55 protein-coding genes and 1 pseudogene (2 of these 56 cut by a window edge) are annotated in these 55,881 nt (G+C 67.1%); 21 read left to right on the top strand and 35 right to left on the bottom strand.

All coding sequences use genetic code 11. The features are described 5' to 3' along the window. From AC6I6X_RS20030 to AC6I6X_RS20020, 3 genes and pseudogenes are all read left to right on the top strand, one after another. Window positions 1-53, top strand: the end of a protein-coding gene (locus AC6I6X_RS20030; protein WP_497932333.1) for a DUF3054 domain-containing protein. The gene continues 391 nt to the left of window position 1, outside the view; only the last 53 of its 444 coding nucleotides appear in the window; its start codon lies beyond the left edge, outside the window; the stop codon is at window positions 51-53. Between the two features lie 91 nt (window positions 54-144). Beyond that, a complete protein-coding gene (locus AC6I6X_RS20025) occupies window positions 145-2,616 on the top strand; it encodes a heavy metal translocating P-type ATPase (protein WP_497932332.1) in 2,472 nt (823 codons plus the stop codon). A 124-nt stretch (window positions 2,617-2,740) separates the two neighbouring features. Beyond that, a pseudogene (locus AC6I6X_RS20020) lies at window positions 2,741-3,421 on the top strand (arylamine N-acetyltransferase family protein); the annotation flags it as partial. A 45-nt stretch (window positions 3,422-3,466) separates the two neighbouring features. Here the strand turns inward: AC6I6X_RS20020 and AC6I6X_RS20015 are convergent. From AC6I6X_RS20015 to AC6I6X_RS19965, 11 genes are all read right to left on the bottom strand, one after another. Further along, window positions 3,467-4,186 (bottom strand): hypothetical protein, encoded by a 720-nt coding sequence (locus tag AC6I6X_RS20015; protein ID WP_497932331.1) that lies wholly within the window; start codon window positions 4,184-4,186, stop codon window positions 3,467-3,469. Window positions 4,187-4,244: 58 nt separating this feature from the next. Then, the gene (locus tag AC6I6X_RS20010) at window positions 4,245-5,987 is read right to left on the bottom strand and encodes a cytochrome c oxidase subunit I (RefSeq protein ID WP_497932330.1); all 1,743 of its coding nucleotides are present in this window, start codon (window positions 5,985-5,987) and stop codon (window positions 4,245-4,247) included. Continuing rightward, a complete protein-coding gene (locus tag AC6I6X_RS20005) occupies window positions 5,987-6,532 on the bottom strand; it encodes a cupredoxin domain-containing protein (protein ID WP_497932329.1) in 546 nt (181 codons plus the stop codon). The genes AC6I6X_RS20010 and AC6I6X_RS20005 overlap by 1 nt, the downstream gene beginning before the upstream one ends. Window positions 6,533-6,866: 334 nt before the next feature. Next, window positions 6,867-7,529, bottom strand: a complete 663-nt coding sequence (locus tag AC6I6X_RS20000) for a cytochrome c biogenesis CcdA family protein (RefSeq protein WP_497932436.1) — start codon at window positions 7,527-7,529, stop codon at window positions 6,867-6,869. A 1-nt stretch (window position 7,530) separates the two neighbouring features. Continuing rightward, window positions 7,531-8,061 carry a TlpA family protein disulfide reductase gene (locus AC6I6X_RS19995; protein WP_497932328.1) on the bottom strand — a complete coding sequence of 177 codons (531 nt, stop codon included), beginning with the start codon at window positions 8,059-8,061 and terminating at the stop codon, window positions 7,531-7,533. Window positions 8,062-8,064: 3 nt separating this feature from the next. Beyond that, a complete protein-coding gene (locus AC6I6X_RS19990) occupies window positions 8,065-8,871 on the bottom strand; it encodes an SCO family protein (RefSeq protein ID WP_497932327.1) in 807 nt (268 codons plus the stop codon). 172 nt (window positions 8,872-9,043) lie between these two features. After that, complete coding sequence (locus AC6I6X_RS19985; protein WP_497932326.1) at window positions 9,044-9,631, bottom strand: plastocyanin/azurin family copper-binding protein; 588 nt, start codon at window positions 9,629-9,631, stop codon at window positions 9,044-9,046. Window positions 9,632-9,688: 57 nt separating this feature from the next. Beyond that, window positions 9,689-10,777, bottom strand: coding sequence for a copper-containing nitrite reductase (gene nirK / locus AC6I6X_RS19980; RefSeq protein WP_497932325.1), 1,089 nt, complete (start codon window positions 10,775-10,777; stop codon window positions 9,689-9,691). A 203-nt stretch (window positions 10,778-10,980) separates the two neighbouring features. Beyond that, window positions 10,981-12,477, bottom strand: a complete 1,497-nt coding sequence (gene cyoE, locus AC6I6X_RS19975; RefSeq protein ID WP_497932324.1) for a heme o synthase — start codon at window positions 12,475-12,477, stop codon at window positions 10,981-10,983. A 142-nt stretch (window positions 12,478-12,619) separates the two neighbouring features. Further along, window positions 12,620-12,853 (bottom strand): DUF2249 domain-containing protein, encoded by a 234-nt coding sequence (locus tag AC6I6X_RS19970; protein WP_497932323.1) that lies wholly within the window; start codon window positions 12,851-12,853, stop codon window positions 12,620-12,622. 70 nt (window positions 12,854-12,923) lie between these two features. Further along, entirely contained in the window at window positions 12,924-13,157 is a 234-nt protein-coding gene (locus tag AC6I6X_RS19965; RefSeq protein WP_497932322.1) for a DUF2249 domain-containing protein, read from the bottom strand. Window positions 13,158-13,361: 204 nt separating this feature from the next. On the opposite strand from AC6I6X_RS19965, the gene AC6I6X_RS19960 reads away from it, so the two are divergent. Next, window positions 13,362-14,039 (top strand): helix-turn-helix domain-containing protein, encoded by a 678-nt coding sequence (locus tag AC6I6X_RS19960; RefSeq protein ID WP_497932321.1) that lies wholly within the window; start codon window positions 13,362-13,364, stop codon window positions 14,037-14,039. Here AC6I6X_RS19960 and AC6I6X_RS19955 read toward each other — a convergent pair whose 3' ends face one another. Next, a complete protein-coding gene (locus AC6I6X_RS19955; protein ID WP_497932320.1) occupies window positions 14,040-14,366 on the bottom strand; it encodes a cupin domain-containing protein in 327 nt (108 codons plus the stop codon). A gap of 332 nt (window positions 14,367-14,698) precedes the next feature. On the opposite strand from AC6I6X_RS19955, the gene AC6I6X_RS19950 reads away from it, so the two are divergent. From AC6I6X_RS19950 to AC6I6X_RS19930, 5 genes are all read left to right on the top strand, one after another. After that, window positions 14,699-16,468 (top strand): 4Fe-4S ferredoxin N-terminal domain-containing protein, encoded by a 1,770-nt coding sequence (locus AC6I6X_RS19950; protein WP_497932319.1) that lies wholly within the window; start codon window positions 14,699-14,701, stop codon window positions 16,466-16,468. Beyond that, window positions 16,465-17,826, top strand: a complete 1,362-nt coding sequence (gene nrfD, locus AC6I6X_RS19945; protein WP_497932318.1) for an NrfD/PsrC family molybdoenzyme membrane anchor subunit — start codon at window positions 16,465-16,467, stop codon at window positions 17,824-17,826. The genes AC6I6X_RS19950 and nrfD overlap by 4 nt, the downstream gene beginning before the upstream one ends. Next, window positions 17,823-18,131, top strand: a complete 309-nt coding sequence (locus AC6I6X_RS19940; protein WP_497932317.1) for a hypothetical protein — start codon at window positions 17,823-17,825, stop codon at window positions 18,129-18,131. Before nrfD ends, AC6I6X_RS19940 begins: the two co-directional genes overlap by 4 nt. A gap of 153 nt (window positions 18,132-18,284) precedes the next feature. Then, complete coding sequence (locus AC6I6X_RS19935) at window positions 18,285-18,584, top strand: hypothetical protein (protein ID WP_497932316.1); 300 nt, start codon at window positions 18,285-18,287, stop codon at window positions 18,582-18,584. A 132-nt stretch (window positions 18,585-18,716) separates the two neighbouring features. Beyond that, window positions 18,717-19,808, top strand: coding sequence for an Mrp/NBP35 family ATP-binding protein (locus tag AC6I6X_RS19930; protein WP_497932315.1), 1,092 nt, complete (start codon window positions 18,717-18,719; stop codon window positions 19,806-19,808). Window positions 19,809-19,938: 130 nt separating this feature from the next. Here AC6I6X_RS19930 and AC6I6X_RS19925 read toward each other — a convergent pair whose 3' ends face one another. Both AC6I6X_RS19925 and AC6I6X_RS19920 read right to left on the bottom strand, forming a co-directional pair. Then, window positions 19,939-21,045: an asparagine synthase C-terminal domain-containing protein gene (locus AC6I6X_RS19925; RefSeq protein WP_497932314.1), complete on the bottom strand. Its 1,107-nt coding sequence runs from the start codon at window positions 21,043-21,045 to the stop codon at window positions 19,939-19,941. Continuing rightward, window positions 21,042-21,728 carry a PHP domain-containing protein gene (locus tag AC6I6X_RS19920; protein WP_497932313.1) on the bottom strand — a complete coding sequence of 229 codons (687 nt, stop codon included), beginning with the start codon at window positions 21,726-21,728 and terminating at the stop codon, window positions 21,042-21,044. Before AC6I6X_RS19920 ends, AC6I6X_RS19925 begins: the two co-directional genes overlap by 4 nt. A gap of 234 nt (window positions 21,729-21,962) precedes the next feature. Here AC6I6X_RS19920 and AC6I6X_RS19915 point away from each other — a divergent pair, with 234 nt between their 5' ends. The 3 genes from AC6I6X_RS19915 (at window position 21,963) to AC6I6X_RS19905 (ending at window position 26,455) form a co-directional block, all read left to right on the top strand. Further along, window positions 21,963-23,318, top strand: coding sequence for a M14 family zinc carboxypeptidase (locus AC6I6X_RS19915; RefSeq protein ID WP_497932312.1), 1,356 nt, complete (start codon window positions 21,963-21,965; stop codon window positions 23,316-23,318). Window positions 23,319-23,474: 156 nt separating this feature from the next. Next, a complete protein-coding gene (gene purL, locus AC6I6X_RS19910; RefSeq protein WP_497932311.1) occupies window positions 23,475-25,697 on the top strand; it encodes a phosphoribosylformylglycinamidine synthase subunit PurL in 2,223 nt (740 codons plus the stop codon). 170 nt (window positions 25,698-25,867) lie between these two features. Beyond that, entirely contained in the window at window positions 25,868-26,455 is a 588-nt protein-coding gene (locus AC6I6X_RS19905; protein ID WP_497932310.1) for a response regulator transcription factor, read from the top strand. A gap of 67 nt (window positions 26,456-26,522) precedes the next feature. Here AC6I6X_RS19905 and AC6I6X_RS19900 read toward each other — a convergent pair whose 3' ends face one another. After that, complete coding sequence (locus tag AC6I6X_RS19900) at window positions 26,523-28,415, bottom strand: sensor histidine kinase (RefSeq protein WP_497932309.1); 1,893 nt, start codon at window positions 28,413-28,415, stop codon at window positions 26,523-26,525. Between the two features lie 319 nt (window positions 28,416-28,734). Here AC6I6X_RS19900 and AC6I6X_RS19895 point away from each other — a divergent pair, with 319 nt between their 5' ends. Continuing rightward, window positions 28,735-29,841, top strand: a complete 1,107-nt coding sequence (locus AC6I6X_RS19895) for an NAD(P)/FAD-dependent oxidoreductase (protein WP_497932308.1) — start codon at window positions 28,735-28,737, stop codon at window positions 29,839-29,841. 58 nt (window positions 29,842-29,899) lie between these two features. Further along, window positions 29,900-31,075 carry an NAD(P)/FAD-dependent oxidoreductase gene (locus tag AC6I6X_RS19890; protein WP_497932307.1) on the top strand — a complete coding sequence of 392 codons (1,176 nt, stop codon included), beginning with the start codon at window positions 29,900-29,902 and terminating at the stop codon, window positions 31,073-31,075. Between the two features lie 2 nt (window positions 31,076-31,077). On the opposite strand, the gene AC6I6X_RS19885 is transcribed toward AC6I6X_RS19890, so the two are convergent. From AC6I6X_RS19885 to AC6I6X_RS19870, 4 genes are all read right to left on the bottom strand, one after another. Beyond that, a complete protein-coding gene (locus AC6I6X_RS19885) occupies window positions 31,078-32,292 on the bottom strand; it encodes a GNAT family N-acetyltransferase (protein ID WP_497932306.1) in 1,215 nt (404 codons plus the stop codon). Window positions 32,293-32,336: 44 nt separating this feature from the next. Next, the gene (locus tag AC6I6X_RS19880) at window positions 32,337-33,494 is read right to left on the bottom strand and encodes a pyridoxal phosphate-dependent aminotransferase (RefSeq protein WP_497932305.1); all 1,158 of its coding nucleotides are present in this window, start codon (window positions 33,492-33,494) and stop codon (window positions 32,337-32,339) included. After that, window positions 33,491-33,976: an Lrp/AsnC family transcriptional regulator gene (locus AC6I6X_RS19875; RefSeq protein ID WP_497932304.1), complete on the bottom strand. Its 486-nt coding sequence runs from the start codon at window positions 33,974-33,976 to the stop codon at window positions 33,491-33,493. Before AC6I6X_RS19875 ends, AC6I6X_RS19880 begins: the two co-directional genes overlap by 4 nt. A gap of 167 nt (window positions 33,977-34,143) precedes the next feature. Then, a complete protein-coding gene (locus AC6I6X_RS19870) occupies window positions 34,144-34,758 on the bottom strand; it encodes a hypothetical protein (RefSeq protein WP_497932303.1) in 615 nt (204 codons plus the stop codon). A gap of 219 nt (window positions 34,759-34,977) precedes the next feature. Between AC6I6X_RS19870 and AC6I6X_RS19865 the strand changes: the two genes are divergently transcribed. Beyond that, on the top strand, window positions 34,978-35,541 hold the full coding sequence (locus AC6I6X_RS19865; protein ID WP_497932302.1) for a thioredoxin family protein: 564 nt from the start codon (window positions 34,978-34,980) through the stop codon (window positions 35,539-35,541). Window positions 35,542-35,682: 141 nt separating this feature from the next. Here the strand turns inward: AC6I6X_RS19865 and AC6I6X_RS19860 are convergent, their stop codons facing one another. Next, the gene (locus AC6I6X_RS19860) at window positions 35,683-36,768 is read right to left on the bottom strand and encodes an NADH:flavin oxidoreductase/NADH oxidase (protein WP_497932301.1); all 1,086 of its coding nucleotides are present in this window, start codon (window positions 36,766-36,768) and stop codon (window positions 35,683-35,685) included. Window positions 36,769-36,892: 124 nt separating this feature from the next. On the opposite strand from AC6I6X_RS19860, the gene AC6I6X_RS19855 reads away from it, so the two are divergent. Further along, window positions 36,893-37,738 carry a BtpA/SgcQ family protein gene (locus tag AC6I6X_RS19855; RefSeq protein ID WP_497932300.1) on the top strand — a complete coding sequence of 282 codons (846 nt, stop codon included), beginning with the start codon at window positions 36,893-36,895 and terminating at the stop codon, window positions 37,736-37,738. 225 nt (window positions 37,739-37,963) lie between these two features. Here AC6I6X_RS19855 and AC6I6X_RS19850 read toward each other — a convergent pair whose 3' ends face one another. The 5 genes from AC6I6X_RS19850 to AC6I6X_RS19830 form a co-directional block, all read right to left on the bottom strand. After that, window positions 37,964-39,202, bottom strand: a complete 1,239-nt coding sequence (locus tag AC6I6X_RS19850; RefSeq protein WP_497932299.1) for a tripartite tricarboxylate transporter permease — start codon at window positions 39,200-39,202, stop codon at window positions 37,964-37,966. 47 nt (window positions 39,203-39,249) lie between these two features. Further along, window positions 39,250-39,942 (bottom strand): HAD family hydrolase, encoded by a 693-nt coding sequence (locus AC6I6X_RS19845; RefSeq protein WP_497932298.1) that lies wholly within the window; start codon window positions 39,940-39,942, stop codon window positions 39,250-39,252. An 88-nt stretch (window positions 39,943-40,030) separates the two neighbouring features. After that, window positions 40,031-40,372, bottom strand: coding sequence for a 50S ribosomal protein P1 (gene rpl12p / locus AC6I6X_RS19840; protein ID WP_497932297.1), 342 nt, complete (start codon window positions 40,370-40,372; stop codon window positions 40,031-40,033). Window positions 40,373-40,392: 20 nt separating this feature from the next. Beyond that, window positions 40,393-41,436, bottom strand: coding sequence for a 50S ribosomal protein L10 (locus AC6I6X_RS19835; protein ID WP_497932296.1), 1,044 nt, complete (start codon window positions 41,434-41,436; stop codon window positions 40,393-40,395). A 1-nt stretch (window position 41,437) separates the two neighbouring features. Then, window positions 41,438-42,070, bottom strand: coding sequence for a 50S ribosomal protein L1 (locus AC6I6X_RS19830; RefSeq protein ID WP_497932295.1), 633 nt, complete (start codon window positions 42,068-42,070; stop codon window positions 41,438-41,440). Between the two features lie 366 nt (window positions 42,071-42,436). Between AC6I6X_RS19830 and AC6I6X_RS19825 the strand changes: the two genes are divergently transcribed. Then, complete coding sequence (locus tag AC6I6X_RS19825; RefSeq protein ID WP_497932294.1) at window positions 42,437-43,045, top strand: hypothetical protein; 609 nt, start codon at window positions 42,437-42,439, stop codon at window positions 43,043-43,045. Between the two features lie 167 nt (window positions 43,046-43,212). Here AC6I6X_RS19825 and AC6I6X_RS19820 read toward each other — a convergent pair whose 3' ends face one another. The 5 genes from AC6I6X_RS19820 to AC6I6X_RS19800 form a co-directional block, all read right to left on the bottom strand. Continuing rightward, window positions 43,213-43,692 (bottom strand): 50S ribosomal protein L11, encoded by a 480-nt coding sequence (locus AC6I6X_RS19820; protein ID WP_497932293.1) that lies wholly within the window; start codon window positions 43,690-43,692, stop codon window positions 43,213-43,215. 112 nt (window positions 43,693-43,804) lie between these two features. Further along, a complete protein-coding gene (cutA, locus tag AC6I6X_RS19815; protein ID WP_497932292.1) occupies window positions 43,805-44,107 on the bottom strand; it encodes a divalent-cation tolerance protein CutA in 303 nt (100 codons plus the stop codon). 129 nt (window positions 44,108-44,236) lie between these two features. After that, window positions 44,237-44,434, bottom strand: coding sequence for an HEWD family protein (locus AC6I6X_RS19810; protein WP_497932291.1), 198 nt, complete (start codon window positions 44,432-44,434; stop codon window positions 44,237-44,239). 194 nt (window positions 44,435-44,628) lie between these two features. After that, window positions 44,629-45,687, bottom strand: a complete 1,059-nt coding sequence (locus AC6I6X_RS19805; RefSeq protein WP_497932290.1) for a hypothetical protein — start codon at window positions 45,685-45,687, stop codon at window positions 44,629-44,631. A 351-nt stretch (window positions 45,688-46,038) separates the two neighbouring features. Further along, a complete protein-coding gene (locus AC6I6X_RS19800; protein WP_497932289.1) occupies window positions 46,039-47,550 on the bottom strand; it encodes a phosphoenolpyruvate carboxykinase (ATP) in 1,512 nt (503 codons plus the stop codon). Between the two features lie 349 nt (window positions 47,551-47,899). Between AC6I6X_RS19800 and AC6I6X_RS19795 the strand changes: the two genes are divergently transcribed. Further along, complete coding sequence (locus tag AC6I6X_RS19795) at window positions 47,900-48,739, top strand: MOSC domain-containing protein (RefSeq protein ID WP_497932288.1); 840 nt, start codon at window positions 47,900-47,902, stop codon at window positions 48,737-48,739. A 100-nt stretch (window positions 48,740-48,839) separates the two neighbouring features. Then, window positions 48,840-51,869 (top strand): disk-shape morphogenesis protein volactin, encoded by a 3,030-nt coding sequence (locus AC6I6X_RS19790; RefSeq protein WP_497932287.1) that lies wholly within the window; start codon window positions 48,840-48,842, stop codon window positions 51,867-51,869. A 5-nt stretch (window positions 51,870-51,874) separates the two neighbouring features. On the opposite strand, the gene AC6I6X_RS19785 is transcribed toward AC6I6X_RS19790, so the two are convergent. The 4 genes from AC6I6X_RS19785 to AC6I6X_RS19770 all read right to left on the bottom strand — a co-directional run bounded on the left by AC6I6X_RS19785 (window position 51,875) and on the right by AC6I6X_RS19770 (window position 54,553). After that, on the bottom strand, window positions 51,875-52,243 hold the full coding sequence (locus AC6I6X_RS19785; RefSeq protein WP_497932286.1) for a cupin domain-containing protein: 369 nt from the start codon (window positions 52,241-52,243) through the stop codon (window positions 51,875-51,877). A gap of 77 nt (window positions 52,244-52,320) precedes the next feature. Further along, window positions 52,321-52,458 (bottom strand): rubrerythrin-like domain-containing protein, encoded by a 138-nt coding sequence (locus tag AC6I6X_RS19780; RefSeq protein ID WP_497932285.1) that lies wholly within the window; start codon window positions 52,456-52,458, stop codon window positions 52,321-52,323. A gap of 45 nt (window positions 52,459-52,503) precedes the next feature. Then, window positions 52,504-53,205 carry a class I SAM-dependent methyltransferase gene (locus AC6I6X_RS19775; protein ID WP_497932284.1) on the bottom strand — a complete coding sequence of 234 codons (702 nt, stop codon included), beginning with the start codon at window positions 53,203-53,205 and terminating at the stop codon, window positions 52,504-52,506. A gap of 103 nt (window positions 53,206-53,308) precedes the next feature. Then, on the bottom strand, window positions 53,309-54,553 hold the full coding sequence (locus tag AC6I6X_RS19770; RefSeq protein WP_497932283.1) for an MFS transporter: 1,245 nt from the start codon (window positions 54,551-54,553) through the stop codon (window positions 53,309-53,311). Between the two features lie 259 nt (window positions 54,554-54,812). Here AC6I6X_RS19770 and AC6I6X_RS19765 point away from each other — a divergent pair, with 259 nt between their 5' ends. Then, window positions 54,813-55,376: a class I SAM-dependent methyltransferase gene (locus AC6I6X_RS19765; protein ID WP_497932282.1), complete on the top strand. Its 564-nt coding sequence runs from the start codon at window positions 54,813-54,815 to the stop codon at window positions 55,374-55,376. A gap of 84 nt (window positions 55,377-55,460) precedes the next feature. Beyond that, on the top strand, window positions 55,461-55,628 hold the full coding sequence (locus AC6I6X_RS19760; RefSeq protein ID WP_497932281.1) for a rubrerythrin-like domain-containing protein: 168 nt from the start codon (window positions 55,461-55,463) through the stop codon (window positions 55,626-55,628). A 24-nt stretch (window positions 55,629-55,652) separates the two neighbouring features. On the opposite strand, the gene AC6I6X_RS19755 is transcribed toward AC6I6X_RS19760, so the two are convergent. Continuing rightward, window positions 55,653-55,881: the final stretch of a DUF7992 family protein gene (locus AC6I6X_RS19755; RefSeq protein WP_497932280.1), read on the bottom strand. It continues 239 nt past the right edge of the window; 229 of the gene's 468 nt are visible here — the last part of the coding sequence; its start codon lies off the right edge, out of view; the stop codon is at window positions 55,653-55,655.

The raw sequence follows: 55,881 nt of genomic DNA, 5'->3' as shown, positions 1-55,881 counted from the left end.
CGTGGCGGCTCGCGGTGACCGGCACCCTCCGCGGATGGCGGGGACGACGGTGACGGTCGATCGATCCGCCTGGTCGAGCGATCGGCGAGGGGAACGTGTTCGGCGCCACGGCTACCCGGCGCGTCGACGAGTATCGACCGTGGCATGAGTTCCTGCTCGCTCTGCGGGCTCCCGACGCCGGAGCCGCCGGTGACCGCGGCCGACGTCGAGGGGCGGTTCTGCTGTCGGGGCTGTCTCGAGGTGAGCGCGACCCTGGAAACCGTCGAGGACATCGATCGCGAGCGCGTCGTCGATCGAGCGGCCGAATCCGCCGATCGGGAGGTCCCCGACGGGGCGACGGAGACGTTCCTCGCGATCGACGGGATGCACTGTTCGACCTGCGAGGGGTTCGTCTCCCTGCTGGGCGAGGGCGAGGACGGAATTCTCACCGTCGAAGCGAGCTACGCGACCGACACCGCCCGCGTCGTCTACGATCCCGATCGGCTGGACGAGACCGACCTCCCCGACGTGCTCTCCGGCTACGGGTACGACGCGCGATTCCGCGACGGCGACGACCGCACGCGGGCCGACGAGGACCTCGTCGAGCGGCTGCTGGTCGGCGGCTTCCTCTCGATGCTCGTCATGCCGTGGTACCTGTTCTACCTCTATCCCAGCTACGTGGGGATCGAGACAGGCATCCTCTCGGTCGACGCGACGTCGCCGCTCGGGACCACCATTCCGTTCGCGATGATCGGGCTGTTCGCGAGCGGCGTGCTGTTCTACACCGGCTACCCCGTCCTGCGCGGCGCGTACGTCAGCCTGCGGGTCGGCCAGCCGAACATGGACCTGCTGATCTCGATCGCGGCGGTCTCGGCCTACGCCTACAGCACGGTCGCGCTCGCGACGGGCAGTACCCACCTCTACTACGACGTCACCGTCGCCGTGATCATGGTCGTCAGCCTCGGCACCTACTACGAGCGCCGGATCAAGCGCCGGGCGACCGATTTGCTCGCGGACGTAACCGCCGCGCAGGTCCGCGAGGCGACTCGCAGGCTCCCCGCTGGCGAGGGAACCGAGACGGTCCCGATCGATCGGCTCGCGGCGGGCGACGAGGTCGTCGTCAAACCCGGCGAGCGGATTCCCGTCGACGGTACGGTGATCGACGGGACGGCGGCCGTCGACGAGTCGGTGCTCACCGGCGAGTCCCTGCCGGCCACGAAGCGGCCCGGTGACCGGGTCGTCGGCGGCGCGATCGTGACCGACAGCGCGCTCGTCGTCGCGGTCGGCGAGGACGCCGAGAGCACGCTCGATCGCATCGCGACGCTGATGTGGGAGATCCAGAGCGCGACGCCGGGCGTCCAGCGACTGGCCGATCGCCTCGCGACGATCTTCGTCCCGTTCGTGCTGACGCTCGCGGTCGTCGTCACGGCCTGGCGACTCGCGACGGGGACGCCGATCGCGGACGCGGTACTGACCGGGCTGACCGTCCTCGTCGTCTCCTGTCCCTGCGCGATGGGGCTGGCGACGCCGCTGGCGGTCGCCTCCGGCCTCCGGGACGCGCTCGAACGCGGGGTCGTCGTCGCGAACGCGACCCTGTTCGAGTCGGCCCCGGCCGTCGAGACGATCGTCTTCGACAAGACCGGCACGCTGACCGCGGGCGAGATGACCGTGCGCGAGGTCCACGGCGAGGCCGACGCGATCGACTTCGCGGCGGCCGTCGAGCGCCGGTCCGAACACCCCGTCGCGGACGCGATCGTGGCCCACGCGACCGACGGCGCGGACGGCGATCGAATCGCGGTCGACGGCGGTCACCTCGATCGCGCGGCCGACGACGGGCGTTCCACGGCCGAAAACGCCCTCGACGTGGCCGACTTCGAGCGCCACCCCGGCGAGGGCGTTAGCGCGACGGTCGCGGGCGCAGGGTCCGGCGACGCCGCCGATTCCCGAGACGCCGATCGCGTCGTCGTCGGCACGCCAGCACTGGTCGAACGGCTCGTCGGACCGGTCCCGGACGATCTCGAAACCGTAGTCGCGGACGCTCGAGATCGGGGCCAACTACCGGTCGTCATCGGCTACGGCGGACGGGGACGGGCCGTCGCCGTCGTCGGCGATCGGACACGATCCGAGTGGCGATCGGTTCTGGAGTCGTTCGCCGATCGCGAGGTCGTCGTGCTGACCGGGGACGACGCGGCCGCGACGACGACCGTCCGCGAGCATCCGGCGGTCGATCGCGTCTTCGCCGGCGTTCCGCCCGACGGGAAGGTCGAGACCGTTCGACGGCTCTCCCGCGAGGGGGTGACGGCGATGGTCGGCGACGGGACGAACGACGCGCCGGCGCTGGCCGCGGCCGACGTCGGTATCGCGCTCGGGAGCGGGACGGCCCGCGCGACCGACGCCGCAGACGCGGTCGTAACTGCGAGCGACCTCCGCGCCGTCCGATCCGTGTTCGACCTCGCCGAGGGGACCCGGCGGCGCATCCGCGAGAACGTCGGCTGGGCGCTCCTGTACAACGCCGTCGCGATCCCGCTGGCCGCCGCGGGACTGATCAACCCCCTCTTTGCGGCCGTCGCGATGGCGACCAGCAGCGCCCTCGTCGTCCTCAACTCGTCGCGATCGGTCCTAGATGACGATCGGTGAGCGTTGTCCCTATTCGCCGTCAGCGAGCGCTGGCCGGGTCGCTGTCACGATCTGTCGTCTCGCGTACGAAAATGCAGTTCAGCGAGCGCTGAAGCCCTCCGAGGGCCACGACTCGTACTGAGACATGGTTTCGCGGACCCGCGCCCGCTATCTCGATCGCATCGGCCTCGACCCGGATCGACTCCCCGACGGCGAGCGAACGACCCTCGAGCGTCTGCAGCGAGCGCACGTCACGTCGGTACCGTTCGAGACGCTGGCCGTCGCCGGCGATCCGTTCGATCGGTTCGCGCCAGAGGGGATCTCGGTCGACCCCGATCGGCTCTACGAGAAACTCGTCGAACGGCGACGCGGCGGCTTCTGCTACGAACTCAACGGGCTCTTCGCCTGGCTACTCGACGGCCTCGGCTTCCAGGTCGGCGCCGTCGCTGCGCGGGTCGTCAGCGACGGCGAGCCGGGACTTCCCGCCGCTCACCGGAGCACGGTCGTTACGCTCGACGACGGCCGTCGATACGTCGTCGACGTCGGGATGGGGACGCCGACGATGCGCCGGCCGATCGCGCTGTCCGGAGACCGAGCGGAACGCATCGACGAGGCGGGCGTCGCGTGGCGCGTCGTCGAGCGCGATCGACCCGACGCGGACTACGCGACCCAGTACCGGGAGCCGGGCGACGACGAGTGGTCCGATCGCTATCTCTTCGCGACGACACCCCGCGATTCGGACTACTTCGCGGCGACCCGCGAGCACCTCGCGACGGCACCGGAGTCGCCGTTCACCGGCGAACCGGTCGTCTCGATCACGTCGTTCGCGGCGAGGGCCGCTACTCGACAGGAGTCCCGCTGGCTCGGCTGGCTACGATTCCGGGATCGACGACGCGTACCGCCGGTATCGCCGGATCGTGTCGCCGTCCTCGTCCTGCAACTCGACGACGAACTCCTGCTGGCCGACCACCTCCTCGAGGTCGTCCTCGCGTATCGTGAACTCGAACGGCGGGTCGTCGACGCGCTCGATTTCGCGATCGCCGCTCGTCACGACGACGTGGTCGATTCCCTCAGACTCGGAGAGGTGACAGTGGATCTCCCCGTCCGATCGGGTACACAGCAGGTCGGGGTTCACGTCCGATCCGGACCCGCCCTGTAGCGTCGTCTGGAAGTCGAGCGTCATCGGCCCGACGGGGAACGTCCCGAGGATCAGGACGATCGCCAGGAAGATCGAGAGGTTGATCTTCGAGCCCTGGCGGGCGATCGTCCGCAGGATCGGCGACTCGGCGCTTCGACGGAGGCGGATCACGAGCGGGACGACCACGGCGTGGGTCAGCGGCCCCCAGAGGATGAGGACGAACCCGTAGGACCGGGTGTACCGGAGGATCGTCCAGTCGATCCCGTAGGAGAGCACGAGGTTCGACGCCGACCAGCAGAAGAAGCCGAAAAAGAGCAGTCCGACGCTCTTGAGCAGCCGCCAGATCGGCGTGTTGGCGTAGTAGACGCTCAGGAGGTCCCGCCAGGCCTGGCCGAGGACGTGGCTGAGGAACTCGAGGGGCGATGCGGTCGCGTCGGCGTCTGAGTGTGTCATGAGTGGGAATCGGGCGAAGCGGATCGTGAGATCGATCGGAAACGGTTCGACGGGTCGATCAGGCGCCGATCGACCAGAGCTGTGTGAGCAGGTACCAGTTCAGCAGGTAGGTGATCACGAACGCGGCGAGGAAGATCAGACAGAGGACGAACGTGCCGCGCATCTCGTAGGCGTGGACGGGGTCGTCGGGGTCCTGTGCCATCCCGAGTCCTCCGTCGGCGATCAGATCTGCGTTGTCCCCGTTCTCGACCCGATCGCCGAAGACGAGCGAGCCGACCGCGACGAGGACGAAGAGGATCCCGCCGACGATCGCGAGCAGGGCGAAGATCCCGAAGATGGCGAACAGCGGCGACGCGGCCGAGAGGCTGAACTCGGTGCCGGGGATGTTCTCGACGACCTCGGCGGTTCGCCGCGGGATACCGTAGAGGATGCCGACGTACATCATCATCAGGACGGCGACGCCCATCGCGGCCGAGTAGAAGAACGGCTGGATCGACGCGAGCCGTTCGGAAACGTACTGGCGCATGAACATGGTCCGGATCACGAAGAAGGCGAGCCCCATGAACGCGACCGTCGTACCGAGAACGACCGTGGCGTGGAAGTGGCCCACCGTCGCGAACGTGTTGTGCCAGGTCATGTTGAGCTGGAGCTGCCCCATCATCACGCCGGTGGTTCCGCCGAGGAAGCCGAAGAGGATGATCGAGAAGATGGTCGAGGAGAACACCGGGTTCGACCACGGTGCCGACGTGAGCCAGCCGAAGAGGCCGCCGCCCTTGCCGCGCTTGCGGCGGCCGGCCTCGATCCCGGCCGGGATGGCGAACGCGTGGATGAGGCTCGCGAACGTCGCGCCGTAGAACGCGTAGGAGGTGTTCCAGATGCGCCACCCGGTCGAGACCGCGGGGTCGGACAGCAGGTGGTGGGCCGCCCCGAGGTTGATGAAGAACAGGTAGAGGATGAAGGCCGTCCGCGAGACCTTCTCGCTGACCACCTCCGCGCCGGCGACGACGTGGGTCAGGAAGTACCAGACCGCGATCATCGCCACCAGGTTGATCTGCTGGGTCCCGTGGCCGATGATCCAGTACATCTGGCGGTACCAGGCGGCGTCCCACCAGGCGATGTACTCCAGGCGCCACAGCATGGCCGGGACGAAGGCGAACAGGCCGCCGACCAGCGCCTCGACGGCGATGATCGACGTGACGAACGCGGCGAACGACACCAGCGGAAGCGTCTTTCCGGGGTTCTCGCGCTTTTCGCGCCACATCGTGACGAAGAAGGGCAGCGCCGCGATCACCGTGCCGACGATGAAGAGGCTCGCGGTCGCGTAGAACCACGGCGAGACGGGCATCGGCACGTACGCGGTCAGCAGCGGCGCCTCGTTGGGTGCCTCGGTGGTCCAGATGGAGTAGTTGACCCCGATGGCGCCGACGACCATGGTCAGCCAGCCCGCCGCCGCCACTTTCGTCCACGGTAAGCGCCGGCCCAGGACCATCGGACCGCCGACGTAGAGGATGGCGACTTCCATGAACACCATCCAGAAGATGAGCAGGTTCCACGCGTGGAGGCTGAGGTGCGTGTAGAAGGCGTCCGCCTCGAGCAGGCCGATCACCTCCCAGCGGGTCATCGCGACCGTGAGGGCGAAGATACCGCCGTACAGCAGGGCGACGACCGCCGTGAGCCCGAACAGTTTGACGAAGTTGTCGACGGAGCGGTGGACCTCGAGTCCCGTCACGGAACAGGTCCGGAAGCCGTCGTCGCGATACTCGTTGTCGAATAGGCCGAGAACGTCTAACGTGTGTGCCATTACTCACCCTCCTCCACGACGATCGTTCCGTGCATGGTCCTGTGACCCTGGCCGCAGAACTCGTTGCAGATGATGTGATAGGTGCCGGGTTCGTCGAACGTCATCGGGACGACCCACTCGTAGCCGGGAAGCACCTGCAGGTTGATCTGTTTGCTGAGCGCCTCCTCCGGCCGGAGCGAGAACCCGTGCTGGACGTCCATGGAACTGAGGTGGATGTCGTACTCGGTTCCGGCCTCGAGCACGACCGGCGCGCCGTCCCACTGGAACCGCATCGCGTTGATGTAGACGTCAGTTCCCGGCGGAACGAGGCCGTCCTCGGTCTCGGTGGCCTCCTCCTTGTAGGCGTCCATCTTCTCGCGGTACTCCTCGCTGTCGACGCGGTAGGTCTCGCCGATCGGGTTCTGGTCCCCGACCCGCGTCCAGGCGCTCATCCAGCCGAAGAGGATGAGCGACCAGCCGACGCCCAGGCCGAGCCAGATGGACTCTCGCCTGTCGACCGGTTGATCCCACCAGTTGCCGTCCGGGGGTTTGATCGGTGACGTCATCGAATCACCCCAGCGGAACGGAAAAGACGTCGATCCAGCCCCATCCGACGTACGACAGTGCGAAGAACGCGAGTGCTGCGGCCGCGAGTAGCCAGATCCGATCGTAGAGTCGTTGCATCACCGGTACCGGTTCACTCGGTTGTGACGGAGGCATAGTGCTGTTCGGACGGGATTCGTTGCGGTACTTGCATATCCATTGTCCCGAACGTATTCCCCCGGAACTGGCCGCCATAGCGGGCCGACCACGGCGATTCGGCTCGGCGTCACGAAAGCGCAATATCGAATCCGGCAGGTCGCCGGTGCGATCGGCGGAAAAGGGGGCAGAGAACCCGCGTCAGACCGCGGCGACGTACAGCTGGCCGAGTCCGGCGATCACCAGGACGCCCCCCGCGACGCGGACCACCCGATCGACGTAGCCCGCGATGCGACCGGCCCCGAGCGCGTACCCGAACGCCGTCGCGACCGTGACGGCGATCATGAGCGTCCCGAACCCGGCGGCGTACGTCCCGAGCACGAGCGCCGTCTCGAACGGCGGCATGGTGAGCGAGCGAAACGCCAGTCCCAGGAACACCGGAAGGACGCAGGCCGTCGCCGCGAGGGCGTACATCGCGCCGAAGAGGGCGAATCCCAGGACCGTCGATCGGCGCTCGGGCAGGAGGACGTGGACGGCGCCGCTCCCGCCGTACAGCACCCACAGGCCGAGGACGATCAGGGCGACGCCGACGCCGTACTCGAGCAGGGGGAGCGCCCGCTCGATCGTCTCGCCGGCGGCGATCGCGGCGATCGACAGGAGGCCGAGGACGCCCATCGCACCGACGGCCGCCGCGATCCCGCGAGCGAGCGTACCGGACAGCGGCGGAGTCGTCTCCTCGCCGGTCGCGGCGACGTAGTAGCCGACGTAGCCGGGCAACAGCGCGTACGCACACGGCGAGAAGAACGTCGCCACGCCGATACCGAGGGCGAACAGCATCGTCCCGAGGAGTTCGCCGCTCACCACGTCACTCACCCCCGGCCGCCTCGATGGCCGATCGTATTTCGTCGGCCGATTTCTTTCCCCGTCCGGACCAGGTCACGACGTTGTTCACGTCGAGGACGAACGCGTACGGCACGCCAGAGCCGTCGAGCGCTTCCGTCAGTTCGAGGTCGGGATCGAGCGCGACCGGCCAGTCGCCGTCGTGCTCGCGCCACCAGTCCGCGACGTCCTCGCGAGTGACGGTGTTCCCGATCGGTTCGCCGGTTACCGAGACGAACTGGACGTCCCCGTCGACGTCGTCGTGGACCGCACCGAGCGGGTCCATCATGTCCTGACAGACGTTGCACCAGGTGGCGAACAGTTCGACGAACGTCACCCGGCCGCGCTCGGGCACCGTCGCGGTGCCGGCCTCGCTCCCCGGCGCGTCGATCGTCTCGAGTTCGACCGGGTCGACGGCCGCGCCGCTCTCGAGGGGGTTCCACTCGCCGACGGTGATCGCGCCGCCGCCGAGGGCGGCGAGGCCGGCGGCTCCCGCGATGACCTCGCGACGGCGCATGGATTACCACCCCTCGACGACGGCCCGGGCGGCGTCGACGATTTCGTTACCACCCGGAGAGCCACCCGTCCAGGCGCGTTCGACGAGGCCGTCCTTGTTCACGAGCAAGATTAGCGACGTGTGGGTGATGTGTCGCTCGTGGTCGCCGTGACCGTCGTGGTCCCCGCTCGTCTCGGTCTCGTCGTGGTCGTCGTCGTCCATCCCGTCGTCGGTATCCGCATCCCCGTCTTCCATCTCGCCCGACTCCTCGCCGTGCTCGAACGCCACGCCGAACGTGTCCTCGACGATCGCCTTGGCGTCCTCGTGAGTCTCCGGTCGCAGGAAGTACCAGTTGCCGGCGTCGAAGTCGACCCCGTACTCCTCGCCGTACTCTTCGAGCACCTCGGCGGTGTCGTACTCGGGGTCGAAGGTCATCGGGAGGAACGCGATCTCGTCCTCGTACCCTTCCTCGTGGGCGTCGTCCTGGACGCGGCGCAGGGCCGCGGTCAGGCCGGGACAGACGGTCGTACAGCTGGTGTAAATGAACGTCAGCATCAGGTGGCGATCGTCCTCGAACTCCGTGGTCGTGACCGATCGGTCGTGGAGCGGGGCCGGCACCGTCGCTTCCGGAATTTCCTCGCCGTAGATCGGGTGCGGGAGGTCCGCCTCCTCGATCCGATCGTGGTTCTCCGGCGGGTCGAGAACGAGACCCTCGGCGGCCCCGCTGGAACTGCTCAGCTGCGAACAGCCCGCGAGGGACGCGCCGAGCGCCGCCGCTCCCGCCGCGCGGAGTACGGTTCGCCTGTCGATGGGTGTGGGTGTCGGGGTCATTATCTCGAGTGAATCTTCGCGTTCGGGAGGGTAAAGCGCCGCTCGGATTCCCGATCCCTTAGAAACTACCGAACAAGTTCGGTGCGGTTCCGACGTTCGCGGCGGCGAACGGTCGGTCCGGGCCGGGGCCGGTGACGGATCGGGTCGACGAGCGAAAAGCGGGACGGGACGATCACGGCCCCTCTTCGAGGACGGGTCGGGTCTCCTCGTTGAACATCTCGATCGCCCGGGCGGCCTGTGAGGGCAGTTCCTCCTGGGGTTCGGCCATCGCGGGTTCGTCGTCGGGGTCGGGCCAGCCGACCACGACGCGGCCGATGTTGCCCGCGACCTCGTGGGAGGTACAGACCTGCTGGGTGTCGACGTAGTCGTAGACGCCCTCGCGATCGAACGTGTGCTCGTACTCCGAGCCGACACCGCTCATCCGACCGCTTCCCCAAGGCTCGACGCCGTCGGACGTCCGGTGGGGGCCGTGGCCGTCCTCGTGGTAGGCGGTGACGTCGTGGCGGCCCGTCTCGACGAGCCACTCGACGGTCCCGCCGGGGACGACATGGACGACCTGCGGGTCGAACTCGGGGTAGGGCTGGGAGTTCGCCGTGACAGTGATCCGTTCGGCGGGCGTCCCCAGCTCGCCGGCGTTTTCGGGCGGCTGCTCGTCGCCGTCGCTCGCGCGATCGGTCGGGTCCGCGAGACAGCCGCCGAGGGCGACGCCGATCGCGAGTACGGACGATCGAAGCACGTTGCGGCGGGACGTGAGTGTCATGGTGGGAGTGGGGTCGCGGGATCGTGGTTCACCCGTGCTGGGTCCCGACGGGGATCCTTACGGATCCTCGTCGTAGACGTCGGGGTTCTCTTCGCCCTGGACGTCGATCACGCCGAGCGCGCCCTTGTGGACGACGCGGCTGAGCGCGTGGTCGACGATCTTGACCGGGCCGGGGACGGGGAACTCCATCTCGCCGGCCGCGGTCGTACCGGGGGCGACCGGGGCCGTCTCGATGTTGTTGTCCGGTTCGGAGAGCAGGTCTCCGTCGCGGTAGAAGTTGCTCCAGACGTTCCCGATCGGGTGCCAGGAGCTCAGGAGGTTCGGGCCACCGTTGGCGAAGTAGACCCGGGCGGTCTCGCCCGTGTTTGCTTCCATCGGCCCGACGCCGTCCTCGGTGAAGCCGTAGGCCTGGCCGTTGAACACGACGTAGGTGGGCTCTTCTTTCTTCATGGCCTCGAAGTCGAAGCCGTGGTGGCCTTCCTCGCCGACCTCGCCGTCCGTGTAGATCTCGTGCTGGCCGAGGTAGAACTCGTGGTCGACCTCGGGGAGCCCGTCTTCGGGTTCGACGAGGATCGAGCCGAACATCCCGGAGCTGATGTGCTGGTCCATGTTCGGGACCGCACAGTGGTAGATGAACACGCCAGCGTACTCGGCGCTGAAGCTGATCTGCGTGGGGTCGTCACCCGGGGCGAGCGTCGTCGCGTCCGCACCGCCGCCGGGGCCGTAGACCGCGTGGAAGTCGACGTTGTGCATGTCGATGTTCATGTCGTCCGGGACGTCGAACGTGAGGTTCACCGTGTCGCCACGGCGGACCCGGATCATCGGCCCGGGGACCTGCCCCTCGAAGGTCATGTACTCGAACGTGACGCCGGGCTCGATTTCGGCGGTCACGCGCTCGGTCTCGAGCGTGATGTCGTGCGTGCGGGGCTCGTTCCAGTCGACCGGGTCCGGGATGTCCGTGGGGTCACGGGCGATCCGATCGACGTCGACCTCCTCCGCCGACGGTAACCCCTCCTCTGCGTCGTCGTCGGAGTCTGTGCTCGTGTCGGCCGGGTCGTTGGTACCCGTACAGCCGGCAACTGCGACCGCACCGGCCGCGCCCATCGCCTGCAGGAACCGTCGTCGGTTGGTATCGGTTGGGATCATTGTCTTCACTTGGGTATAGGGATAGACGTATGTTCAACCGTACCGACGATTCCCATACGATAGCAATCGAATCGACGATTCCCGCCATATCGTGGTCAGTTATATACTCCTCGGGTCGACGATTCCCGCTATATTATGGTCAGTTAAGTACGTCCGTCTGCGATAGCCGACGGCGATCGAGAAATTAGTCCGCGTGCGCCGCGCTAGACCGCGATCACGAGCGTCTCGACGACGATCGCGAGGAGGATCGCGCCGAGGTAGTAGTTCGACGCGAAGAACGAGCGCAACGCGACCTCCTCGGTGGGCACGCGGTACTGGCGGATCACCGACCGGAGGAAGACGGTACCCAGCGCGACGGACGCGGTCGCGTAGACCCAGCCGAGCCCGGCAAGCCAGCCGAGGACGCTCGTGGCCAGCAACGTCGCGCCGAGGTAGAACATCACGTGTCGACGCGCGGCGAGGACGCCCCTGACGACCGGGTACATCGGGAAGCCGCCGCGCGCATAGTCGTCTCGGTACGCGATCGCGAGGCTGTAGAAGTGGGCGGGCGTCCACAGGAAGATCACGCCGGCGAGGGCGATCGCGGGCAGGCCGACGCTCCCGGTGACCGCCGCCCAGCCGATGAGCGCGGGGAGCGCCCCGGCGCCGCCGCCGAGAACCGTGTTCCAGGCCGTGTTCGGCTTCAGCACTGCGGTGTAGAGGACCGCGTAGTAGACGATCGCGACGAACGTCAGCGCCGCCGCCAGCACGTTGACCCACCACGCGAGGACGGCCATCGACGCCGCGACGAGCGCAACCCCGAAGGCCAGCGCGTTCCGGGCCGGGACGAGGTCGTGGACCAGCGGCCGATCGGCCGTGCGGTTCATCCGCCGATCGCGGTCGCGCTCGTAGACGTGGTTGAAGGTTCCGCTCGCGCCGATCGCGAGGACGCCCCCGGCGAGCGTCGCGATCGCGGTCGGCAACTCGAGGGACTCGCCGGTCAGCGTCGCCAGCCCCATCCCCGCGACGGCGACCAGACAGAGCAGCCACATCAGCCGCGGTTTGGTGAGCGTCAGGTAGGCGCCGACCGTCTGGCGGAGGCGCTCGGGCCAGTCACTCGGCCGATCGGTCGCGACCGAACCGGCCCCTCTTCCGTCGTCGCCGCTCGCTTCAGTACCGGCCGTCGATCGTTCGGGGGCACCCGACCCAACCTGCTCGGGTACCCCCGAATCGGCGGCGATCCGTTCCGGGGAACGCGAATCGGCCACCGCCTCGCGCGCGCTGTCCTCCAGCGTTAGCACGAGCGCGACGAGGAGGCAGGCGAAGATGACCATCGCGAGCGCGAGGTGGATTCGGTTCGTGACGGCGGGGCCCCCGACGACGATCGCGGCGCCGAGGACGACCTGGACGGGAAAGAGGACGACCGCGGTACCGACGAGACCGGCGACCCGACGATCGGTCTCCATCCGCCGAGTCGCGAGGCCGGACGCGGCGACGAGGAGACCGGCCACGAGGGCCGCCACGCGGTGGCCCCAGAAGAGGAGGTGGTCGCCGGAGAGCGACCCCAGCGTCGGGTCGGTCGAACAGTTCGGCCAGGTCGTACACGTCGCTGCGCCGTCCGTGGTCGAGACGGCGGTCCCGAGCGCGACGAGGACGTACGCCGCGATCGTCGTTCCCGCGAGCAGGTTCGCGAACTGTCGTCGGTCGAGTCCGTCGATCATCTCGTATCGATCGTCATCGTGCCAGTCGTCATCGTGTCAGTCGTCGCCGCTATCAGTTCGTGATTCGATGCCGCCTTCGTGGCCGCCTCGATCGCGTCGGGAAGCCGATCGGCCCGGTCCGACGGCGATTCGGTCGCCGATTCTACGCCTCTACTTTCGGGAACCGGGCGACGAACTCGTCCGGGGCGACCTGTTCGACTTCGTATCCGTCGGCGTTGAACGCCTCCACTTCGGCCTGGAACTCGTAGAACAGCGGCTTGGGCTCGTGGTCGTTGACGATCGTCAGCGTCTCGCCCGGCTCCAGGTCCTCGAACGTCTCGTGGATCTTCGGATGGCGGTTCACCGGCGGCACGTCCCTGACGTCGAGTCGTGTCATGCAGTCAGAGATCACCGTCGCAGTCCTTTCGATATTTGCCCGAACACGTTCGCGAAGATCGTCTCGCCGGCTACGCCTGCTGGATTAGCACGTGCCAGATGTCGCCTTCGTGTCGTTCGCTCTCGTGCTCGAAGCCGCGGGTCTCGAGCACGCCGTAGAGCGGGACCGGTTCGAACGGGGCGATCAGTCGGAGTCGATCGTCCGCCCCGAGTTCGTCGAGGGCGGCCACGATGTCGTCGAACGGTTCGCCGTCGATCTCGCGCACGTCGAGGGTTCGTTCGGCCGGCGTTGAATTCGTCGTCATCGATCGATCGTTCGGGACGGTGACGGTTGGCTGTTAAGGCGAACGTGTTCGAGCACCGAGACACGGATGATCGGGAGGCGTCGAATTGGGTCGGGAGTCCGATCCCCTCCGACCGGGACGGGGTGCGGACAATTCCCACGGATTAGGAATTTGCCGAATATATTCGGGGCCACGGGTACGTAGATCCGACTAGAACACGATCGTATGGCACAGGCAACGCTCACACTCACGATGCCCGAGCAGATCTGGATTCAACAGGTTTCGACGGCCCACCCGGAGTCGACGTTCCGGGTTCTCGCGGCCGTTCCCAGTTCGGAGTCGGGCTTCGCGCTCGTCCGAATCGCCGGTCCGGACGTGGCTGAGGTACTCGACGACATGAACGAACACCCCCAGATCACCGAACTGACCCTCGCCCAGTGGAGCGACAACGAGGCCACCGTCCACTTCGAGACGACCGTCCCGCTGTTGCAGTTCTCCTCGCGGGAATCCGGGATGCCGATCGAGTTGCCGGTCGAGATCCAGGACGGCGAGGCCACGATCGAGGTCACCGGCTCGCGCGAACGGCTCGCCGAACTCGCCGAACAGTTCGAGCACTTCGGGCTCCAGTACCGGATCGAGCACGTCCGGGAACGGCTCCACGAGAGCCAGTTACTGTCGGAACGACAGCTCGAAATCGTCGTCGCCGCCGTTGACGAGGGGTACTACGACACGCCCCGGTGCTGTTCGCTCACGGAACTGGCCGACCACCTCGACATCGCGAAGTCGACCTGTAGCGAGACGCTCCACCGCGCCGAGGAGGCGATCATCAAGCGGTTCGTCGAGGACGTTCCGAGCGTTCCCGACGAGGAGGCCGGTCTCGAGGAACAACTCGTCAGCGACTGATCAGTCGGCCCGCGTCGCGAGAACGAGCAGGGCGGTCGAGTCGGCGAGCGCTTCCGGCGCGATGTCCTGTGCCCCGTCGAATCGCACGAGTTCTCCCGCGTTCACCTCGTACTCGTCGCCGTCGAGCGACACCGAGAGTCGTCCCTCGAGGACGTGCATTACGATCTGCCGATCGGGATGCTGGTGCGGTGCGATCGATTCGCCCGCCTCGAGCGCGAGCCGAATCGTCTTCGGTTCCCCGTCGAAGACCTGCGCGTGCGGCGTGCTTTCCAGGGCCTCGAGCGACTGGACGGCAGGCGACTCGTCGTCGGATGGGTGGGCTGTCATCTACACGACCGTCGGTCCGGAGTCCGAAAGGACATTTGGCCGAACGAATTCGGTCGAACGACGTCCGATCGGCCGTCGAAGAGGCCTCGAGTTCCCCAATGGGCGACTGTCACTCGATACCACATACCGGCGTTCGCAAGCACCGGTTACTATATATGTTTATAAATATCCGAACATGATCGCATCGATTCTCACACGATGGAAATCGGCTCAACACTTCAACCGGGTCTAGTTATGAGACGGGGGTAGAGTACAGAGACATGTATTCAACTACGTGCCGGCATGCAATTACATCGGACCGCCGTAACCATTGTCAGGGGTGTTCAGGGTAGATGAGTACGGACGACGACTCGTTCCACCCGCTCGGCGAAGAGTGGGAGAACGAACTCGAGGGGATGCTCGACGAGACCGAGTACGACAGCGACCTCGGGATGCAGATGGCCCAGGACGCGATGGCCGTCACCAAGGGCGAACTCTCGGAAGCCGAATTCCACGAGAAGTATCACGAGGACGTGATGGAGGAGTTCGGTGTCGACGATCGCCCGACCGAGGAGGCCTACGAACGGGCCCAGGAAGAAGGGAAGGGCACCGTCACCCGGATGCTCGAGAAGTTCGAGGGCGACGGCGAGGAGAGCCGTCGCGACGCAATGAAGAAGATGGGTGCCGGTGCGGCAGCCGTCGGCCTCGGCGCCTGGGGCACCGCGGAAAACAGTAAGCAAGCCAGCGTCGGCGCGGCCGAAGAGGAGGGCCACGGCGGCGGCGAGGACGAGGGGACCCAGTGGGGGATGGTACTCGACCTCGAGCGCTGTGACGGGTGTCTCTCCTGTGTCACCGCCTGCAAGGAAGAGAACAATCTCGACCAGGGCGTCAACTGGATGTACATTCTCGACTACGAAGACTCGACGCCCGGCGGGCGCAACCGTCTCATCCGTCCGTGTCAGCACTGTACCGACGCGCCGTGTGAGAAGGTCTGTCCGACGACGGCCCGCCACACGCGGGATTCGGACGGCCTCGTGCTGACCGACTACGACGTCTGTATCGGCTGCCGGTACTGCCAGGTCGCCTGTCCGTACGGCGTCAACTACTTCCAGTGGGACGAACCGGAAGCGTCCCCCGACGACGTTCGCGCGACCGCCGAACAGATGGGCGCGACGAACGAGCACATGTACGACGAGCGCGACCGCTGGGTCGACAGCCGCGCCCCCCGCGGCGTCATGAGCAAGTGTACGATGTGCCCGACCCGTCAGGACGGGTTCTCCGGCGAGGAGAAGGTCGGCACGACCGCCTGCGAGGACGCCTGTCCGCCCCAGGCGATCAACTTCGGGGACATGAACGATCCCGAGAGTACGCCTCAGCGGTACCTCGCGAACGTCGTTCAGGGCCGCGCCCGAAACAAGGTCGAAGGGCAGAGCCCCAACAAGGAGGACGTCAGCGAGTCCTACGAGTTCCTCGACGGAAACATCGGTCTCCTCGAGATGAACTACAGCGAGAGCGACTGGGGCTTCGACGAGATCGAAGCCGCGCTGTACGTCCAGGGCGAGGTCAGCGACGACGAACTCTCCCTCGAGGAGGAGGACCTCCGGGAGGCCCTCACGGGTATCCTCGAGGAGGAGTTCGGCGACGAACGCTCCGAGGACGAACTCGCGACCATCGTCGACGCCCTCCTCGACGAGGGCGAGGCCGATCAGGACGACCTCGATCGCGCCAACGACGCGATGGACGCCGTCGTCACGAACGCCGAAGAGAGCGTCCAGGGCGTCGTCGATCGCTACGAGTCCCGCGAGATCACGCCCGCCGAGGTCCAGGAGTCGCTTGAGATTCTCGACGGCGAAGAGGAACCGTGGGTCACCGAAGACGGGATCACCGACGAGGACACCGCCCGGGAAGTGCTCGAGAGTTACGCCGGCGGCGACGCGTCGACGTTCAAACTGCTCGAGGACATCGGGACCCACCCGAACGTCACCTACATCGGCAACGAACCCGGTCCGGAGGCCGAGCAGGTCGAGGGCCCGGTCGCCTACGAAGACGTCGGCCTGACGGACAACCGCAAGGAAGTCCTCGACGAGGAGACCGTCGGTGACGCAGGGGTGAGGATCGGATGAGCACCAAAACGCCATCGGAAGCGGACATCCTCCGCCCGATCAACACGTTCACGAAGAAGTACGTCGCGCTGTTTGCCGTCTGTGCCCTGGCGCTCGGGGCCTTCCTCGTCGGCTGGGCCTACCAGCTGCAGCAGGGACTCGTCGTCACCGGCCTCGGCGACTGGGGATCCGGCGGCGGCGTGACCTGGGGCCTCTACATCGGCGCGTTCATCTGGTGGGTCGGGATCGCTCACGGCGGGATCATCCTCTCGGCGTCGGTCAGACTGCTCGGGATGGAGCGATACATGCCGGTCGCCCGCCTCGCCGAACTGCTGACGATCGCCGGCCTCTCCGCGGCGGGATTCTACATTCTCGTCCACATGGGCCGCCCCGATCGGATGGTCACCAGCGTGCTCGGCCACTATCACATCACGGTGAACAACTCGCCGCTGGTGTGGGACGTGACGGTCATCACGGCCTACTTCGTGCTGACCGCGACCTACCTCGCGCTGACGCTCCGGTACGACATCACGCGACTTCGTGACCAGTTGCCGGACCGCTTCGAACCGATCTACAAGGTCATGACCCTCGGCTACTCCGAGGCAGAAGACGAGATCATCGAGCGGATGGTCTGGTGGCTCGCGCTCGCGGTCATCATCATGGCCCCGCTCCTGCTCCACGGCGGCGTGATCCCGTGGCTGTTCGCACTCCTGCCGGCGATGCCCGGCTGGGAGGGCGGCATCCAGGGACCGACCTTCCTCTCGATCGCCCTCATGTCCGCGATCAGCGGTGTCACCCTCGTCGCGTACGGGTTCCGCCGCGCGTACGACTGGGATCACATCATCACCGACGATATCTTCCGCGGCCTCCTGCTCTGGCTCGGATTCTTCTGTATGCTGTTCCTCTGGTTCCAGCTGCAGTTCGGCGTCAACGGGCTGTTCAAGGCCCCGCTCGCCCGTGCCCACGCGACCGAAGCGAAGGTCGGGAGCCCCATCTACCGGATCGCGATCGGCACGATCGGCCTCTCGCTCGCGTACATCTTCGCGACGATCATCCGTCCGGCGCTGTTCAGCAAGAAGCGCGCGCTCATCGTCAGCGTCGCGGTGCTCGCCGCGACGTTCACGGAGAAACTGCTCTTCGTTATCGAGGGCTTCCTTCACCCGGTCTTCATGATCTACGAGGCCACCCCCGGCGAGTACTTCCCGAGCCTGATCGAGTGGCTCTCGCTGGCCGGGACGATCGGCATGGTGGTGCTCATCTTCATGACCGTCTCGAAGGTCGTTCCGGTGGTCGAACTCCACGCGATCGAACACCTGAACGAGGACCACGAACACGAAGCGGCCCACGAAAACGCGGCTGAGCCGGAGGTGGAAGCATGACGGCGTCGCTCGCGACCGCGCTCTCGTGGGTGCTGTACCACGGTTACGACGGGACCGAGGGCCTCACCGGCTTCCCGAACATCGGTACCTGGCTGATCTTCGCGATCATCCTGGTTCCGGTGTACGCCATGGTTACGGCGTGGTTCGTCGGTGAACCGCGCGACACCAAGTCGGCCCTGCTCGGCGTCTCGTACCTGGTCGGGATCACGGCCCAGATGTGGATCGGGATGTTCATCCTGACGATGCTCATCGGGATCATCTTCTACGGCGGGATGCCCGAACCGATCGGCGCCGTGGGTCCGTAGACGCCGTCGCACTGTCGACCGGTTTTTTGCGAACGCTCGTCACCCAGCGTCGCGGTTCGATAGTCGTCACGTTCGAGCCGCTCTCGGCGGGGACGACAAGGACCCTGAAATCGCATGCCAAATGACGACAAGGATTCCGGTGGGGGTATGGGTGTGCTCAACACACTCGTCTCCGCCGTCCTCTACCACGGCTACGAAGGGACGGCAGGGCTCACCGGGTTCCCGAACACGGGGACGTACCTGATCTTCGGGGTCATTCTGGTCCCGGTGTACGTCATGGTCGCGGCGTGGTTTCTCGGGACGCCGCGGAACACGAAGACCGGACTGCTCGGCGTGACGTACCTGGTCGGGATCACGGCCCAGATGTGGATCGGGATGTTCATCCTGACGATGCTCATCGCGATCGTCTTCTACGGCGGCGTGCCGGAACCGCTCGGACCGGTCGGCCCGTAACGACGCCGCCCGATCGCGATCGCCGTCCGCCGTGGGCGGCGTCTCGCGTCCCCGGAGACGCGGGTTCGGAGTTCGAACCATCACACGTATCCCGGTTCGATCCCTTACTCCCGCTAACGGATTCGACGCACCATGAGTATTACAGAACACGAACTTGAGATCAAACTCGAGGAGATCGAAGACCCCGACATCGGCGAGGATATCGTCTCGCTGGGGCTGGTCAACGACGTAACGATCGACGACGAGACCGCACGGATCTCGCTCGCGCTGAACGCGCCGTACGCGCCCTCGGAGATGGAACTGGGGAACCGGATCCGCGAACTCTGTGACGAGGTCGGCCTCGAGGCCGATCTCAGGGCGCAGGCCGGTGCGGAACACGGGTTCGACGACGAGGTCCTGCCCCGGGTGCGAAACGTCATCGCCGTCTCCTCCGGGAAAGGTGGCGTCGGCAAGACGACGATCGCGGCCAACCTCGCGGCCGGTCTCGAGAAACGCGGGGCCATGGTCGGCTTGCTCGACGCCGACATTCACGGGCCGAACGTCCCGCGGATCCTGCCGGTCGAGAGCGAACCGGGCGTCACCCCGAGCGAAGACATCGTCCCGCCGCGATCGGACGGCGTCCGGGTCATCAGCATGGGCTTCATGATGGAAGAGGAGGACGACCCCGCTATCCTCCGCGGGCCGATGGTCAACAAGTTCATGTTGAAGTTCCTCGAGGGCGTCGAGTGGGGTCGCCTCGACTACCTCATCGTCGACCTCCCGCCGGGGACCGGCGACGCGACGCTGAACCTCCTGCAGTCGATGCCGGTCACCGGCGCCGTCGTCGTCACGACGCCACAGGAGATGGCGCTGGACGACACCCGGAAGGGCATCCAGATGTTCAACAAGCACGACACGCCCGTCCTCGGCGTCGTCGAGAACATGAGTTCGTTCATCTGCCCGACCTGCGACGACGAACACGGCCTGTTCGGCACCGAGGGTGCCCAGACGATCGTCGACAAGTACGACATCCCCCTGCTCGGTCAGATCCCGATCCACCCCGACTTCGGGGCCGAGGGGAGCGAAGGCGCGCTCGTCAAGGACGATCGAAGCCCGGTCCAAGAGACGCTCGAAGATTTCGTCGCCGAGACGGCCGATCGGGTCGGCGAGACCAACCGCCGGACGGTCGCCGAGCACAAGGGCGGCGAACCGGACAACGCGCTGCCGACCGAGACCGAGGACTGAGTGTCGGCGTTTTCGTCGCTCTCGATCGAGTTCGGCGTGACTCGATCGGTCGGGAGGTGTCGAGCGCGATCGGTTGCGTCGAGTCGCCGGTCCGTATTTGCCCACTCGAACGCCCTCGGCTGCTCTCTGATCAGTCCCCCTCGAGAAGCGATTCGACGTACTTCGTGACGTGGTCGTCCATGCGACGTTTGTAGCCGGCCTGTCTCGCGAGGCGATCGAGTTCGCGAGCGACGAGGCTCCCGTACTGGACGGCTTTCTTGTCGCGGTGTGCGACCTCGGCGGGGAGATAGTCGGTCGCGACCAGCCGGAGGCCGCGTTTTCGCGTCTCCTCGTCGGCCAGCAACGCGTCGGGGAGCCTGAGGGCAGCGTCGACGACGGCATCGTGGAGTAACGGGGTCACCGGCTCGAGCCCCGTCGCTTCGACGGTGAGGACGTCCCGTGGAAGCTGGTCGGGGAGGCTCCGGATCCCCTCCCGGACCGCGCCGCGGACCGTGTCGGCCTCGACGCGGTGATCGAGGTGGACGACCTTCTCGTAGCCGCCGAACAGTTCGTCGGCCCCCTGGCCGAGCGCGAGCGAATCGAAGCCGTCGGCGGCGACCCGTTCGCCGACCAGGTAGAGCGGCAGGGCGATCTGGACGTCCATCGCGTTCGTGCGCCCGATCGCTCGCGCGACCGCGGGCGCGGCCCGCTCGAGATCGGCCGGTTCGAGGTCGACGACGGTGAGATCGCGACCCATCGCTGCCGCGGCCGTCCGCGCGGCGTCGACGTCGTGACTGTCGGGAAACCCGACGACGTACAGCGGCGCGTCGAGCAGTTCCGCGACGAGCGCCGAGTCGACGCCGCCGGAGAACGCGACGGCGACGTTCCCCGTGCCGGCCGTCGCCGCGTCCGCGGCCGTCTGGATCGTCTCGCGAAGCCGATCGAGCGCCGCCGATCGATCGGGCTCGGGGTCGGGATCGGGGAGGGACCATCGGATCGTGGGGGCGGGATCGTCGGGGCCCACGACTGCGCCGGCGGGAACGAGTTCGGGATCGTCGAGCGCGGTCGGTTCGAACGCCCAGGCGTCGTCTGCCGCCGGGTCGTCGGCCCCGGCCTCGACGAACAGCGGCACCCGCCCGAGGACGTCGCGAACGAGCCGATCGTCCACGAGTCCTGCGAAACCGGTCGTCCCAGGGAGCGGGTCGCCGGACGCGAGCGCGTCGCGAACGAGGGCCCGATCGGCACCGCGCAGGGTCATCCGAACAGCCCCACGACGGTGTTCCTGAGTCTCCGTGTGACGCCGCCGCCGAACTGCCGGAGGCTGATGTGCCACGGCGTCCGTTTTCCCTCGACGGACGTCTGCCCCTCGCGGATCGCGTCGAGGATCGCGTCGGCGGACTGCTCGTCGGCGTCGACCCGGGTGACGGCCTGCCCGACCATCTCGCTGATGTGGGCGTCGCTCCCGGCGGTCATCGGGAGGTCGCGGCTCCGTGCGAACCGTTCCGCCTGCCGGTTCGCCCGCCCGGTCAGCAGGCGCGAGTTGTAGATCTCGATCGCGTCGCCCAGCGCGAGTTGGTCGCGCGAGATCCGGGCCATGACGCCGTGGCGCGACTCCTGGAACGGGTGCGGAATCACCGCGAGGCCGCCCTGGTCGTGGATCGCCTCGATCGTCGACTCGTAGGAGAGTCCGGGTGGCACGGCCTCCTCGACGCCCAGTCCGAGGACGTGGCCGGCCTTGCTGGAGATCTCGATCCCGGGAATGGCGACCAGACCGTACTCGGGGGCCCGCTCGACGGCTTCGAGGCTCGCGTCGATCTCGTCGTGGTCCGTCACTGCGATCGCGTCGAGACCGACGGCCTCGGCCTGCTCTAAGATGAGCTCGACCGGGTCGCGGCCGTCGTAGGACAGCGACGAATGCGTGTGGAGTTCGACCGACAGCACGAGTGATCGTTTTGCGCGATTGATCAAAAGCGCCCCGATAAGCGGACGGACGACTGCGCTCGTCGGTCGGTCCAGAACGGCGAGATATCTGATGGACGACGGGGGACTCGTCGATCGCTCGCCGGGTTTCCGGGATAAAGTGGTGCTCGGGTACTCGACGAATTCCGGTTGGAAAAACGATAGTTCACGATAATTTTATAATCACGTTTCTTGATGATCGGGCCGTATCCTCGCATGTACCGACGACGATTCCTCGAATTGGGACTCGCGGCATCGGCACTGGCAGGGATGGTGAGCGCGCGCGACGATCGCTACCGGCCCGGCGGCCCCTGGGCACCGAACGAGCGGGCCGTCAATTACAGCGGCTACCTCGACAACGAGCAACTCGGCGAGCGACTCCGCCGAATCGACGAGCGAAGCGATCGCGTCGCCCTCGAACGGATCGGCGAATCCGCCGGGCGCGGCGATCCGATCTGGGAGGTGACCGCCGGCGACGGCGACGAGCGCGTCCACATCATCAACCAGATCCACGGCGACGAACCGACCGGAGCGGAGGCGATGGTCGGAATTCTACAGCGGCTGGCGACCGGATCCGCGCCGGAGATCGATCGAATCCTGGACGAGTTGACGATCACGATCGTGCCGCGGGTGAACCCGGACGGGGCGAACTTCGTCGGCGACGACGGACTCGGGGACGACGGCGAGTTCCGCCAGCGGCGATACAACACGTCGACGTGGGACGAAGACGATTCCCGATACGCCAACGCGAATTCCTACGCGTACAACCTGGACGTCCCCGGATACGATCTGAATCGCGGGTTCAGCGTCGTTCCGGGGTTCGAGCCCTTCGACGAACCCGAGGAGTGGTGGACGGTCGTCGACGAGGAGGCGAATCTGGGCTATCTCGACGTTCCGGTGGACCGGGTCCCGCTCGAACTGCAGGACGGCGATCCCTACGACGAACTCTGGAGCGCCGGGCTGAACCTCAATCCGGAGACGCGGGCGGTCACCGAATCGTTCCTCGACGCCGATCCGGACTGGGCGCTCACGCACCACCACCAGGGACCGACCGCCGTTCCCGAGGCTCCCGACGGGAATTCGGGCCCGCAGTGGCAATCGATCATGAGCGTGATGGCACCCTACGGGCCGACGTACGCGAATCTCGAGGGCGTCGACTACGCGCCCTATGTCGCCGAGGGCAACCCGTTCATGTCCGTCGACGCACAGACCCGTTCCCTCCAGCTCGCCGGGCTCGTCCCGGAACGGATGGACCAGTTCGGCCGCGGTCGACTCGACACGATCACGCGGTACGCGTACGGGCCGCTCTGGGGCTCCTACCTCGACGCGCTCTGTCCGCAGACCGACGCCGCGGGCGCGCTCTACGAGGTCTCCCACCAGAGCGACGATCGCGGCCAGAAGGCCCTCGGCACCATGGTAAAGGTCTCCGTCGAGGGGATCATGGCCACGTTCGAGCGCATCGCTGACGGATCGATCCACGACGTGGACGAGACGACCTACTTCGATCTGCCGATCCCGGAGGGGATCGACAATCCTCACGACGAACGCGGGTCCCCGTCGCGACGGCGATGACGCCGTAGCGATCGTCCCCCGAGTGCGTATCGCCTCGGAACGGGTCGCCGATCGCGCTCGGGTCGTACCGATCTCATCCGCGGGACCGCGGCCGGACTAATACACGATCGTGCACATAGAAACCCATTTACCGTCCGACTTTCACCACCTAGGTGAATGAGTCTTGCCGATCCGGACCGCGAACTCGTCGTCGAGGAGCTGGGGCGAGAGCCGACGGCGGCGGAGGCGGCGCTGTTCGAAAACCTCTGGAGCGAACACTGCGCGTACCGCTCCTCGCGACCCCTGCTGTCGGCGTTCGAGAGCGAGGGGGAGCAGGTCGTCGTGGGGCCGGGCGACGACGCGGCGGTCGTCGCACTGCCGGGCGAGAACGCGGACGACGAGGGGGACGGTTCGACGTACATCACGATGGGCATCGAGAGCCACAATCATCCCTCCTACGTGGACCCGTTCGACGGCGCGGCGACCGGCGTCGGCGGCATCGTCCGGGACACCCTCTCGATGGGCGCGTACCCGATCGCGCTCGCGGACTCGCTGTACTTCGGCGAGTTCGATCGCGAACACTCGAAGTACCTCTTCGAGGGCGTCGTCGAGGGGATCAGCCACTACGGCAACTGCATCGGCGTTCCCACGGTCGCCGGGAGCGTCGACTTCCACCCCGATTTCGAGGGGAACCCGCTGGTGAACGTCGCCTGCGTCGGCCTCACGAACGAGGAGCGACTCGTCACCGCCGAGGCCCAGGAACCCGGGAACAAGCTCGTGCTCGTCGGGAACGCCACCGGTCGCGACGGCCTCGGCGGCGCGAGTTTCGCCAGCGAGGACCTCGCGGAGGACGCCGAGACCGAAGACCGACCCGCGGTCCAGGTCGGCGACCCCTACGCCGAAAAACTGCTCATCGAGGCCAACGAGGTCCTCGTCGACGAGGGCCTGATCGAGTCCGCCCGCGACCTCGGCGCGGCCGGCCTCGGCGGTGCCTCGAGCGAACTGGTCGCCAAGGGCGGTCTCGGGGCCCACATCGAACTCGATCGGGTCCACCAGCGCGAACCGAACATGTCGGCGCTCGAGATCCTGCTCGCCGAGTCCCAGGAGCGGATGTGTTACGAGGTCGAACCCGGGAACGTCGATCGCGTCCGTGAAATCGCCGAGAAGTACGACCTCGGCTGTTCGGTCATCGGCGAGGTCACCGACGGCAACTACGTCTGTACGTTTGGGGGGAGTGAGGCGCAACGCGCCTCGGACGACTCGGGCGGCGACGGTGCGGAGCCACGAGAGCGCGAGACGGTCGTCGACGTCGACGCCTACTTCCTGGGCGAGGGCGCGCCGATGAACGACCTCGAGAGCGAGGAACCGGACCAGCCCCCGACGGACCTCCCCGAGGTCGACCTCGAGGAGGCGTTCGAGACGATCGTCGCCAGTCCGAACACCGCCTCGAAGCGGTGGGTCTACCGCCAGTACGATCACGAGGTCGGCGTGCGGACGAGCGTCGGACCGGGTGACGACGCGGCGATCATCGCGGTTCGCGAAGCCGAGCAAGGGCTCGCCATCTCTTCCGGCGCAGCGCCCAACTGGACGACCGCCGCGCCATACGCGGGCGCGCGAGCGATCGCGCTCGAGAACGCGACGAACATCGCGGCCAAGGGGGCGACGCCGCTCGCGGCGGTCGACTGCCTGAACGGCGGCAACCCCGAGAAACCGGACGTCTACGGCGGCTTCGAGGGAATCGTCGACGGGCTGGCAGACATGTGCGAGACGCTGTCGACGCCCGTCGTCGGCGGGAACGTCTCGCTGTACAACGACTCGGTGGCCGGTCCGATCCCGCCGACGCCGACGCTCGCGATGGTGGGGACGAAAGACGGCTACGAGGCCCCGCCGCTCTCGGTCGCGCCCGAGGGCACTCTCCTCCTGGTCGGCGACCTCGGCCTCGCGGGCGAGGCCCGACTCGGCGGCTCCGAATACCTCGCGCGATTCGACGGCAGCGATCGGTTCCCCGCCCTTCCCGAGGAACCCGCAGCGGTCGTCGAGACGCTCGCGAGCGTCGCGAACGACGACGCCACGCTGGCCGTCCACGACGTCAGTCACGGCGGTCTCGCCGTCGCGCTCGCCGAGATGGTCACCGAGGACGCCGGACTGGCGGTCTCGATCCCGGGTGCAGACGACGACCCCGCGGGCGCGCTCTTCCACGAGCAGCCGGGTCGCGCGCTCGTCCAGACCGATTCGCCCGACGCGGTCCGCGAGGCCTTCGACGGCGTCGCGCCGGTCCACGAACTCGGCTCGGCAACGGCCGACGGCCGGCTTTCGATCGAGGTCGGGGACCGGACGATCGCGACCGACGCGGCCGCCATCGCCGACCGGCGCGCGACGATCGAACGCGAACTCCAGTAAACGGGGCCACTGCCGAGCAGGCCCCCTCGAAACGCGCTCGGGGTACGATTCGATCGATTTCGATCGGTCCCGGTGGGCCTCCGGAAATGGATCGCCGTCGACCGCCCGGAATTTTGATATACTCTCGGTACAACCCCTCCAACGAACCGGAGTCCCGGAGGCACACGTCGATGGTCCCAGAGCACCCGTCCGTCCTGATCGTCGAAGACGAACCCGACCTCGCGAACCTCTACGCTGCGTGGCTCGACGAGGAGTACGACGTGACGACGGCCTACGACGGGACCGAGGCGCTCGAATCCATCGAGGAGACCATCGACATCGTCCTCCTCGATCGACGGATGCCGGGGCTCTCCGGGGACACCGTGCTCGATACCATCCGGGAGCGCGAACTCGACTGTCGCGTCGCGATGGTGACCGCGGTCGAACCCGACTTCGACATCATCGGGATGGGATTCGACGACTACCTCGTCAAGCCCGTCTCGAAGGACGAACTGCACTCGATCATCGACCAGTTGCTGCTCCGCTCGTCGTACGACGAGCAACTCCAGACCCTGTTCGCGGTCGCCTCGAAGAAAGCGCTGCTCGACGCGCAGAAGACCGAGGCCGAGCGCAAGACGAGCCAGGAGTACGCCGAACTCGAGGACCGTCTGGCCGTGCTCAAGGCGAACGTCACGGAGACGATGGAGGAACTCCTCGAGAGCGACAGCTACCGGCGGCTCTGTCAGGACATCACGCGAGAGACGATGTTCGAGGGCTGATACGGACAGCAATCCGTCCGCCTATAGTAGCCACCGTCGATCGCCCGATCAGCGTCACGCCTCCTGTTCACTGCAGGGCCGGAGATTCGCCGAGTTCGAGCGTCGTCACGTCCCGGATCTCGATTCGCGTCCCGCCGTGTTCGCCGTTGTCGACCGAGATCGTCCAGTCGTGAGCCTCCGCGATCGCTCGCACGAGCGCCAGTCCGAGGCCGTCGATCGCGGTATCGTCGTCTGCGGAGGGGTCGAGGACCTGCTCGTGGGCGGTCGGCGGGATCTCGGTGGCGTCGTCGAGCAGGAAGAACCCGCGCGAGTCCTCCGACCGGCCGGTTCGGCCGGTGTTTTCGACGCCGACGACCCCGACCTGGACCGTCACGTCAGCCTCGGCACGCGCCGCGATGTTGTCGAACGCCGTCTCGAGCAGGTGGACGAACCGATCGGCGTCGGCCCGGAGCATCGCCGACTGGTCGACGATGACCGCGTCGTCGTCGAGGCGGGACCGGTCGAGCGCCGTCTCGATCGCCGATTCGAGGTCGATCCGGCTCCGGGGCCCGACGGCGGACGCGTTCCGGGCGAACTCCCGGACGTCGTCGACGAGGGCTTCGGCCCTGTCGAGCGTGGTCTCGACGGCGTCGTCCGCGAGCGGGAACTCCCACTCGTCGGGTTCGTCCTCGAGCGCTTCCGACACCCGTTCGAGCTGGTCTTTCAGGTCGTTCGAGAGGATCTCCGCGACGGACTCGAGTCGCTCGGTCTGGCGCTCGAGTTCCGTCGTTCGATCGCGGAGCATTCGCTCCCGGTCGGCCCGGTCGAGCGCGGCCCGGGTGTTCTCGACGAGCGTCGAGAGCAGGTCGACGTCGGTCTCGTCGAACTGGTTGGGCGAGCGCGACCCGGTCATGAGGACGCCGTGGGTCCCGATCGGGGCGATAATCTCGGATCGAATGGGCGAGTCGGGGTTGTAGAGGCCCTCGACTGCCCGGAGATCGTCGAAGCGCTCGATCTCGCCCGCCTCGAAGACGCCCCACACGAGTCCCTCACCGGGGTAAAAGCGGGGCAGGCCGCCGAACTCCTCGTGGGCGCCCGCGGTGCCGGCGACGGGATCGAGGTAGCCGTGTTCGTCGTCGAGCAACCAGACGCCGCTGATCGGGAACTCGAGCAGGTCGCTGCCCGCGTGGACGGCGATCGCACAGATCTCCTCCGGATCGTCGGACTCGAGGAGCCACCGGGTGATCTCGTGGAGCGACGTGACGACGCGCTCGTGTTCGTGCTGGTCGGTGACGTCCCGGAGGATGACGGCGACGGTCGCCCGGTTGTCCTCGATCGGGACGATCCGGAACTCGCCCATCCGATCGGTGCCGCCGGCGTCGGTAAAGGCGACCTCGAGGTTGCGCCGGTCGGCGTTCCCGACGTCGACGTCGGTGATCGCCCGGCCGATCTCGAGGGTGTCGACCGGATCGATACCCGCGAGTTCGGGGACGATTTCGACGTGCTCGCCGATCAACGCCGATCGATCGACCCCGAGCAACGTCTCGAGCGCCCGGTTGACGGTGACGATCTCGCGGTTCCGGTCGAGCGTCACGACGCCGTCGTGGCCGGCCTCGACGACGGCCGCGTGCTGGGCCAGCGTCGTCTCCTGTCGCTTCCGGTGGGTGACGTCGCGCATGTAAACCGAGAGCCCGGTCTCGGACGGGTAGGCCCGGGTCTCGAACCAGGTCTCGACGTTCGAGTGGTAGATGTCGAACGAGACGGGGACCTGTTCGTCCATCGCGCGGTAAAAGCCGTCCGGGAACTGCGTCTCGACGGTTTCGGGAAACTCGTCCCACATGACGCGACCGAGCAACTCCGCTCGCGACCGTTCGAGCAACGCCTCGGCCCGATCGTTGAGGTAGGTGAACCGGAAGTCCGTATCGAGCGCGAAGAAGGCGTCGGTGACCCGGTCGACGATCGGTACCGATCGCGACGTCACGGCTGTTCACCCCCGCACCCGCTCGACCCGTGACGGGCGTTCTGGCAGCTAGAGCCCACTCCCGTTCCGGTCATCGCTGGAGACAGTTATGTGCTACTACTCGAAGGCGGTATTTCAGTGTCGTGGCCGTTCGTCGCGACGGCGTCGTCCTGCCGCGGCGGTGTCGGTCGACGTCGCCGGCAGACGTCGTACGGACTGCTGGCGGTCAGTTCTGGCGCGACCGCGAGACGCTCTGCGATCAGCGCCGGCAATTCGGTACAGCAAACCGTCTCAGCGTCCCGGGGGAGGTTCTTTCGTCCCTGCTGTGGTACCCTCCCGCATGAACGTCATCATCGTCGGCGGTGGTATCGTCGGCACGGCGATCGCGTCGCGACTCGGGGAGACCGACCACGACGTGACCCTGTTCGAACGAGCGGACATCGGCCGCGAAACGACGGCCGCCTCCGCGGGGATCGTGCTGCGGGCCGCGGTCGAACCGGAGCCGTTCGATCTGCGACTGCGAGCGCGAGCGCGATCGGGATACCAGGACCTGTTCGACTCGTCGTCGCTGGACCCGGAGCGACCGGGGGTGCTCCACGTGGCGGAGACGCCCGTCTTCGCCGATCGCCTCGCCGGATCGGCGACGTCGCTCCGGGAGTACGGCGTCGACGCGTCGTTCGTCGAGGCGACGGAACTGGCCGACTACGGCGTCGAACCCGCGAGGTTCGCCGGCGCACTCTACACGCCCGCCGACGCCGTGTTCGACGAACCGGGGGCGCTCGCGACGGCCTTTGCCGATCGTGCACGTCACAGCGGCGTCGACGTCCGAACGGGAGTCGCGGTCACGGACGTCGAAACGTCCGACGGGGCCGTCTCGAGGGTCGTCACGGACGAGGGACGGTTCGAGGCGGATCGCGTCGTCAACGCGGCGGGGCCGTGGGCCCCGCGCCTGAACGAGGCGGTCGGCGTCTCGCTCCCGCTCTGTCACACGAAAGGGCCGATGGTCGAACTCGAGGCCCCCGAACCGATCGACGGCCCGGTAACCATCTTCGAGTCGAACCGGTACGTCCGGCCCGGGGGCGGTGCCGAGGGGACCCGGGCGTGGATCGGCGAATTCCTGACGACGTACGTCGACGGACAGCGGTACGATCCGGACTCCCTCTCGGTCCCGGACGAATTCGTCGCGTCCGCCACCGAACTGGCGACCGACGTTCCTGCGCTCGCGGACGCGACGGTCCTCGATTCGTGGATCGGCCTCCGGACCGTCACCCCGGACGGTCGGCCGATCGTCGGCGAAACGGCCGTCGACGGGTTCGTCGTCGCCTGCGGGATGACCGGCCACGGGATCACGCTCGCGCCGGCCGTCGCCGAGGTCGTCGGCGAGGTGATCGACCGCGAACCCGATCGCGACGTTCGCGATCGACTCTCCCCCGATCGGTTCTCCTGATTCGACCGCGGTCCCGATCGAACGAACGCTTATCCCCGGCCGTGTCAATTTGTGGCGTATGAACGTGATCGTGGTCGGCGGCGGCATCGTCGGCCTCTCGAGCGCGTACGCACTCGCAGAGCGCGGCGTCGACGTGACCGTCTGCGAGAAGGGATCGATCGGCGGCGGGAGCACCGAACGGGCGGCCGGCGGCATCCGTGCGCAGTTCTCGACGCCGGTCAACGTCGACCTCTCCCGCGAGAGTATGCGCGTCTGGGACGCGTTCGAGGAGCGGTTCGGCACCGACATCGACTACCGGAAGACGGGATATCTCTTCCTCGCCCGGGACGAGGAGACCGCCGCGGCGTTCGAGGAGACGGTCGCCATGCAGAACGATCACGGCGTCCCGAGCGAGGTGCTCGACCCGGATGCGGCCCGAGAGTACTGTTCCGGAATCGATCCCGAGCGGTTCGTCGCGGCGACGTACTCGCCGACGGACGGGGTCGCCGATCCGCACCTCGCGCTCCAGGCCTACGCCCGGGCGACGGCCGACGCCGGGGTCGACGTGCGGACGAAGACGCCGGTGATCGACGTCCTCAGAGCGGGCGGTTCCAGCCCCGGAACCGATCGCGACGGGCAGGTGACGGGCGTCGAGACGCCCGGGGGCCGACTCGAGGCCGAGTTCGTCGTCAACGCGGCGGGGCCGTGGGCTGGACGGGTCGCCGAACTAGCCGACGTCTCGCTCCCGATCACGCCGAAGCGCCGACAGATCGCCGTCGTCGAACCCGAAACGGCGATTCCGGAGACGGATCCGCTGACGATCGACCTCGGGAGCGGCACCTACTTTCGTCCCGACCGGGACGGCGACGCACTCGTCGGCGGCCACCTCGCCGACGACGATCCGGCGCGCGATCCGGGCGGCTACGAGACGTCGATGGATTTCGACTGGGCCGCGGACGTCGTCGAACGGACCAGCGAGTGGACGACCTACTTCGGCCCGGAGTCGCGGCTCAAGCGCGGCTGGGCGGGGCTGTACGCCGTGACGCCGGACGACAACGCGATCGTCGAGGAGACCGTTCCCGGGTTCATCACCGCGGCCGGCTTTTCGGGGCACGGCTTCCAGCACGCGCCCGCGACCGGTCGACTCGTCGCAGAACTCGTCGTCGACGGCGAGGCGTCGCTCGTCGACAGCGAGGCGCTCTCGAGCGATCGGTTCGCGTCGGGTGCGGAGCGCACGGAACGCAACGTCGTCTAGGGTCAGAAGAACTCCCCGAGGTAGACGTTCCGCTCCGGGAACAGGTCCGCGAGCGTCGCGACCGTCTCCGGGGTCGCGTCCCCGAGTCGCCCCAGGCGATCGAGCGTCGCGGCCGATCGGGCGCCGACGGCGAGTTGCGAGAGCGTCGCCACGTCGAGCGTCACGTCCGGGTCGTCCGCGGCCGAGGAATCGATTCGCGCACACTCGGCGCGGCCGTCCGAGACGGCGAGGGAGAACGTCCGGTCGTTCCAGTCGGCGAGCGGGTCGGCGACCGCGAGCGTCAGCGATCGATCGAGGGACGGGTACGACAGCGCCGCCAGGGTGTCCGCGACGTCGACGATCCGGACCATCGGCCCGTTCTCGACGGTCGTCTCGATCTCGTCGGGATCGGCCGCGGTCGCGCGCAGGGGGTCGTCCGCCGGCATCCGGAACCGAACGCGGTCCACCTGCGAGTCGTGATCGTAACAGAACGCCAGCAGCGCCCGGTAGGCCTCGTGATCGACGGCCGTCAGTTCCGTGACGGTCATCGTCCGCTCGCCGCCGTCGTCGATCGTGTAGACGAGATACCCTTGCGGTTCCCCGTCCCGTTCGTACGCGTAGACGAACGGATCGACGTCGTGGCCGCCGAAGACGCGGTGGCGCCACCAGATCTCGTCGCGATCGAGCGCGAGCGCGTGGCGATCGGCCCACTCGTCGTATACCGGTTCGATCGCGTCGTACTCGTCGGCGTCGACCGGCCGGGCGGAGCCCCGGTCCCGATCGCGATCCGCGGCGAACGAGAGGACGGCCGGGTCGCACTCGTGGGTGACGATCCGGTTGGCGGTGTCCCAGCCGTACTGCCGGTAGAAGCGGTACCGGAACGGCCACAGGACCGAGAACCGGATTCCCCGATCGCGGTACTCGGCGAGCGACTCGGCCAGCAGTCGGCGAACGTGGCCCGCGCGGCGGTACTCGGGGGGTGTGGCGACCGACGCGAGGCCGGCGGTCGCGTGCGTTTCTCCGCGAACGTGGGCCTCGAGCCAGTAGTGACGACAGACGCAGCGCGGCCGCTCGTCGTCCGCGTGCTCGTAGAGACCGCGGCGAGCGCCGAGGGTCGCCCGCGGCGTGTCGTGCTCCGCTGGATCGTACGCCGGGACGCCCTCGTGGGGCCTGAACGCGTAACTTCGGTATTCGTGGAAGACGTCCCGCTCGTCCGGGATGGGACGGTAGTCGACCATACCAGCGAATGCGGGGCGGTCGGGAAGAACGTTCGTAAACTGCGTTAGCCATGATCCGCGACGAACGCCTCGATCCGGGCCAGCGCCTCCCGGAGGTCCTCGAGACCCGTCGCGTAGGAGATCCGGAGGTGGCCCTCGCCGCCGTCGCCGAAGACGTCACCGGGGACGACGGCGACGCCCTGCTCGCGGAGGACACCTTCCGCGAACTCCTCGGCCGTGAAGCCGTCGGGCACCTCGGGGAAACAGTAGAACGCCCCTTTCGCCTCGAAGACGTCGAGGCCGATCTCGCGAAACCGCGAGAGGACGAACTGGCGACGCCGATCGTACTGGTCGACCATCTCCCGAACGTCGTTCTCGCAGGAGTCGAGCGCCTCGATGGCCGCGTACTGGGCGGTCGTCGGAGCTGACAGCATCGTGTACTGGTGGATCTTGTTCATCGCACCGATCGCGTCCGCGGGGCCGAGCGCGTAGCCGAGTCGGAGGCCGGTCATCGCGTGGGCCTTCGAGAACCCGTTGAAGACGATCGTCCGCTCGCGCATCCCCTCGAGGGTCGCGATCGAGGTGTGCTCGCCCTCGTAGGTCAACTCGGCGTAGATCTCGTCCGAGAAGACGGTGAGGTCGTGCTCGCGGGCGAACTCGGCGATCGGTTCGAGGTCCCCCTCCCGCATGATCGCGCCGGTCGGATTGTTGGGGTAGCAGATGACGAGCACGTCGGCGTCGGCCGCGCCCGCCGCCTCCAGTCCCTCGACGGTGAGTCGGAACTCGTCTTCCTTTCTCGTGGGGACGGGCAACACCTCGCCGCCGGCGAAGATCACGCCCGGTTCGTAGGAGATGTACGACGGCTGGGCGATCGCGACCGTGTCACCGGGATCGACGAACGCCCGGAACGCGAGGTCGACCGCCTCGCTCGCGCCCGCGGTCACGATGATCTCCTCGCCCGGATCGTAGCCGAGGTCGAACCGATCGGCGACGTAGTCGGCGATCGACGCCCGGAGTTCGCGTTTCCCGCGGTTCGCTGTGTAGGAGGTCTTGCCCTGTTCCAGCGAGGTGATCGCGGCGTCCCGTGCGGCCCACGGGGTCGAGAAGTCGGGTTCGCCGACGCCGAGCGAGATGACCTCGTCGCGCTCCTCGGCGATTTCGAAGAACCGCCGGATGCCCGACGGCGGCACCGCCGCCACGCGGTCTGACAGCTCGATCGTCATGGCGAGACGGAGAGTCGATCGTCGTCCTCCCCGTCGCCGAGTTCGATCCCGTTCTCCTTGTAGGAGGTCATCACGTAGTGGGTGACCGTCTGGGTGATCTCGGGGACGGGCGCGACCTTCTCGCTGATGAACTGCGAGACCTCCCGGATGGAGTCGCCCTCGACCTCCATGTCGAAGTCGTAGTCGCCGCTGACCAGTCGCAACGCCTTGACCTGCGGGAACCGTGCGAGGCGCTCTGCGATGTCGTCGTAGCCCGTCTCGCGATCGAGCGTAACGTTCAACTCGACTTCGGCGCGGACGCGCTCGTCTTCCAGTTTGTCCCAGTCGACGACGGCCTGGTAGCCGCGAACGACGCCTGCCGCCTCGAGTTCCTCGATGGCTGCCTCGACCTCGCCTTCCTCGAGGTCGGTCATTCGCGCGATATCCGCCGCCGAATACCGCGCGTTCTCACGAAGCAACTCGAGCACCTCGCGTTCGCTCATACCAACGGCAAGCAGAAGCGCGAGTAAAAGCGTTGTTCTTTTCAGGTCGATCGATCGTGTGCGATCGCCCGGGGTCCACGACCGGTCCCGGATCCGTACAGGACCGCGGCCGTTCGAGGGCCGTACCGTTCCGGTCGGCGTACGGTCCGCGCCGGTCGACGGCTGGGTTACCGGTAGTTCTTGAACAGCAGCGCCCGGACGTCGTCTTTCGTCTGGACCTGTTCGCTGGAGCCGTCCGGGAGTTCGACCTCGTACCGGTAGTCCGCCGAATCCGACTCCCCCCACTTGTCGTCGTGGGTCTCGAGCAGGCTCATCATCTCGTCGAGCATGTCGTCGTCGTCGGCCGACCCGTCGCCGTCGTCCGCCGTCTCGTCCGCATCCCCGCCGGCCCCTGAATCGGCCTCGACCGCGTCGTCGCCGTCCGGTTCGTCGGCCACGTCCGGTCCGACGTCGGTGGGATCCGGTGCGGCCGACCCGGCGTCGGAATCGATCGTCGACTCGTCCGGTTCCGACTCCTCGGACTCGACGTAGGAGACCGATTCGAGGTCGTTCGGCTCCGGATCGCCGCGTATCGCGGCCCCGACCGACGCGGCGACGTCGTCCGCGGCGGAGGAGTCGAAGTCGCCCTCGATCGCCACGTCGTCCGCGAGGTTGTCGATCAGGAACTGGATCGCGTCCTGTTCGCGGACGAAGCCGTACTTCCCGACGACGTCCGCGGCGATCTCTTCACGGAGGTGCTGGATGAACGCGTACTGTTCGTCAGTGACCTCGAGCGTCTTCATACACACGCGATATCACTGCGAGTACAAATAGGTGGGTCGTCGGTATCGCGATCGAGAGTCGATCGGACCTGGCAGGCCACCCGTCGCGGCCGGTGCGCCGATCGACAGCGTCCCTCCTGACCAGATCCTCGCTCGACAGCGCTCGTCCGACGAACCGCGTCGATCGACCGGGCCCGATCGAACGGAGTCCTTACGGTCGAACGCACGCAACGGTCACGTATGGTCCTGAAAGAATCCGATTCGGAACTGGACGAGGGTGACCTCGCACCCGAGTTCGAACTACCGGGCGTCGACGGCGAGACGTACACGCTCGCGGACTTCGCCGACGACGAGGCGCTGCTGGTCGTGTTCACCTGTAACCACTGTCCGTACGCTCGGGCCAAGTTCGACCTGCTCGACGACCTCGCGGCCGAGTACGACGACGTTTCGATCGTCGGGATCAACCCCAACGACGCCACGGAGTATCCCGACGACTCCTTCGAGAAGATGCGAGAGTACGTCGAGGAGGGACGGATCCGGTACGACGCCTACCTGCGCGACGAGAGCCAGGCTGTCGCCGAGGCCTACGGCGCGGTCTGTACGCCCGACCCCTTCCTCTTCCGGTACGACGACGGCGAGTTCCGACTCGTCTACCACGGGCGTCTCGACGACGCCCTGAACCCCGACGACGAACCGACTCGGTTTCACATCCGGGAAGCGATCGAGTCCGTGCTGGCTGGCGAGGACGTCGACCTCGAGTGGCTGCCGTCGCAGGGCTGTTCGATCAAGTGGACGGACGACTGATACGGATCGTTGTAACGTTTTACCGGTGGTCGCCCGACCGGGGCGGCGATCGCCGGTACAGAGTCACAACAGACCGTCTGGGTCGACGGCCCGATCGGTTCGTCGAGGTCGATCGACGACGGGAGACTTCGGCGGAGTCGATTATCGAACGGCGCGGCGATACTGGATCGGCCACTCCCGATCGCCGTCGAGGGCGTCGCTCGATCGGAGGCCGAAGTAGGGGTCGCGGAGGAACTCCCGGCCAACGAGGACGAGATCCGCGCGGTCGTTGCGCACGAGGGCGTCGGCCTGTTCGGGTTCGGTGATCCCGCCGACCGCGCCGACGGCGACGTCCGTCCGCTCGCGGATCTCTTCGGCGAGCGGAACCTGGAAGTTCGGCCCGACGGGCGGTTCCTGGTCGGGGTGGACGCCGCCCGAACTGACGTCGATCAGGTCCGCGCCCAGGGCCGCGAGGTCGTCGGCGAGGCGGACCGATTCCTCGATCGTCCACGACTCCCGATCGTCGAGCCAGTCCGTGCCGGAGATGCGGACGAACACCGGCTTTTCGTCGGGCCAGACCTCGCGGACGGCCGCGGTGACCTCGCGGACGAGTCGCGATCGGTTCTCGAAACTCCCGCCGTAGTCGTCCTCGCGCCGGTTCGTGACGGGCGAGAGGAACTCGTGGAGGAGATAGCCGTGGGCCGCGTGCACTTCGGCGACCTCGAACCCGGCCGACAGCGCTCGTTCGGCGGCCGCGCGGTAGTCGTCGATCACGCCCTGGATGTCGTCCCCGGTCGCCTTCCGCATCGACGGCCGATCGCCGTCGAACGGCGGGTACGCGTCGGGCGAGGGCGAGAGCACCTCCCATCCGTTCTCCTCGTCAGCGGGGATGGGGACGTTCCCCTCCCAGGGGCGGGTCTTGCTCGCCTTGTGGCCCGCGTGGGCGAGCTGGATCGCCGGCACCCCTCCCTGGTCGCGGATGAACTCGGCGGTCGGGGCGAGCGCCGCCGCGTGATCGTCGCTCCAGATTCCGAGGTCGTGGGGCGTGATCCGCCCCTCGGGACTGACGGCGGTGGCTTCGGTCACGACGATGCCGGCACCGCCGACGGCGCGACTCCCGAGGTGGACGCGGTGCCACTCCGTCGCGAGGCCGTCGGGATCGCAGGAGTACTGGCACATCGGCGAGACGGCGAGTCGGTTCGGAATGTCGACGTCACGAAGCGACAGCGGCGTAAACAGATCGGTCATCGCCGGCCCTTGACGGTGGGCGGGCTAAACTGCCGTGAACGGGGAGGGACTTGCCGGCACGTCGGTACGACCCCGATCGATCGGAACGGCCTACTGATTAGGCGATCGAGACACGAGTACCGGCATGCCACCTGCACCGCGATCACCGATCCAGGAGCGGTTCGACGCCGATCGGCCAGTCATCGGGATGGTACACCTGCCGGCGCTTCCGGGTGCGCCGGCCTCGGACGGCGATCGAGACGCCATCCGGAGCCGGATGCTCGACGACGCGCGGCGACTCGAAGCCGGCGGCGTGGACGGCATCGTCCTCGAGAACTTCGGGGACGCGCCGTTCTACCCCGACGACGTTCCGAAACACGTCGTCGCCGATCTGGCCGCGCTCGCGACGACGCTGACCGACGCGGTCGACGTCCCCGTCTGCATCAACGTGCTCCGGAACGACGCGATCGCGGCTCTCTCGATCGCCGCCGCGGCGGACGCTGCCTTCGTCCGGGTCAACGTCCACGTCGGGTCGGCCGCGACCGACCAGGGGGTGATCGAAGGACGGGCACACGAGACGCTCCGCCTCCGCGATCGGATCGACGCCGACGCCGCGATCCTCGCGGACGTCCACGTCAAGCACGCGACGCCGATCGGAGACCGTGATCTCGAGGGGGCGGCGATCGAGACCGTCGAACGAGGACGGGCCGACGGACTGATCGTCTCCGGTCCCGGAACCGGCCGCGAGACCGAACTCGAGGCCGTCGAACGGGTCGCTGACGCGGTCGCGCGCGTCGATCGATCGGTGCCCGTCTTCGTCGGCAGCGGTGTCACTCCGGCGACGATCGGGGACTGTTTCGCGGCCGGTGCGGACGGCGCGATCGTCGGCACGGCGCTGAAAGAGGGCGGCGAGACGACGAACCCGGTCGATACCGATCGGGTTCGTCGGGTGGTCTCAGCCGCACGGGACAGCGGTTCGGATGACGCGTAACGCGGATCTGAGTCTCGCAGATACGAGTCAGTGGCCGAACGGCAACGGCTCAATCAACACGTCTATCAGATGCACGTGACTCGCCCGTAGTCGAACCGACACCATCCTGGTCGCCGCGGCCGTGACGAAGACGACGACCAACTGCGAGCATCGCGACTCCGACGAGTATCGGGTTCGGCAGGTCTTCTCTGCGCCCGACACGGCGATTCGAACGGATCTTACGGGCTACTGACCGAGTACCAGCGGCCCGATCAACACCCCCATCAGGTGAACCCTTCGAGCACGCAACCGAACCGGAACCATCCCGATCGCCGTCGCCGCGGCGAAGACGACGCCGCCGATCGGGCCGGTGAACAGGAACGACAGGACGACGAGCAGTGCCAGCACAGTTGCCGAAATCTTCCAGTACGGAAGCCGTCCGACGAGCCGCAGGTAGGCGTCCCCGACGACGCAGACGAGACCGAATCCGGCCAGCCCCGCGAGCGCGACGGCCGCGAGCAGGACCGGGAGGTCGAGCGGCGCGTTCGCGCTCTCGAAGGCGACCATCACGCCCGTCCGGGGCTGGCCGATCGCGACGAGTGCGAAGAGGGCGAAGATCGTGTTGGCCGTATCGACGCCGCTCGTCGCGACGATGTACCCCCGATCGCCGGCGTCGGTGGGGACGACGACGAGGGCGGCGACCGCGGCGATCGCGGCCGAGATTCCGGGGACGTAACCGACGATCGCGCCCGCGAGCGCGCCAGCGACGGCCGTGGCGGCGACCAGCCGTCGTGAGAGCGCGATCGCCTCGCCGTCCTGTGGCGGGACGCCGCCGCCGCGGATCGCGTCGATGAGCACGGGCGCGCCGAACAGGCCGGCGAACAGCGGCGCGAGGGTCCCGCCGGCGTCGAGCGGCGCGTCGGGGGAGAGATCGAGGGTCAGCAGGCCGAGTCCGGCAGCGAGGGCGAACGAGAGGAGTCCGGCCGCCCGGGTTCGCCAGGTTCGTTCGGACGCGACCAGGGCGACGACGACCATCGCCAGCAGGAGCGGCAGGGACGATCGGATCGTCGGATACGCCGCGGTCATCAGCACGGTGATCGGGATCGCCAGCGGAATCGCGGCGAGCACGGCGAGCAGACTCCCGAGCGCCGACAGCCTGATGGCTTCCTGGCCCCGCCCGGCGAGGACCAGCCGATGGCCCGGCAGTGCGGTGACCGCCATCTCCGCGTCCGGCACCCCCAGCGCCATCGCGGGGACGGCGTTGAGGAACGTGTGGACGACGCCCGCGGCGAGCATCGCGCAGCCGACGAACAGCGGCGGACCGGGAACCGACGGCGCGACCCCCGCGAGCAGGAGCGCGAAGTTGTTCGCGTGGAGGCCGGGGACGAGCCCGCTACAGCTTCCGAGCAGCGTTCCGGCCAGGGTCCAGCCGAGCAGCTGCACCGTCAGCCTCGGTTCGACGACGAACTCGACGGGAGCGGCCATCGCTCCATCTGGCCGCCTTCTCCCGTTTAAACCCGCGGCGATCGACGCTACGTCCGCGGCGGCCCGAAGACGGGCCGTATCGCCGCCGGGAGCGATTCCGGTTCGAGCAGGTCGCCGACGCTCGACACGACGGCGTCTGCCGCGTTGGGGCTCTCCGGCTCTGCACCGCTCTCGGTCACGTACACCGTCCGAAAGCCAGCTCGCCGGGCCCCGAGGACGTCTTCCTCGTAGCTGTCCCCGACGTAGACGTAGTCGTCGGCCGGCAGGCGGGCTTTCGCGAGGTCGAAGATCCGTCGATCGGGTTTTCTCACGTCGACGCCGTTCGAGACGATCACCGCGTCGACCGGCCCGTCGAGGCCGTGTCGCTCGAGTTTCGCTCGCTGCTGCCGTCCGTCCCCGTTCGTCAGGATCCCGGTCGGAGCGGTCTTCGCGACTCGCTCGAGCACCCGTTTTGCATCCCCCGAGACGACGGACGCCTCGAGTTCCGTCTCGCAGTATTCCCGGGCGAGTGCGGCTGGCGATGCATCGAGATCGATCGTCTCCGCGACCGCCTCGAACGCGCGCCGGTACGGCTCCGCCTCACAGTCGTCGAGCGCGTCCAGCAGTCGCTCGACGTAGGCGTCGTACGCCGCGTCGGTCGGCTCGCCGTAGGAAGAGACGGTCGTTTCGAACTGCTCCTCGAACGGCACGTCGTACGAACAGAGCGTTCCGTCGAGGTCGAAGTAGACTGCCGTCGTCACTGTTGGGCGTTCACACGGACCGCAGAAGTAGCTACCGGCGATCGGCGTCGAAAGAAATCGGGATCGTACGGTGTCTTCGCGTCGCGACTTAGCCGAAGAGTTCGCCGAGGCCTTCGCCGTCCGCCTCGTCTTCCTCGTCGTCCTCGTCCGTCGTGTCCGGGACGTCGCTGGTTTCTTCGGCCTCTTCCTCTTCCTCGTCGCCTGCGGCCTCCTCGGCCGCGCCAGCGCCTGCCGCGGCACCGCCGGCGGGGACGGCAGCGGCCTCGGAGACTGCCTCGTCGATGTCGACGTCCTCGAGCGCGGCGACGAGCGCCTTCACGCGGGACTCCTCGACGTCGACGCCGGCAGCGTCGAGCACGTCCGTCAGGTTGTCTTCGTTGATCTCTTCGTCCGTTTCGTTCAGGATGAGTGCAGCGTAAACGTATTCCATTGTAGTGTCCTCCGTTGTGATTAGCCGAACATTGCGCCGAGTCCTTCCGCGCCGTCGCCGCCGTCGTCATCGTCATCGTCGTCGTCGGCATCGGCCTCTGCCTCGGCGTCTGCGTCTTCGTCTGCCGATTCGTCCTCGCCCTCGTCGGCCGCCGCGGGTTCAGCAGCGGGCGACTCGACGCCCTGCAGTTCCTCCGGCAGGGCTTCCTCGTCGTCGATCTGGGCCGCGAGCGCACGCAGCTGTGCGTCGGCCTTGGAGACGAGATCGGGCATCAGGTCTTCGTCCTCGATCGCGGCCTGCAGGCCGAGGCTCTTGGCCTCGCCCGTGGCCTTGGCGATGAGCGTCGGGGCCGTCGTCGCGGTCGGGAAACTCGCGTTGACCGAGAGGTTCCGGGCGCGGGCGGCGGCCGTCGACACGTCGCTCCGGTAGGCCTCGATGTCGATGTCGAGGTCCTCGGGATCGAAGAGCACGCCGTCGGCGACGACGGCGCGAAGGTCGAGACCGACCTCCTTGGGTTCGATACCGAGTTCGTTGAGGACGTTCGCCAGGTCCGCAGAGACCTCCTCGCCGGCCGAAAGGACCGTCGAGTCCTCCATGACCTGAATCGAGCCCTCCTCGATCCGTGCGTTCGCACCGATGCTCTGGAGTTCGCCGACGAACGGTCCCGGGTCGACACCGGTGTCACCCTCGGGGATGACGATGTCGTTCGGGGCGACTTCGCCCTCGTTGATCGGGGCAGGGGTCTTCGAGGCCTCGAGTTCCTTGTAGAGCGAGAACGGGTTCTCGTCGGTCGCGACGAGACCGACCTGTCCCTCAATGTGCTCGACGAGGTCGTCGAGTCCAGCGTCCTCCAGCGCACGCGTCTGCAGGGTGTTGCGGCTGACGCGCACCACGGCGGTGCCGTGCAGTCCGCGGCGCATGTCCTGGAGCTGCTTCGAGGGGATGCCGGCGATGCCGACGACGCCGACGCTCTCGTAGTCGTCGATGAGCTGTGCGAGCTCGTCGACCTCCTCTTTCTTCCACTGGGGAAGGTTCTCGGTCTTGCGTTCAGCCTGTGCGCTCATTCTAGGCCACCTCCTGAGACGGGCCCATCGTCGTCTTTACGTAGACGGCGTCGATGTTCTGGGGCCCCTTCTCGAGGTCGGCGTGCAGGCGACGCAGGATGACGTCGATGTTGTCGGCGATGTCTTCGGCATCCATGTCCTCGGCGCCGACGAGCGTGTGGAACGTTCGGCGGTCGCCGGAGCGAAGCTGCACGGTGTTTTTGAGCCGGTTGACGGTATCGACGACGTCGTCGTCGGGCGAGAGCGGGTCCGGCATCTTCCCCCGGGGACCGAGGATGGTACCCAGGTGCCGGGCGATGTCTTGCATCATCGCCTCTTCGGCGATGAAGAAGTCCGTCTCGTCGGCCATATCTTTGGCCTCGTCGTCGTCCAGATCGGCCACGTCGTCCACCGAAAGGACCTCGTCCGCGGCCTCTTCGGCGCGGACTGCGGTCTCTCCTTCGGCGATGACGACGATTCGCGTCTCCTGGCCGGTTCCGGACGGCAGGACGACGGACTCGTCAACACGGTTCGACGGTTCGTTCAGGTCAAGGTCGCGCAAGTTGATCGCGAGGTCTACCGTCTCGGTAAAGTTCCGATCGGGCGACTCCTCGAGTGCGCGAGCCACTGCGGTTTCAATATCCGAATCTGCCATCGTTCACCTCCGTAGTACGCAGGGTGTGCTCCTACGGGTCAGTGAAACAGGCAATGCCTGTCTCTGTTGAACGAAGTGCCATGCCGAACTTAAACCCGTCGAACTACACCGTCGATCCGCCGAGCGATCGCGTTCCGCCGGTTCGACCACCGGCGGACCTCGGACAGCCTCGATCGTCGACGATCGGCGTGGCTCGGACGTCTCCGGCCTGATCGTCGCCGACCGGTATCGATCGGCCCCGATCTGCGACGCTCGTTTTTCCGGCGCCCGTCGCTATCGATTTCCGGTCGACGATCGACGAATACGGAGGGAGAACACTCAGTGGAACCGGAAATACTATAGATCGTGACAGTGTACCACGTGAGTATGTGGCCAACAGAGTTATATAGTTCCAGTGGGGGAGCGGTGCTCGAATCGGTCGTCCGCCTCGGGGTGGAGGACGGCCCGATCGAGACGATCCAGTCGTTCCCAGCGCTGATGCGGGCCGTCGGCGGGGTCGTCGCGACGCTTCTCGTGTCGATTGTGGTCCTCGGGATGCTCCAGGGGTACGGGAACCGGGCAGTGACGAAGTGTCGTCGGAGCCCCGTCATCTCCGTCTGTATCGGCCTCCCGAGTACCCTCGTCGTCGGACTGCTCACGGGCGTCGGCTACCTCATGCTCGGGACGTCGGTCGGCGCGTTCTTCGGCGTCCCCCTCGTCGTCCTCGGGGTGACGGTACTTCCCGCCGTCACCGCGATCGGGCTCGTCGCGTTCGGTCGATCGATCGCCGCTCGCGTCGGCCGGACCGAACTCTGGGCCGGCATCCTCGTCGGCAGTCTGCTCGGCGGCCTCGCCGCGATCACGGTCCCGGTCGCGATCGCCGTCGGTTCGATCGCCGCCGCGTTCGGGATGGGGGCCAGCGTCCGCGTGCTCGTCGGTTTCAGGGGAACGACGAGCCCGGACGAGCGAACGGTTCCGCCTGCGAACCAGATCTAGGCTATCCCGCGCGCACGCTGTTCTGATTGATCGCCGATCGACTCCTCTCTCATCGTCGTTTCGGCTCTCGCCGAGGAACAGACGCGGAGTTCGCACTCCCGAGCGTGTTGGTCCCGACCGCAAGAACGAAGAAGCACTCGCTGTGCTCGTGCTTCGAGCCCCGTCGCTTACGCTTCGGCCAACACGTCGTCGTACTCGCCGCTGTCGACTTTCTCCTTGAACTCGCGGGCATCATTGCCTTCGATGGTGACGCCCATCGAGGCGCAGGTGCCGACGACTTCCTTCGCGGCGTTTTTCGTGTCGTACGCGAGCAGGTCGGGGTGTTTCTGCTCGGCGATCTTCTTGACCTGGTCGACGGAGAGATCGGCGACGAAGTCCTCCTGGGGTTCGCCGCTGCCGGTCTCGAAACCGGCCTCGTCTTTGACCAGCGCGGCCGTCGGTGGGACACCGACGTCGATCTCGAACGAGCCGTCGTCCTCGTAGTCGACGATGACGGGCACTTCGGTGCCGTCGAACGCTTCCGTCTGGTCGTTGATCTCCTGGACGACCGCCTGCACGTCGACGGGCGTCGGTCCGAGCTCGGGACCGAGCGGCGGGCCTGGGTTGGCCTGTCCACCCGGAACGAGCACTTCGATGGTTCCAGCCATACGCGTCACAACCCGTGCGCGAGTTTTAAGGGTTGCTTTTTCGGGCAGTCACCGCCTGTCAGACACTCACGCACGCGTCGATCGATCGGGCTCGAGTGGTCCCGCAGTACCGCTACGCCACGTTCTCCGACCGCCACTCCGCGAACGACTCCAGCACGTGGCTCTCGTCGAAGCGCTCGATACACGGCACGTCGTAGGGGTGGGTCTCCCGGACCCGGTCGACGAGGGCATCGTACGCCTCGTCGGTCGTCTTCGCGAGCAACACCGCCTCGTCGTCGCGGTGGATTTCGCCGTCCCAGCGGTAGGTGGAGGTCGTCGAGAGCCGGTTGACGCAGGCCGCGAGCCGGTCCTCGACGAGCCGTTCGGCGATCGATCCGGCCGCCTCCGGTGGTGCCGTGATGTATACTGTTGGCATAGCTGTCGATACGGGCGATGCGACAAAAATGCCATCCGACTGGCAGTCACTCGAAGCGGGATAGAATCTAGACGCGCGGATTCGGATCCCCGGGGTGGGGAGCGTGCTGACGACGCGAACTGGCGTGGACTACTTCCCGTTGACGGTGCCGGTGACGGGGTTGAACGCCCCGTTGATGTCCCATTCGTGGATGCAGTGTGGATTGCCGACCTGTCGATCGCCGTCTTCGCGGGCGATCTGCCAGGCCTCGACGTCCTCGTCCCAGCGTTCGGCTCGACCGCATCGCTCGCACGTGCGTGCAGTCGGCGTTCGTACCTGTGCGCTCATTGTCGGCTGTGGGGTCTGGACGCATATAACAGTATCAGTGTTCGGCAATTGCTGCGGGCCTCTCGGGGGCGCGGCGCGAGATCATCGATCGGGCCACCTGAGGAGAGGACCGGACCCCGATCGGACGGCCGTGACTGTCGCTGCGAGCCAGCGTGTTTCGGCCGCCGAAAAATATCGTCGGGGGTGAGTCGATCTCAAGAACTGCAGGAACTCGTCACCGCCGCTTCAGCGGTGTCGTCGTCCTGGGTTTCGTTGTCGTCGTCAACCCCGGTTTCGTTGTCGTCGTCAACCCCGGTTTCGTTGTCGTCGAGACCGTTCTCGTCGTCGACTTCGGTCTCGTTGTCGTCGTCTACCTCGGACTCGTCGTCTTCGGCGATCGGTTCTTCGGTCGGTTGGTCCTCAGTTGCGTCGATCACGATGAAGATCGTCGCCTCTTCGATCGTCACCTGCAGCCGATCCTCGTCGGTCTCGGTGTCGGACGTGTCTTCGTCGAGGCCGTCTCCGTCGTCGACTGCGTCGGATTCGTTGTCGTCGATAACGTCGGTGTCGTTATCATCGTCGTCAACCGCGTCGGACTCGTTATCGTCGGCGGCACCGTCGTCCGTCTCGACCGGTTGATCGGCGAGCATCTCGCCGGCGTCTTCGACGAGGACGAAGGCGGTCGCTTCCTGGATGTTCATCGCATCACCGTCTTCGGCGCCGTTCGCGTCGGTCGGCTGGTCGCCGTCTTCGACGACGACGAAGATGGTCGCCTCCTGAACGGTGATTTCCTGGCTGCCGATGGCGTCATCGGTCGCGCTATCGTCCGCGACGGCATCGTCGGATTCGTTAGCCGTGTCGTCTTCGACGCCGTTCACGTCGTCCTCGGTATCGCTGGAGTCGAGGCCGTTCGCGTCTTCGGCGGCGCCGGCGGACTGGTCACCAGCGCCGACGACCGACGCCTGTTCGACCGTTACCTCGACCGAGGATTCGAGGACCGTGACGCCCTGCTGAGAGTCGTCGACGGCGGACTCGTTGTCCGCGACGTCGGCGGGGGCTTCGTCGGCCATCTCGCTATCCTCGGAGAGGAGAACGATCGTCGCGTCTTCGACCGTCACCTGCAACTGGCTATCGGCGACGCCGTCTTCTGTAGGTTCCTGTGCATCGTCGTCTTCGTGTTCGTCGACCGCGCCAGTCGGGGCTATCGCGAATGCGACCCCACTGATGAGCATCATCAGTACGACTGTTACGGCGAGTATTTTGCGTGCGCTCATGCCTCCAGTAGGAGAGAGACCGATCCCGCATGGTAAACCAGTAGTACCATTTCAGTGATAAACCGACGATTCTCGCGGGAAACCGGCGGTTCAATCGACACGTCTGTCTCGAAAACACTGTTTATAGCGGATACACGCCCCGATATTGTTCGTACCGGGCGCGAACCCCGTCAGTCACGCGTTCGGCGAGACAGTTCCACAGTAACTGTCATATTAACTATACCAGGACGTCGTCACGCTCGTCGCCGGTCCGGTTTACGGTCGTCCATACTCCTCAGCAGCGATGAATTCGATCGACCCTTTTGAACGGAGGTGGACACGTCATCACGCGTTACGTTCCGGGTCGGTCAGTCAGTAGACCGCGTCCTTGATCTCCTCGCGAAGGTCGTCGAACGCCTCGAGGTAGGCCCGGCGTTCGACCCGGAGGTCCGCGACGGCCTCGTCGTAGTCGTCGACGTGGTCGGGGACGTAGTACTCGTCGACGTCGAGACCCGGGACGTGCTCGGGGATCGTCAGGCCCGTTCGCTCGTCGTCGGTCCACTCGATCGTGCCGCGAGCGGCCTCGGTGAGGATCGTCACGGATTCCTCGACGCCGACGTCTTTCGACTCCTCGCCGAGATACCCGGTGTTGATAACGTAACAGTCGACGTCGAGGGTCTCGATCAGGTCCCGGAAGACGTTGCCCTCTTCACCTTCGGATCCGACGATGAACGGATTCGTGCCGACGACCCTGATCGACTCCCCCGCACGGGAGGGGTCGCCCGCGCTGGTTTCGATCGATTCGCCGAGCATGAACGCGACGGCGGCCTGCTCGCCGGTCAGTTTCGCGACCGGGGGCATCAGCGGGTTCCGGGTGATGAAAAAGACCTGGTCCACCCGATCGAGGTCAATCTCGTCGTCCGCGCTCGCGAGTTCCTCGCGCTGGACGATCGCCCGGGAGTTCGCGGTGTAGCGGTCGTCGTCGAAGTCGACGGTGCCGTCCGGGTCGACGGCGACGTTCTCGAGGATCGCCGACTCGTCGGTCGCGGCCGCGTACAGTTCGGGCTGTTCCTCGGCGTCGAGTCCGATCGTCTTGATGAACAGGCCCTCGCCCTCGCTACCGGCGACGGAGCCGTCGGGGAGGAGACCGCAGACGTCGTCCTGCAACATGACGGCGTCCTCGGGGTCCTCGAGCCAGCAGCCGTGGGACGTCAGGGTGGACTTGCCGGTCGCGGACAGTCCCATGAACACCTGCCCGACGATTCGCAGGTCACCGTCACCGTCCCGAACCCGGACGCGTTTGCTTCCGGCGTGGAGACCGAGGCCGCCGCGTTGCTTGATTCGGTACATGAACAGCCGCAGGAACGACTTCTTGGCTTCGCCGGTGTAGTCGCTGCCTACCACCGCGGTGACCCCCTCCTCCGGGAAGACGCGGATCGCGGTCTCGTCGGCGTCGGGTAACTGCAGCGTGTAGAGGTCCGGTTCGCGGCCGTCGGTGGGTTCGAACAGGTTCGCCCACGCGAGGGCGATGCGCGCGTACTCGACGGGAACGTAGAGCCGACAGCAGAAGGTGGCGTCGGGGTGGCGCCCCATGAGCCGATCGACGCAGACCATGTCGCGATCGCCGGCGGCCTCGATCGCGTCGTCGACCAGGTCGTGATCCCGGTCGGTGAACTCGTGGTCGACGGCGTTTTTCGTCCGATCGGCGCTCCGTGAGCGGTACTCGCTGACGTACGACGGCGAACCGAACTCGGTCGTCGTCTCGTCGGCCGCGGCGAGGTCACGAAGCTCGGACAGCGACGGGTTGTACCGCACGTTCGACGCTGTCGCCGGATCGGGAAGCTGTCGGACCAGTGGACGGGACTCCGCCCCGGTTTCGGACATATACTTGACTGGCCACCACACTGATGTATAAACATGAGGGATTTTGCTCTGCGTGTGTCACTTCCTATCCAACCACAGTGTGATGTATGCCCGCACTACGGGTGTTACGGTTTGAATACGCGATTCGTAATCTCTCGAATAATGATGTGTAATCTGAGGGGTATCGATATATACTCACATCAGAATAAATTCTAATCGCGCTTTCTTCCGGCGCGCAATCTCGCCCGTGCGCGCTCGCCTCCTCTCATCCGACGATCGGAGTCGACCACCGCTCTCATCGGTCGAGAGGGCACCCGCCCGCCCGATCGGAATGGACAGCGCTAAACCGGAGGATGGTGGACCAGCGGCCATGGCAAATCTCGACCGGATTCGCGTTCACCCGATCAAGTCCCTCGACGCGACGACGGTCCAGTCGGCGTCGATCGTCGAGAACGGCGGTCTCGAGTGGGATCGGCGGTACGCGATCGTCGAGAGCACGAAACGCGAGTCTCTCGCGGAGAACCCCCTCGACGCCTACGTCAACGGCAAACGCGAGCGCCGTATCCACGAACTCGAGACGGAGTACGACCTCGACCGCGGGACCGTCACCGTCACCGGATCCGACGACGAGACCCACACGTTCCACCTCGAACTCGATCGGGACTGTTTCGCGTCGTGGCTCTCGGACGTCTTCGGCTACCCGGTCGAACTCGTGCGCGACGACGAGGGCGGCCATCCGGACGACGAGGACGCGTCCGGTCCGACGGTCATCGCCCAGCGCACCCTCGAAACGGTCGCGTCGTGGTACGACGGCATCGACGCCGCGGAGATGTGCCGACGACTGCGACCGAACCTCGTCGTCGACGGCGTCCCGGCGTTCTGGGAGGACCGGTTGTACGATCGGCCGGGCCGGGTCGTCTCGTTCGAAATCGGAGCGACGCCCCTGTACGGCGTGAACCCGTGTCAGCGGTGCGTCGTTCCGTCGCGCGACCCCGACACGGGCGAGGAGACGCCCGGATTCACGGAGACGTTCGTCGAGCGTCGCGAGGCGACGCTTCCCGACTGGGCGGCCACCGACTGGTTCGATCACTACTTCCGCCTGATGGTCAATACGCACGTCCCCGAGTCGTCGTGGGAATCGACGCTGTCAGTCGGCGACGGGGTGACGATCGGCGATCCGATCGCCGCGCCGCCCGCGGACCCGGCGTGAGCGGTCCGCAGTCGGCGAACGCGAGCGGTGCCTGCCGGTAGTTTTCAATTCTGGTACTCCGGCCCAAAGTTCCAAGAGGGTGGTCTCGGTCTCGGTCGCCATGGAATACGGTCTCGATATCGGACCGGGGGCGATCCGATCGGCCACCGACACCGGGGACGGCCCGGCGATCGAGTCGGTACCGCCGATCGTCCTCCCCGCCGACGAATCGACGCTCGACGCGGCGGGACTCGCCGGGGGTGAGGCCCGTACCGTCGACCGGGGCGGGACGACGTACGTCGTGGGGTCGGACGCGCAGTCCGTCGCCGACGCGACGGGGGAGACGCCGGAGCCGCTGTTCTCGAAGGGGCTGCTCGTCGACGACGACTACGCGGAACCCGCACTCGCGGCCGTCGTCGACGAACTCTTGGGGGAGTCGGCGAGCGGATCGCTCTGCTATACGACGCCCGGAACGGTCGTCGACGCCGACGCGACGGGGGAGACCCATCGCGACGCCGTCGCGTCCGCCCTGACGGACCACGCGGCAGAGGCGACGCCTGTCAGCAAGGGATTCGCCGTCGTCTACGATCAACTCGCGGCGGACAACTACACCGGGCTCGGGGTCTGCATCGAGTCCCAGACGACGAGCGTCGCGCTCGCGTACTACGGCGTCCCGGTCCTCGCGTTCTCGCTCGCGAAGGGCAGCGAGTGGGTCGTCCAGCAGGCGGCGAGCGAGACCGGACGCGCTCGATCCGAGGTCGCAGACGTCTTCGAAGCGTTCGTCCTCGATCCGGAGGCGGCGACCGGCGAGGTCGAAAGCGCCCTGGCGGCCGCACACGACGCGCTCGTCGGCGACCTGGTCGAGGCGATCGCCGCCGAGGCGGACGCGAGCGACGTCCAGGAGGGACTGGCCGTTCCGATCGCGGTCGCCGGCGACGGCGCGACCGAGGGGATCGAGTACCTCGTGGGCGGGCGGTTCGACGCGGGAACACTGCCGTTCTCGATCCGCGGCGTCCGGCTGGCGGACGACCCGGCCGCAAGCGCCGCCAGAGGCGCTCTCGCGGCGGCGGCCGACGAGGTCGACGCGTTCGACGACGTGACGTGGAACGGATCGACGCCCGCGAGCGACGCGACTGCTGTCAACGCCACCGGCGGAACCACCGACGGCGCGACGGCGGACTCGACTGGAGCCACGGGCGGGACCGACGACGGCGTCCAGACGTCGCTCTCGTTCGACGATTCGCTCGCCGCCGAGGCGGACCACGACAGGGCGGACGACGCGATCGACCAGCTGTTCGATCGGCTCGCGAACCGCGACGCGGAGATCCAGGCGGTCAGCGAGGACGTCGAACGGCTCGCCGACGAGATCGAGTACGTCGAGGAACGGTCGCCCGCGGTCGAGGACCTCGCGGCCGTCGAGGATCGACTCGAGGCGTTCGCCGACGACCTCACGGACATCGAAGCGGAGAGCGCCAGCCACGCGAGCGAGGAGACCGTCACCGAACTCGCGGACGACCTGGACGCGCTGTCGGAAGCGTTCGCCGACCTCGAGGGGAGCGTCGGCGCGATCGAGTCGGGGATCGAGACGATCGAATCGGAGGTCGACGCACTCGCAGAGACGTCCGCGGACGCGGCCGACGAACGGGTCGTCCTCGACGATCGGCTCACCGATCTCGGGAGGGGCCTCGATGACGCGGTCGATCGAACCGCGTCCATCGAGGATCGGGCCGACGCCCTGCGCGACGAGCTGACCGACCTCGCGGCCGACGCCGCGTCGGAGAGCGACCTCGACGTCGTTGAAGAGACGGTCACGCGGCTCGACGAGGAACTCGTCGCCCTCGGCGACGAACTCGACCGGGTCGACACCCGGATCGAGGGCCTGTGCGGACGGCTCGAGGAAGAGGCGACCCGAGTAACGGGGGTCTCGGACCGGCTCGACGACCTGTCGGCCCAGACCGACGATCGTCTCGCCGCCCTCCGCGAGGCGGTCGACGCGATCGACGATCGCGTCGGGACGCTGGCCGATCGGCTCGACGAGCGCGTCACAGCGACCGCCGATCGGGTCGACGCCGTCGAGACTGCCCTCTCAACGGCCACCGACGCGCTCGAAGCGGACTTTCGGGACGTCCGGGAGACGATCGACGGCGTTCGCAATCGAATCGACGGTCTGGCGGCCGAGACGGCCGACGCCGACCGGGTCGATGCGATCGCGGCGGATCTCGGGACGATCGACGACGACTACGCGGCGCTGACCGACTCGCTGGAAGCGGTCGAAACCGACGTGTCCGACCTCGAGGCCGACCTCGAGTCGGTGACCGACGCCGTGGACGCGATCGATGCAGAGACCGCCACGGACGCCGACGTCGCGGCTCTCGAACAGGAGATCGAGGACGGCCTGACGGAACGCATCGGAACGCTCGAAACGACGATCGACGATCGAGTCGCCGACGTTCGTGACGACCTCGAGGCGCACGTCGACGAACTTCGAGGTGACTTCGCCGAGCGAGTCGACGGCGTGCGGACCGACCTCGACGACCTCTCGTCTCGGCTCGAGACGCGGGTCGACGAGTCGGCGGTCGAGGACGTGGCGTCCGACGTCGATGCCGTCGCAGCCGAAGTCGAGGACGTGGCGGCCGACCTCGAGTCGCTCCGGGCGGCCCAGGATCGGCTCTCGGAGACCGTCGCCGACCTGCCCGCCGACGGCCACGAACTGGCCGAGCACGGAGAGCGCCTCGATCGGCTGTCGTCCGAGGTCGACGGCCTCACGACGACGGTCGCGACGGTCCCCGACGAGACGGCCGTCAGGTCACTCGAATCGGACGTCTCGTCGATCGAGTCGACGGTCGACGGCCTGGCGACTACCGTCAACGCGCTGGACGATCGGCTCGCGAGCGTCCACGATCGGCTTTCGGCGGTCGAAGACGGGGCACAGACCCGGGACGAACTCGAAACCCTCCGAGCCGACCTCGAAGCCCTGGAGCGCGGCACGGACGGGACCGCCTCGCTCTCGACGTCGGCGCTCGCGGGCGGTGGCGGTGCCGGCGTCGTCGCCGGTGGAGTCGTCGCACTTGCGGGTACCACGACCGTCGGCGGCGTCGCGGTCGTGTTCGGGCTAGCGTTGCTCGGGATCGCGGTCTCCCTCGACGGCTAGGTGGACTACTCCTCGTCAATGATCGCGTCGTCCGTGACGTTCGGCGCACCGACGACGAGGACCCGACTGTCCTCGATCGCCTGCAACTGTCGCCACGATCCGGCTGGGACGACGAGCACGTCGTTGGTGGTCACCTCGACGACGTCGCGCTCGTCGTCGCGTTCGATCGTGACCTCGAGGGTGCCCTCGAGCACGACGTACAGTTCCTCTTGCTCGGCCTGGCGGTGGAACGTGTTCTCCGCACCGCGTTCGTACTCCCAGACGCTCGGGCGCATCCGTTCCGGATCGAGTTCGGGACCGATCGGGAGCAACGACGGGTCGACGTCCTCGAGGTCGACTGGCTCGACGCCGTCGATATTCACCAGTCTGTACATGGATCGTCCTCCCACGAACGCCCGTAAAAAACCGGTGTCACCACTCACGATCGGCGCGGGCCACGACGACAGCTCGGCTACTCCTGGATCAACTCGACGTTTCGCATCTCGCCCCCGCACCGCCGACAGGTCGACAGCAACGCGTCGACGGCGGTCTCTCGCCGGCCACACTGGACGCACTCGTACTCGTCCTCGCGTGACTCTGCGAGTGTCATATGATAACACACATGCTGGAGAAAGATAACTCTTGTCTCGGTTAATCACTCGCGCCGAGCGACGACGACCGTCGACGGCCAGCCGTCGGCCTCCCGGTAGCCGTCGTAGATGTCGACCATCAGGCCCCGCTCCTCGAGACGGCCGACGATCGCCTCGGCGGGGGCGTCGATCAGGTCGTGCGTGTCGGCGAACCAGGTACCCCTCGGCGTGAAGACGATCGAGTCCCATCGGTACGTGCCCGTGTCCGCGTCTCGGACGTGCATCTGATGCAGTCGAGCGTAGTTTCCCTCGGGCCGGTCGTAGACGTCGAGCGTCAGGTCCGTGCCGTCCTCCGGAACCCACATCGTATCGAGAACGAGGGTTCCCCCGGGTGCGAGGCGATCGACGAGCACGTCGAGGCTCGCGTCGACCGTCCCGTGTTCGAGGTGGTTGACGACGGTGAACGGTACGAACACCAGGTCGAAGCGATCGTCGACGGGAAGATCCGGAAGCGCTCCCTGGACGAAGACCGCGTCCGACTTCGTCCGGGCCCGATCGAGCATCGTCGCGCTGGGATCGACTCCGACGACGTCGTATCCCCGATCGCGAAACCGACGGCTGTGTTCGCCGGTGCTACAGCCGACGACGAGGAGCCGGTCCCCCTCCCCCGTCACGTCGGTGACGAACGCGACCTCCTCGTCGTACGGGTCGTCCGCGTACAGGGCGTCGTAGACCGCGGGATACTCGTGGGAGAGCGCGTCGGACATCTCGTTCAGAACCTGGTGGTGGCTCGTGATAGTCGTGGGGGTCCCGGGCACCGGCCACGGCCCGCCATCGTACCGCTCGGTTGCTGGTCAGGCCGATCCCACATCACCCATCGCGCGTCGCCTCCCGATCGGCCTCGAGCGCCCACAGGCCCACTGCGAGGACCGTCGCCGCGACGACCGACGCGGTGAGGAGCCAGAACGCGGGCCGGAAGCCCGCGGTTTCCGACAGCGCGCCCACGATCGCGGGCGCGATCGCACCGGCCCCCATCAGGACCGTCCGGACGATTCCCAGTCCACCGCCGGCGACGTCGTCGGGGATCGCCGCCATCAGGTACGCACCCCGGACGGGTCGGTACCCGTGGGCGCCCACTCCGGCCGCGACGAGGGTGCCGCCGAGCAGGACGGGGTCGGCGGTCCCGGTGAGCGAGACGAAGCCGACCAGCGCGATCGAGGCGAGCGCGAGCGTTCCGACGATCAGCGGCAGCGTCCCGACCCGATCGCTGAGGTCGCCGGTCAGCAGTTGCACCAGACTCGCGAGGAAGAGCGCACTGTAGAGCAGGCTCGCGGTCGAGGGGGCGAGGCCCGCCTCCTGGGTGAGATACAGGGGTGCGAACGCGACCAGACCGTTGTAGGTGAACGAGAACAGGACGGTCACGAGCGCGAACAGCGAGAATCGCCGATCGCGAAAGAGCGTCGCGTACTGGCCGATCGCCCCCGGGTCGAGCCCCCTGACCGCGTCTCCCTCGGCCTCGTCCGGAACTCGCTCGGCGACTCGGTACCGGAACGAGACGGCTAGTGCGAGGCCGACGACGCCGGTCCCGAGGAAGATCGCCCGCCAGTTCTCGCCGAACGCGAACGTCAGGCCAGCGACGGCGACGACCGCGGCCGGGGCGACCACGCCCCCGAACGCGCCGAAGGTGTCGAGGACGCCGAGTGCGCGCCCCGTCCGGGCGGGATACGCGGTCGAGAGCAGCCGGACGGCCACGGTCTTGTGAGCGCCGGTTCCGGCCCCCATCACGAGCATCGCTCCGACCAGCACGACGAACGGCGAGTCGACGACGAGCGCGAGGCCGGCGATCGCCGCCACGAGCGCTCCGGTCGTGATGACCGCGACGGAACCGAGTCGATCGGCGAGCATTCCGGACGGGAACTGCATCGCCGCGTAGACCAGCATGAATCCGGTAAAGGCCGTCCCGAGCGTCGCGTTCGAGACGCCGTAGCTGTCCTGGAAGGGACCGAACAGCGGCGGGAAGGCGTACCGGACGAACTTCGCGAGAAACCAGATCGACGCGGTCAGGACCAGTACGTCGAGGTGGGCGTACCGCTGGACCGACTCGGGAACCGCCATGGACGTTCGTCTCGATGTCAGGGAACGCGCCGCCGAGAATCCAGCGATTGCGCGGTTCGGAGGCAGAAGGCCGAGAACCGCGGTCCAGCGATTGCGCGGTTCGGAGGCAGAAGGCCGAGAACCGCGGTCCAGCGATTGCGCGGTTCGGAGGCAGAAGGCCGAGAACCGCGAGTGTGACGGGTGAGAACCGCGACCGTACTCGATCCGACGTGGAATCCATCGAGAAAGGTGGAAGTAGGCTCGTCTCGAAGCGTCGGCAATGGGCTTTCACACCTTCCCGATCGAACGTGCCGACGCGCTCGAGGACCCCTCCCGATACCGGTACTGCTCGCGCGAGGAACTCGTATCGATGCTCGCGACGAGCGAGGACGACGTCGTCGCGGATCTCGGGTCGGGCACCGGCTTCTACACCGACGACGTCGCCCCGTTCGTCGAGACGATCTACGCCGTCGACGTCCAGTCCGAGATGCACGATCGCTACCGGGAGAAGGGCGCGCCGGAGAACGTCGAGTTCGTCACGACCGAGGTCTCATCGCTCCCGTTCGCGGACGATCACCTCGACGCCGCGTACTCCAACATGACGCACCACGAGTACGCCTCGGACGAGGCGTTCGCGGAACTCGCGCGCGTACTCCGCCCCGGCGGTCGACTGGTGACGGTCGACTGGTCGGCGACCGGCACCGAGGAGAGTGGGCCGCCGCTCGACGAACGATTCGGTCCCGATGACGTCGTCGACCAACTCGAGACTGCCGGGTTCGAGATCGAGACTGCGACGGATCGACCGGAGACGTTCGCGATCGTGGCGATTCGACGGAACGAATGATTGGACGTTCGTCCAGTTATTAACTCAATAAGGCCTTTTCATCCCAGCTTTCGTCGGAATATCTACCGTGTTGGGGCAACGTTTATGCACTGGAACCGCCATCCATCCACCATGGGATACACGGACCCGTTCAAACCCGGCCGATCGACCTTCGAATGTCCGACCTGCACGTACCGAACGAGGGCGGCCACGCCGGGAACATGCCCGCGTTGCAGGGTGCAACTGCAAAACATCGCCGTCCCGCGCGAATAGCGCGACGACGGCGTCGAACCGCGATCAGTCGAAGTCCGGCAGGTCCTCCGGCGGTTCGTACTCCGCTTCCCAGGTGATGTACTCCTCTTTGAGGACGACGGAGACGATCTGGCCGAACTCGGTGAGTTCGGCGTTGATCGCGGAGACCGTGCCCCACGTGTCCAGTTCCGGGTGGTACTCGCGGGCCTGCCAGTCCTCGGGAATGCCCGGGGCGTGGTAGCCGACCCGATCGGCGAAGTCGTCCCAGAAGAAG

The sequence above is a fragment of the Halosolutus sp. YCN4 genome (assembly GCF_059736495.1).
The sequence above is the reverse complement of the archived record's forward strand: the minus strand, read 5'-3'. Positions and strand labels throughout refer to the sequence as shown.

Bases quoted from the DNA above. Each gene is read 5' to 3' on its own strand.
- AC6I6X_RS20025 (WP_497932332.1), top strand. From the start codon at position 145: ATGAGTTCCTGCTCGCTCTGCGGGCTCCCGACGCCGGAGCCGCCGGTG.
- AC6I6X_RS20015 (WP_497932331.1), bottom strand. From the start codon at position 4,186: ATGACACACTCAGACGCCGACGCGACCGCATCGCCCCTCGAGTTCCTC.
- AC6I6X_RS20010 (WP_497932330.1), bottom strand. From the start codon at position 5,987: ATGGCACACACGTTAGACGTTCTCGGCCTATTCGACAACGAGTATCGC.
- AC6I6X_RS20005 (WP_497932329.1), bottom strand. From the start codon at position 6,532: ATGACGTCACCGATCAAACCCCCGGACGGCAACTGGTGGGATCAACCG.
- AC6I6X_RS19995 (WP_497932328.1), bottom strand. From the start codon at position 8,061: ATGCGCCGTCGCGAGGTCATCGCGGGAGCCGCCGGCCTCGCCGCCCTC.
- AC6I6X_RS19990 (WP_497932327.1), bottom strand. From the start codon at position 8,871: ATGACCCCGACACCCACACCCATCGACAGGCGAACCGTACTCCGCGCG.
- AC6I6X_RS19985 (WP_497932326.1), bottom strand. From the start codon at position 9,631: ATGACACTCACGTCCCGCCGCAACGTGCTTCGATCGTCCGTACTCGCG.
- nirK (WP_497932325.1), bottom strand. From the start codon at position 10,777: ATGATCCCAACCGATACCAACCGACGACGGTTCCTGCAGGCGATGGGC.
- cyoE (WP_497932324.1), bottom strand. From the start codon at position 12,477: ATGATCGACGGACTCGACCGACGACAGTTCGCGAACCTGCTCGCGGGA.
- AC6I6X_RS19970 (WP_497932323.1), bottom strand. From the start codon at position 12,853: ATGACACGACTCGACGTCAGGGACGTGCCGCCGGTGAACCGCCATCCG.
- AC6I6X_RS19965 (WP_497932322.1), bottom strand. From the start codon at position 13,157: ATGACGACGAATTCAACGCCGGCCGAACGAACCCTCGACGTGCGCGAG.
- AC6I6X_RS19960 (WP_497932321.1), top strand. From the start codon at position 13,362: ATGGCACAGGCAACGCTCACACTCACGATGCCCGAGCAGATCTGGATT.
- AC6I6X_RS19955 (WP_497932320.1), bottom strand. From the start codon at position 14,366: ATGACAGCCCACCCATCCGACGACGAGTCGCCTGCCGTCCAGTCGCTC.
- AC6I6X_RS19950 (WP_497932319.1), top strand. From the start codon at position 14,699: ATGAGTACGGACGACGACTCGTTCCACCCGCTCGGCGAAGAGTGGGAG.
- nrfD (WP_497932318.1), top strand. From the start codon at position 16,465: ATGAGCACCAAAACGCCATCGGAAGCGGACATCCTCCGCCCGATCAAC.
- AC6I6X_RS19940 (WP_497932317.1), top strand. From the start codon at position 17,823: ATGACGGCGTCGCTCGCGACCGCGCTCTCGTGGGTGCTGTACCACGGT.
- AC6I6X_RS19930 (WP_497932315.1), top strand. From the start codon at position 18,717: ATGAGTATTACAGAACACGAACTTGAGATCAAACTCGAGGAGATCGAA.
- AC6I6X_RS19925 (WP_497932314.1), bottom strand. From the start codon at position 21,045: ATGACCCTGCGCGGTGCCGATCGGGCCCTCGTTCGCGACGCGCTCGCG.
- AC6I6X_RS19915 (WP_497932312.1), top strand. From the start codon at position 21,963: ATGTACCGACGACGATTCCTCGAATTGGGACTCGCGGCATCGGCACTG.
- purL (WP_497932311.1), top strand. From the start codon at position 23,475: ATGAGTCTTGCCGATCCGGACCGCGAACTCGTCGTCGAGGAGCTGGGG.
- AC6I6X_RS19905 (WP_497932310.1), top strand. From the start codon at position 25,868: ATGGTCCCAGAGCACCCGTCCGTCCTGATCGTCGAAGACGAACCCGAC.
- AC6I6X_RS19895 (WP_497932308.1), top strand. From the start codon at position 28,735: ATGAACGTCATCATCGTCGGCGGTGGTATCGTCGGCACGGCGATCGCG.
- AC6I6X_RS19890 (WP_497932307.1), top strand. From the start codon at position 29,900: ATGAACGTGATCGTGGTCGGCGGCGGCATCGTCGGCCTCTCGAGCGCG.
- AC6I6X_RS19885 (WP_497932306.1), bottom strand. From the start codon at position 32,292: ATGGTCGACTACCGTCCCATCCCGGACGAGCGGGACGTCTTCCACGAA.
- AC6I6X_RS19880 (WP_497932305.1), bottom strand. From the start codon at position 33,494: ATGACGATCGAGCTGTCAGACCGCGTGGCGGCGGTGCCGCCGTCGGGC.
- AC6I6X_RS19875 (WP_497932304.1), bottom strand. From the start codon at position 33,976: ATGAGCGAACGCGAGGTGCTCGAGTTGCTTCGTGAGAACGCGCGGTAT.
- AC6I6X_RS19870 (WP_497932303.1), bottom strand. From the start codon at position 34,758: ATGAAGACGCTCGAGGTCACTGACGAACAGTACGCGTTCATCCAGCAC.
- AC6I6X_RS19865 (WP_497932302.1), top strand. From the start codon at position 34,978: ATGGTCCTGAAAGAATCCGATTCGGAACTGGACGAGGGTGACCTCGCA.
- AC6I6X_RS19860 (WP_497932301.1), bottom strand. From the start codon at position 36,768: ATGACCGATCTGTTTACGCCGCTGTCGCTTCGTGACGTCGACATTCCG.
- AC6I6X_RS19855 (WP_497932300.1), top strand. From the start codon at position 36,893: ATGCCACCTGCACCGCGATCACCGATCCAGGAGCGGTTCGACGCCGAT.
- AC6I6X_RS19850 (WP_497932299.1), bottom strand. From the start codon at position 39,202: ATGGCCGCTCCCGTCGAGTTCGTCGTCGAACCGAGGCTGACGGTGCAG.
- rpl12p (WP_497932297.1), bottom strand. From the start codon at position 40,372: ATGGAATACGTTTACGCTGCACTCATCCTGAACGAAACGGACGAAGAG.
- AC6I6X_RS19835 (WP_497932296.1), bottom strand. From the start codon at position 41,436: ATGAGCGCACAGGCTGAACGCAAGACCGAGAACCTTCCCCAGTGGAAG.
- AC6I6X_RS19830 (WP_497932295.1), bottom strand. From the start codon at position 42,070: ATGGCAGATTCGGATATTGAAACCGCAGTGGCTCGCGCACTCGAGGAG.
- AC6I6X_RS19825 (WP_497932294.1), top strand. From the start codon at position 42,437: ATGTGGCCAACAGAGTTATATAGTTCCAGTGGGGGAGCGGTGCTCGAA.
- AC6I6X_RS19820 (WP_497932293.1), bottom strand. From the start codon at position 43,692: ATGGCTGGAACCATCGAAGTGCTCGTTCCGGGTGGACAGGCCAACCCA.
- cutA (WP_497932292.1), bottom strand. From the start codon at position 44,107: ATGCCAACAGTATACATCACGGCACCACCGGAGGCGGCCGGATCGATC.
- AC6I6X_RS19810 (WP_497932291.1), bottom strand. From the start codon at position 44,434: ATGAGCGCACAGGTACGAACGCCGACTGCACGCACGTGCGAGCGATGC.
- AC6I6X_RS19805 (WP_497932290.1), bottom strand. From the start codon at position 45,687: ATGAGCGCACGCAAAATACTCGCCGTAACAGTCGTACTGATGATGCTC.
- AC6I6X_RS19800 (WP_497932289.1), bottom strand. From the start codon at position 47,550: ATGTCCGAAACCGGGGCGGAGTCCCGTCCACTGGTCCGACAGCTTCCC.
- AC6I6X_RS19795 (WP_497932288.1), top strand. From the start codon at position 47,900: ATGGCAAATCTCGACCGGATTCGCGTTCACCCGATCAAGTCCCTCGAC.
- AC6I6X_RS19790 (WP_497932287.1), top strand. From the start codon at position 48,840: ATGGAATACGGTCTCGATATCGGACCGGGGGCGATCCGATCGGCCACC.
- AC6I6X_RS19785 (WP_497932286.1), bottom strand. From the start codon at position 52,243: ATGTACAGACTGGTGAATATCGACGGCGTCGAGCCAGTCGACCTCGAG.
- AC6I6X_RS19780 (WP_497932285.1), bottom strand. From the start codon at position 52,458: ATGACACTCGCAGAGTCACGCGAGGACGAGTACGAGTGCGTCCAGTGT.
- AC6I6X_RS19775 (WP_497932284.1), bottom strand. From the start codon at position 53,205: ATGTCCGACGCGCTCTCCCACGAGTATCCCGCGGTCTACGACGCCCTG.
- AC6I6X_RS19770 (WP_497932283.1), bottom strand. From the start codon at position 54,553: ATGGCGGTTCCCGAGTCGGTCCAGCGGTACGCCCACCTCGACGTACTG.
- AC6I6X_RS19765 (WP_497932282.1), top strand. From the start codon at position 54,813: ATGGGCTTTCACACCTTCCCGATCGAACGTGCCGACGCGCTCGAGGAC.
- AC6I6X_RS19760 (WP_497932281.1), top strand. From the start codon at position 55,461: ATGCACTGGAACCGCCATCCATCCACCATGGGATACACGGACCCGTTC.